This window comes from Bacillus sp. 9.4, assembly GCF_055486415.1.
In genome coordinates, this window is the sequence record NZ_JBVFMU010000006.1 from 230687 (window position 1) to 271244 (window position 40558).

General features: G+C 44.4%; 45 protein-coding genes (1 of these 45 only partly in view). 31 read left to right on the forward strand and 14 right to left on the reverse strand.

Annotation, left to right across the window (positions count from 1 at the left end):
* The 5 genes from lnrJ to lnrN all read left to right on the forward strand — a co-directional run.
* Positions 1–131, forward strand: partial view of a two-component system sensor histidine kinase LnrJ gene (gene lnrJ, locus ACZ07B_RS20475; RefSeq protein WP_464877610.1) — the 3' end only. The gene continues 1072 nt to the left of window position 1, outside the view; the window shows 131 of its 1203 coding nt (coding positions 1073–1203); its start codon lies off the left edge, out of view; it ends in the stop codon at positions 129–131.
* On the forward strand, positions 128–790 hold the full coding sequence (lnrK, locus tag ACZ07B_RS20480; RefSeq protein WP_024572984.1) for a two-component system response regulator LnrK: 663 nt from the start codon (positions 128–130) through the stop codon (positions 788–790). Before lnrJ ends, lnrK begins: the two co-directional genes overlap by 4 nt.
* Positions 791–933: 143 nt before the next feature.
* A complete protein-coding gene (lnrL, locus tag ACZ07B_RS20485) occupies positions 934–1869 on the forward strand; it encodes a linearmycin resistance ATP-binding protein LnrL (protein ID WP_024572985.1) in 936 nt (311 codons plus the stop codon).
* Positions 1870–1881: 12 nt separating this feature from the next.
* The gene (gene lnrM, locus ACZ07B_RS20490) at positions 1882–3072 is read left to right on the forward strand and encodes a linearmycin resistance permease LnrM (protein ID WP_464877611.1); all 1191 of its coding nucleotides are present in this window, start codon (positions 1882–1884) and stop codon (positions 3070–3072) included.
* 14 nt (positions 3073–3086) lie between these two features.
* On the forward strand, positions 3087–4244 hold the full coding sequence (lnrN, locus tag ACZ07B_RS20495) for a linearmycin resistance permease LnrN (RefSeq protein WP_464877612.1): 1158 nt from the start codon (positions 3087–3089) through the stop codon (positions 4242–4244).
* Positions 4245–4281: 37 nt separating this feature from the next.
* Here the strand turns inward: lnrN and ACZ07B_RS20500 are convergent, their stop codons facing one another.
* On the reverse strand, positions 4282–4884 hold the full coding sequence (locus ACZ07B_RS20500; protein ID WP_134156954.1) for a GNAT family N-acetyltransferase: 603 nt from the start codon (positions 4882–4884) through the stop codon (positions 4282–4284).
* Between the two features lie 48 nt (positions 4885–4932).
* Positions 4933–5481 carry a transcriptional regulator PadR gene (padR, locus tag ACZ07B_RS20505; RefSeq protein WP_029726850.1) on the reverse strand — a complete coding sequence of 183 codons (549 nt, stop codon included), beginning with the start codon at positions 5479–5481 and terminating at the stop codon, positions 4933–4935.
* A gap of 277 nt (positions 5482–5758) precedes the next feature.
* Between padR and estB the strand changes: the two genes are divergently transcribed.
* The 3 genes from estB to bstA all read left to right on the forward strand — a co-directional run bounded on the left by estB (position 5759) and on the right by bstA (position 8346).
* Positions 5759–6391 carry an esterase EstB gene (gene estB, locus ACZ07B_RS20510; RefSeq protein ID WP_251188104.1) on the forward strand — a complete coding sequence of 211 codons (633 nt, stop codon included), beginning with the start codon at positions 5759–5761 and terminating at the stop codon, positions 6389–6391.
* 218 nt (positions 6392–6609) lie between these two features.
* A complete protein-coding gene (locus ACZ07B_RS20515; RefSeq protein ID WP_464877613.1) occupies positions 6610–7698 on the forward strand; it encodes an acyltransferase family protein in 1089 nt (362 codons plus the stop codon).
* Between the two features lie 111 nt (positions 7699–7809).
* The gene (bstA, locus tag ACZ07B_RS20520) at positions 7810–8346 is read left to right on the forward strand and encodes a bacillithiol transferase BstA (RefSeq protein ID WP_327846018.1); all 537 of its coding nucleotides are present in this window, start codon (positions 7810–7812) and stop codon (positions 8344–8346) included.
* Here bstA and ACZ07B_RS20525 read toward each other — a convergent pair.
* Positions 8343–9899 carry an MFS transporter gene (locus ACZ07B_RS20525; RefSeq protein ID WP_464877614.1) on the reverse strand — a complete coding sequence of 519 codons (1557 nt, stop codon included), beginning with the start codon at positions 9897–9899 and terminating at the stop codon, positions 8343–8345. The two genes, bstA and ACZ07B_RS20525, sit on opposite strands and share 4 nt — an antisense overlap.
* A gap of 111 nt (positions 9900–10010) precedes the next feature.
* Positions 10011–10493, reverse strand: coding sequence for a MarR family transcriptional regulator (locus tag ACZ07B_RS20530; RefSeq protein ID WP_014663255.1), 483 nt, complete (start codon positions 10491–10493; stop codon positions 10011–10013).
* Positions 10494–10664: 171 nt separating this feature from the next.
* Here ACZ07B_RS20530 and mprF point away from each other — a divergent pair, with 171 nt between their 5' ends.
* Complete coding sequence (mprF, locus tag ACZ07B_RS20535) at positions 10665–13235, forward strand: bifunctional lysylphosphatidylglycerol flippase/synthetase MprF (protein WP_464877615.1); 2571 nt, start codon at positions 10665–10667, stop codon at positions 13233–13235.
* An 18-nt stretch (positions 13236–13253) separates the two neighbouring features.
* On the opposite strand, the gene ACZ07B_RS20540 is transcribed toward mprF, so the two are convergent.
* Positions 13254–14231: an ABC transporter substrate-binding protein gene (locus ACZ07B_RS20540; protein ID WP_042975711.1), complete on the reverse strand. Its 978-nt coding sequence runs from the start codon at positions 14229–14231 to the stop codon at positions 13254–13256.
* A 130-nt stretch (positions 14232–14361) separates the two neighbouring features.
* Here ACZ07B_RS20540 and ACZ07B_RS20545 point away from each other — a divergent pair, with 130 nt between their 5' ends.
* The 4 genes from ACZ07B_RS20545 (at position 14362) to ACZ07B_RS20560 (ending at position 18059) form a co-directional block, all read left to right on the forward strand.
* A complete protein-coding gene (locus tag ACZ07B_RS20545; RefSeq protein ID WP_017696455.1) occupies positions 14362–15363 on the forward strand; it encodes a FecCD family ABC transporter permease in 1002 nt (333 codons plus the stop codon).
* Positions 15360–16391, forward strand: a complete 1032-nt coding sequence (locus ACZ07B_RS20550; protein WP_464877616.1) for a FecCD family ABC transporter permease — start codon at positions 15360–15362, stop codon at positions 16389–16391. The genes ACZ07B_RS20545 and ACZ07B_RS20550 overlap by 4 nt, the downstream gene beginning before the upstream one ends.
* Positions 16392–16505: 114 nt before the next feature.
* Positions 16506–17387: a PhzF family phenazine biosynthesis isomerase gene (locus ACZ07B_RS20555; RefSeq protein WP_464877617.1), complete on the forward strand. Its 882-nt coding sequence runs from the start codon at positions 16506–16508 to the stop codon at positions 17385–17387.
* A gap of 87 nt (positions 17388–17474) precedes the next feature.
* The gene (locus ACZ07B_RS20560; RefSeq protein WP_151870324.1) at positions 17475–18059 is read left to right on the forward strand and encodes a nitroreductase family protein; all 585 of its coding nucleotides are present in this window, start codon (positions 17475–17477) and stop codon (positions 18057–18059) included.
* Positions 18060–18097: 38 nt separating this feature from the next.
* Here the strand turns inward: ACZ07B_RS20560 and ACZ07B_RS20565 are convergent, their stop codons facing one another.
* The 3 genes from ACZ07B_RS20565 to ACZ07B_RS20575 all read right to left on the reverse strand — a co-directional run bounded on the left by ACZ07B_RS20565 (position 18098) and on the right by ACZ07B_RS20575 (position 19431).
* Positions 18098–18289: a YfhD family protein gene (locus ACZ07B_RS20565; RefSeq protein WP_464877618.1), complete on the reverse strand. Its 192-nt coding sequence runs from the start codon at positions 18287–18289 to the stop codon at positions 18098–18100.
* A 65-nt stretch (positions 18290–18354) separates the two neighbouring features.
* On the reverse strand, positions 18355–18465 hold the full coding sequence (locus tag ACZ07B_RS20570; protein WP_003223230.1) for a YfhE family protein: 111 nt from the start codon (positions 18463–18465) through the stop codon (positions 18355–18357).
* A 54-nt stretch (positions 18466–18519) separates the two neighbouring features.
* The gene (locus tag ACZ07B_RS20575; protein WP_464877619.1) at positions 18520–19431 is read right to left on the reverse strand and encodes a TIGR01777 family oxidoreductase; all 912 of its coding nucleotides are present in this window, start codon (positions 19429–19431) and stop codon (positions 18520–18522) included.
* Positions 19432–19519: 88 nt separating this feature from the next.
* On the opposite strand from ACZ07B_RS20575, the gene recX reads away from it, so the two are divergent.
* The 3 genes from recX to ACZ07B_RS20590 all read left to right on the forward strand — a co-directional run bounded on the left by recX (position 19520) and on the right by ACZ07B_RS20590 (position 21966).
* Complete coding sequence (recX, locus tag ACZ07B_RS20580) at positions 19520–20314, forward strand: recombination regulator RecX (RefSeq protein WP_003243354.1); 795 nt, start codon at positions 19520–19522, stop codon at positions 20312–20314.
* Position 20315: 1 nt separating this feature from the next.
* Positions 20316–20630, forward strand: coding sequence for a YfhH family protein (locus ACZ07B_RS20585; RefSeq protein WP_024573179.1), 315 nt, complete (start codon positions 20316–20318; stop codon positions 20628–20630).
* A gap of 142 nt (positions 20631–20772) precedes the next feature.
* Positions 20773–21966 (forward strand): MFS transporter, encoded by a 1194-nt coding sequence (locus tag ACZ07B_RS20590; protein WP_464877620.1) that lies wholly within the window; start codon positions 20773–20775, stop codon positions 21964–21966.
* A 31-nt stretch (positions 21967–21997) separates the two neighbouring features.
* On the opposite strand, the gene ACZ07B_RS20595 is transcribed toward ACZ07B_RS20590, so the two are convergent.
* Positions 21998–22150: a small, acid-soluble spore protein K gene (locus ACZ07B_RS20595; protein ID WP_003223241.1), complete on the reverse strand. Its 153-nt coding sequence runs from the start codon at positions 22148–22150 to the stop codon at positions 21998–22000.
* A 124-nt stretch (positions 22151–22274) separates the two neighbouring features.
* Here ACZ07B_RS20595 and ACZ07B_RS20600 point away from each other — a divergent pair, with 124 nt between their 5' ends.
* From ACZ07B_RS20600 to ACZ07B_RS20625, 6 genes are all read left to right on the forward strand, one after another.
* A complete protein-coding gene (locus ACZ07B_RS20600; protein WP_464877621.1) occupies positions 22275–22544 on the forward strand; it encodes a YfhJ family protein in 270 nt (89 codons plus the stop codon).
* A gap of 144 nt (positions 22545–22688) precedes the next feature.
* Positions 22689–23207 (forward strand): SH3 domain-containing protein, encoded by a 519-nt coding sequence (locus tag ACZ07B_RS20605; protein WP_464877622.1) that lies wholly within the window; start codon positions 22689–22691, stop codon positions 23205–23207.
* An 84-nt stretch (positions 23208–23291) separates the two neighbouring features.
* Entirely contained in the window at positions 23292–23609 is a 318-nt protein-coding gene (gene spdL / locus ACZ07B_RS20610) for an SdpC immunity protein SpdL (protein WP_021481164.1), read from the forward strand.
* 1 nt (position 23610) lies between these two features.
* The gene (gene ephM, locus ACZ07B_RS20615) at positions 23611–24471 is read left to right on the forward strand and encodes an epoxide hydrolase EphM (RefSeq protein WP_014479220.1); all 861 of its coding nucleotides are present in this window, start codon (positions 23611–23613) and stop codon (positions 24469–24471) included.
* 232 nt (positions 24472–24703) lie between these two features.
* Positions 24704–25693: a glycosyltransferase family 2 protein gene (locus ACZ07B_RS20620; RefSeq protein ID WP_003244113.1), complete on the forward strand. Its 990-nt coding sequence runs from the start codon at positions 24704–24706 to the stop codon at positions 25691–25693.
* Between the two features lie 71 nt (positions 25694–25764).
* On the forward strand, positions 25765–28350 hold the full coding sequence (locus tag ACZ07B_RS20625; RefSeq protein WP_464877623.1) for a YfhO family protein: 2586 nt from the start codon (positions 25765–25767) through the stop codon (positions 28348–28350).
* Here the strand turns inward: ACZ07B_RS20625 and ACZ07B_RS20630 are convergent.
* Positions 28343–29326 (reverse strand): metal-dependent hydrolase, encoded by a 984-nt coding sequence (locus ACZ07B_RS20630; RefSeq protein ID WP_014476212.1) that lies wholly within the window; start codon positions 29324–29326, stop codon positions 28343–28345. The two genes, ACZ07B_RS20625 and ACZ07B_RS20630, sit on opposite strands and share 8 nt — an antisense overlap.
* 215 nt (positions 29327–29541) lie before the next feature.
* Between ACZ07B_RS20630 and mutY the strand changes: the two genes are divergently transcribed.
* On the forward strand, positions 29542–30651 hold the full coding sequence (gene mutY, locus ACZ07B_RS20635; RefSeq protein WP_464877624.1) for an A/G-specific adenine glycosylase: 1110 nt from the start codon (positions 29542–29544) through the stop codon (positions 30649–30651).
* A 7-nt stretch (positions 30652–30658) separates the two neighbouring features.
* Here the strand turns inward: mutY and ACZ07B_RS20640 are convergent, their stop codons facing one another.
* Positions 30659–30883, reverse strand: a complete 225-nt coding sequence (locus tag ACZ07B_RS20640) for a hypothetical protein (protein ID WP_003233542.1) — start codon at positions 30881–30883, stop codon at positions 30659–30661.
* An 81-nt stretch (positions 30884–30964) separates the two neighbouring features.
* On the opposite strand from ACZ07B_RS20640, the gene fabL reads away from it, so the two are divergent.
* The 5 genes from fabL to ACZ07B_RS20665 all read left to right on the forward strand — a co-directional run bounded on the left by fabL (position 30965) and on the right by ACZ07B_RS20665 (position 34976).
* Positions 30965–31717, forward strand: a complete 753-nt coding sequence (fabL, locus tag ACZ07B_RS20645; RefSeq protein ID WP_003223262.1) for an enoyl-[acyl-carrier-protein] reductase FabL — start codon at positions 30965–30967, stop codon at positions 31715–31717.
* A 68-nt stretch (positions 31718–31785) separates the two neighbouring features.
* Positions 31786–32040: a gamma type acid-soluble spore protein SspE gene (sspE, locus tag ACZ07B_RS20650; RefSeq protein WP_003233541.1), complete on the forward strand. Its 255-nt coding sequence runs from the start codon at positions 31786–31788 to the stop codon at positions 32038–32040.
* A gap of 172 nt (positions 32041–32212) precedes the next feature.
* Complete coding sequence (locus ACZ07B_RS20655) at positions 32213–32473, forward strand: YgaB family protein (RefSeq protein ID WP_003242708.1); 261 nt, start codon at positions 32213–32215, stop codon at positions 32471–32473.
* A 143-nt stretch (positions 32474–32616) separates the two neighbouring features.
* Positions 32617–33147 carry a nucleoside tri-diphosphate phosphatase gene (ntdP, locus tag ACZ07B_RS20660; RefSeq protein WP_003223272.1) on the forward strand — a complete coding sequence of 177 codons (531 nt, stop codon included), beginning with the start codon at positions 32617–32619 and terminating at the stop codon, positions 33145–33147.
* Positions 33148–33233: 86 nt separating this feature from the next.
* Positions 33234–34976, forward strand: a complete 1743-nt coding sequence (locus ACZ07B_RS20665; protein WP_009966836.1) for an ABC transporter ATP-binding protein — start codon at positions 33234–33236, stop codon at positions 34974–34976.
* Positions 34977–35052: 76 nt separating this feature from the next.
* Here the strand turns inward: ACZ07B_RS20665 and ACZ07B_RS20670 are convergent, their stop codons facing one another.
* Both ACZ07B_RS20670 and ACZ07B_RS20675 read right to left on the reverse strand, forming a co-directional pair.
* On the reverse strand, positions 35053–36114 hold the full coding sequence (locus ACZ07B_RS20670; RefSeq protein WP_014479224.1) for an aromatic acid exporter family protein: 1062 nt from the start codon (positions 36112–36114) through the stop codon (positions 35053–35055).
* Positions 36115–36334: 220 nt separating this feature from the next.
* The gene (locus ACZ07B_RS20675) at positions 36335–37624 is read right to left on the reverse strand and encodes a glutamate-1-semialdehyde 2,1-aminomutase (RefSeq protein WP_464877625.1); all 1290 of its coding nucleotides are present in this window, start codon (positions 37622–37624) and stop codon (positions 36335–36337) included.
* Positions 37625–37775: 151 nt separating this feature from the next.
* Here ACZ07B_RS20675 and bcp point away from each other — a divergent pair, with 151 nt between their 5' ends.
* Together bcp and perR are read left to right on the forward strand one after the other, a co-directional pair.
* On the forward strand, positions 37776–38249 hold the full coding sequence (gene bcp, locus ACZ07B_RS20680; protein WP_029726836.1) for a thioredoxin-dependent thiol peroxidase: 474 nt from the start codon (positions 37776–37778) through the stop codon (positions 38247–38249).
* A 122-nt stretch (positions 38250–38371) separates the two neighbouring features.
* Complete coding sequence (perR, locus tag ACZ07B_RS20685; RefSeq protein ID WP_003223285.1) at positions 38372–38809, forward strand: peroxide-responsive transcriptional repressor PerR; 438 nt, start codon at positions 38372–38374, stop codon at positions 38807–38809.
* A 34-nt stretch (positions 38810–38843) separates the two neighbouring features.
* Here perR and ACZ07B_RS20690 read toward each other — a convergent pair whose 3' ends face one another.
* Positions 38844–39197 (reverse strand): YgzB family protein, encoded by a 354-nt coding sequence (locus ACZ07B_RS20690; protein WP_014479226.1) that lies wholly within the window; start codon positions 39195–39197, stop codon positions 38844–38846.
* Between the two features lie 207 nt (positions 39198–39404).
* Between ACZ07B_RS20690 and ACZ07B_RS20695 the strand changes: the two genes are divergently transcribed.
* Positions 39405–40289, forward strand: coding sequence for a nucleotidyltransferase-like protein (locus ACZ07B_RS20695; protein ID WP_464877626.1), 885 nt, complete (start codon positions 39405–39407; stop codon positions 40287–40289).
* The last annotated feature ends 269 nt before the right edge of the window (positions 40290–40558 follow it).

The window sequence follows — 40558 nt, forward strand, 5'->3', positions numbered from 1 at the left end:
CAGCGGAACATGGCGGAATGATCCGCTTTGAAAGCGAACGGGATCAAGGATTTACTGTAATCGCCGAATTTTCACTTGCCAATAAAAAATGGAGCTTCAGGCCCGTGCAGCAGAAGGAGAGTTTATCATGATTAAGATCATCATTACCGACGATCAGGATATCGTCAGAGAAGGGCTGGCATCCCTGCTCCAGCTCAGAGAAGAGCTCGATGTGATCGCAACGGCGCGAAACGGACAGGAAGCCTTCGAAAAGGCGAAAGAGCTGGAGCCGGATATCGTGTTAATGGACATCCGCATGCCGGTTTCCAACGGGGTGGAGGGAACAAAATTAATCACAAGCTCGCTGCCCGGCGTAAAGGTTTTGATGCTGACAACCTTTAAGGATTCAGCGCTGATTGCTGAAGCGCTTGAAGAAGGAGCAAGCGGGTATCTGCTGAAGGATATGTCGGCAGATACGATTGTAAAAGCGGTGATGACTGTTCATTCTGGCGGAATGGTGCTTCCGCCGGAATTGACTGCCCAAATGCTGAATGAATGGAAGCGTGAAAAACAGCTGAAAGGAATAAATGAGATAGAAAAACCTAACGAGCTGCTCGACCTGACCGAGCGCGAAATTGAAGTTCTGGCTGAGCTGGGGTACGGGCTGAATAACAAAGAAATTGCCGAAAAGCTTTTCATTACAGAAGGCACAGTCAAAAACCACGTTTCAAATATTATCAGCAAGCTGGCTGTCAGGGACAGAACCCAAGCCGCCATTTACTCGGTCAGATATGGTGTATCTGTCTTTTGACATATGACGTTTTGCATATACGCTTCTCTGAAAAGGCCTTTTACAGGCCTTTTTTTCATGCCCTATGTTCTATCTGCCGCTACATGCCGCACGCCTTTCTTTCTTCTACAATGGCAATGGATCAAAAAAAGGAGTGAGACGACGTGCTGCAAGCAGAAAACATCAAAAAGGCATATGGAAAAAAAACAATCGTGAAAGGTATTTCTTTTTCCCTTCAAAAGGGGGAGTCGTTCGGTCTGCTCGGGCCAAACGGTGCGGGGAAATCCACAACCATTTCGATGATTTCCGGCCTTGTACCGCATGACAGCGGGAACATCACGGTGGGCGGCTATGTCATCGGAAAAGAAACGGCCAAAGCGAAACAAAAAATCGGCATTGTTCCGCAGGAAATTGCATTATATCCGACACTGACGGCTCATGAGAATCTTATGTTTTGGGGGAAAATGTACGGACTTACGCACGGTGAGGCCAAAAAAAGATCGGCTGAGGTCCTTGAATATGTCGGTCTGACTGAGCGGGCTAAAGATAAGATTGAAACGTTCTCCGGGGGGATGAAACGAAGAATCAACATCGGTGCGGCTTTAATGCATAAGCCCGAGTTGCTGATTATGGATGAACCGACTGTCGGTATTGACCCTCAATCGAGAAATCACATTTTAGAAACGGTCAAACAGCTCAACGAAACGGGCATGACGGTGATCTATACGAGTCATTACATGGAAGAGGTTGAGTTTTTATGCGACCGGATCGGGATAATTGATCAGGGGGAAATGATTGCGATTGGCACAAAAACTGATTTGTGCAGCCGCCTTGGAGGCGATACCATCATTCAGCTGACGGTCAGCGGGATCGATGAAGCGTTTCTTTTGGCGATCCGTTCCCTGGCTCATGTGAATGATGTAACAGTCCAGGAGTCAGAGCTCAAAATCGACATTTCTGCGGCTCATCATGAGAAAGTCGTCACCAGTCTGCTTGCTGAAGCCGCTGCTCATCATATAAACCTGCTGTCTCTTCAGGTGCAGGAACCGAATCTAGAGCGCCTGTTTCTGAATCTGACCGGCCGCACGTTGCGGGATTGAGGAGGGACGGCAATGAAAAAAAGCATATGGATCGCATGGAAAGATGTCAAAATCAGAATCACGGACAGAAAAGGGTTTATGATGCTTATCCTAATGCCGCTGATCCTAACGTGTATTTTAGGGGCGGCGCTCGGATCAGTTGTTGACGGAGGCAGCCGGATTGATGACATCAAAGTCGGCTACATTCAATCAGACCAGTCAGATGCAGCGAACATGTTTACAAAAGATGTTCTCAAAAAAATGAAGTCGATAAAGGCCACAAAAGCCGGCAGCGAAGACAAGATGAAGAAGCTGATTGATGAAAAGAAAATCGATGTAGGCATCGTCATCCCGAACCATTGGGAAGCCGGCAAAACCTCAGCTGTTGTTTATGCCGCACCTAATCAAACATTGAAAAGTTCCATCATCGAAACTGCTGCCAGCTCTTTTATAGAGCAATATAAAGCGGTAAAGGAAGCCGCGTCAGCCTCAATGGACTACATCAGCAAAACGGAAGCTGTACAGCAAGGAAAACTTGACCCTGCACAGTTTGCAGAAAAGCTGGCAAAGACGCTAGAAAAAGAAACAGGTGACAAGCTTACTATTGCGGAAAAATCTGTCGGCAGCAAAGCCGTTACCAGTTTTCAATACTATTCGGCGGCAATGCTTTGCATGTTTATGCTGTTTCATATGACAGTCGGGGCGAAATCGTTTTTACAGGAAAAGGATACGGAGACGCTTGCCAGAATGCTGATGACGCCTGCGCAAAAATCCGTCATTCTCTTCGGAAAATGGCTTGGGACGTATCTGTTTGCTATCATGCAATTTTTCATATTTCTGATCGTCACAATCAATGTTTTTGGTGTGGACTGGGGCGGCAATTTGCTGTTTGTGAGTGTACTCGGGCTTTCTTACGCTGCCGCTGTATCTGGCATTTCAATGCTGCTTGCGTCGTGCATCAGCGATATGAAATCTGCAGATGCGATAGGCGGCTTCGGTATTCAATTGCTTGCGGTTCTCGGCGGATCCATGCTGCCGCTGTATCAATTTCCGGACGTCTTGCAGTCTGTATCCAAAGCGGTGCCAAATCGCTGGGCGCTTGATGGCTTTCTTTCTTTAATGGAAGGAGGAGGCTGGTCTGACCTTCAAAAGCCTGTGCTTCTTTTTGCGGCGATCGGCCTTTGTTCACTTGTAATTGGTATCAGACGGCTTCATACAAGATAAGGAGGGTACAAAAGGTGAAAAAAATCATAGCCATTTGCGGCATTGAGCTTTCTCTCATTTTTAAGAAGCCGCAGAACTATTTGATCATGTTTGCTGCCCCGCTTTTGCTTACCTTTGTATTTGGGAGTATGCTCGGCGACAATGATGATAAGGTGCGGCTTGCAATCGTTGATCAGGACGATACGATTCTCTCACAGCATTATATTCGGCAGCTGAAGGCACACGATGATATGTATGTATTCGAAAACATGTCTGAAAGCAAAGCGTCAGAAAAGCTGAAACAAAAGAAAATTGCCGGGATCATCGTCATTTCCCGCTTGTTCCAGACACAGCTGGAAAAAGGCAAAAATCCTGAGCTGATTTTCCGTCACGGCCCCGAGCTGTCGGAAGCGCCGATGGTCAAACAATATGCAGAAAGCACATTGGCAACGCTCAATATTCAGGTGACCGCGGCGAAAACGGCATCTCAGACTGCGGGAGAAAACTGGAAGGCGGCGTATAAAACCGTTTTCGCCAAAAAACATGAAGATACGGTTCCGGCTGTAAAACGACAGATGCTCAGTGATAAAAAAGAGGGTGCGGAAGCAAGTGACACCGCCTCCAGAGCAGCAGGGTTTTCCATCCTGTTTGTCATGCTGACCATGATGGGAGCGGCTGGAACCATTTTAGAAGCAAGAAAAAACGGCGTCTGGTCCAGATTGCTTACAGCCTCTGTCAGCCGAGCCGAAATCGGTGCTGGGTATGTGCTTTCCTTCTTTGTCATTGGCTGGATTCAATTTGGCATATTGCTTCTTTCCACCCATTGGCTGTTTGGCATCAACTGGGGGAATCCGGCTGCGGTTATTGTATTAGTGTCACTTTTTCTATTGACCGTTGTCGGCATTGGATTGATGATTGCGGCCAATGTCAGAACGCCAGAACAGCAGCTTGCGTTCGGCAACTTGTTCGTCATCGCAACATGTATGGTGAGCGGGATGTATTGGCCGATCGACATTGAACCGAAATTGATGCAATCCATCGCTGAATTTCTTCCGCAAAAGTGGGCAATGAGCGGGCTGACGGAGATTATCGCTAACGGTGCCCGCGTCACAGATATTCTCGGAATCTGCGGCATTTTGCTTGCATTTGCAGCAATCACTTTCGCAGCGGGGCTTAAGGCGCTCCGAGCCTAAAAAAATCATCTGTCCCTCGGACAGATGATTTTTGCAATTATTTTGTTTCTTTTTCTGACAGCTGCAGCCTCTGTTCCAAATGCTGTTTCACGGATGGCCACTCACTGTCGATGATGCTGTAAAATACCGAATTGCGGAATGTTCCGTCTTTTCTGATCATTTGGTTTCGTAATATGCCTTCTTTAACTGCCCCCAGCCGTTCAATGGCCTTTTGTGATCTGATGTTCCGCTCATCCGTTTTGAATTGCACCCGAATCGTCTTCAGCTGTTCAAAGCAATACTGTAACAGCAAATATTTGCATTCAGTGTTGACCGAGGTGCCCCAGACTGAAGGATGAAACCATGTCCAGCCGATCTCAAGGCTCCTTGCAGCGGATGACATATACAGAAACCGTGTCGTGCCGACCATTTTTCCAGTCTTACGATGAATAATCACGAATGGAAATTCTGTTCCTGTTTCTTTCGTTTGCAGCGCCTCCTCAACAAAAGCCTCCATACCACGCAGTGTTGTGATCGTTTTCGGTAAATGGGTCCAGATGTTTTCATCATTTGCCGCTTCATATAAACCTTGAATATGGCTTTTGTCCATCGGCACCACTCGAATCAGTTCCCCTGTTAATTCGTGCAATGTCACATTCATCGTTCTTCCCCCGCATTCGTATTGGAGCAGCCTGAAGGCCGCTCCCGGTTAATCCTTATCTATCATAGCTAAAATTGATTCCAGCCAAGAAACGTAATTTTTCTCCCGCTCCAGCGCTTTCGTCAGCACAAGATAGTGGCCGAAGTCCGGTGAAGAAAATGACATTGGCTCTGCTGAAGCCATAAGCTTTTCATAGCTTCCCTGCAAGTCAGAAAGCTTGGCCTGGCGTTTTTGCAGCTGGTCTGTGAACAAATCAGAAGCCTCCTGGCGTGAAAGACAAGAAATGAAATAAGCCTTCAGCATAAATTCATCCTTCACCGTCTCGGGTATCGGCTGGTGGCGGATCAGCCAGTCATGAAGTTCCTGCTTTCCACTGTCTGTCAGGGTGTACATCTTTTTCTCCAGCTTTGTGCCCTGAATCGTTGTCCGGAACGTGATAAACCCTTCATCCGTCAGCTTTTTGAGCTCAGGGTAAATCTGGCTGTGCTTGGCGCTCCAAAACTGGCCGAGCTCCTCTTTAAAATAACTCGTAATATCGTATCCACTCAATTCGCCTTTTCGCAAAAGCCCTAATATGGCGTATTTTAATACTCTCATGCGATCCTCCATGTCTATGGCTGTTTCACAAAAAAGATGAGACCGTGCTCATCTGTGATCCTAACTGCCTATTCCCCTTATTATAGAAAAGGGAGAAAGGGAACACAACCGGGCTCTTTGGAAATGAAAATAAAATTTTTGTCAGAAGGTATCCGATTTATCTCCGTCAATGATATAAAAGAGATTTAAATTTAATTTTCAGAAAAAATATTAACTATATTGATTTTTTATGTATAATAGGAAATTGGTGGTATGAACATTTTAAGGGGGAATAAACGTGAAAAAAGTACTTATGTCATTCATTATTTGTTTATCGCTGATTCTATCTGTTTTAGCCGCTCCGCCGTCAAGTGCAAAAGCTGAATCAGTACATAATCCTGTCGTTCTTGTTCATGGAATAAGCGGGGCATCATACAACTTTTTCGCTATTAAAAACTACTTAATTTCTCAAGGCTGGCAAAGCAACAAACTGTACGCAATTGATTTTTATGATAAAACAGGAAATAACCTAAATAACGGCCCGCAGCTTGCTTCATATGTTGACCGTGTTTTAAAAGAGACGGGGGCAAAAAAAGTAGATATTGTGGCTCATAGTATGGGAGGCGCCAATACGCTGTACTATATTAAATATTTAGGCGGAGGCAATAAGATTCAAAATGTCGTAACGCTTGGAGGGGCTAATGGTTTAGTGTCATCAACCGCGCTGCCGGGTACAGATCCTAATCAAAAGATCCTCTATACATCTATTTACAGTCTCAATGATCAAATTGTCATCAATAGCTTGTCTCGGTTACAAGGAGCGCGAAACATCCAGCTTTATGGCATCGGTCATATTGGCTTGCTCTCTAATAGCCAAGTGAACGGCTATATCAAAGAAGGGCTGAATGGCGGAGGCCTCAATACAAATTAATATCTTCATCAAAAACCTGCAGTCTCCGTTACGGCAGGTTTTTTGCATTTTTCTAGCAATCTCGTCTGAGAAAGATACACCAATAAGCCAGAGGGGTTTATGACCTTAGTCTATCATGCATACGTCAATTTATGACATCAGGCACTTTTTCAAATAGAGCGGACATGTTAAGGTACAACCATCGATTTCTATCAATTTGAAATAAAAGGAGCGCTGTTATGCAAATTAAAGAAATTTTTATGATCCGCTGCATTTCGTGCTTAAGTGTCGTCTTGCTTCATATCATTTCAATGGTCCTGATGCTTCAGGCAGAAGCTCTTGCAGATATTTCTCACACTGTTGATTCTTTCCGCACACTCCTGATGTTCAGCACGCCCGCTTTTATTTTCATCTCTGAATTTTTACTGGCCCGTTCTTATCCTGACGGGGTGCCGGACGGTTTTTTAAAGAAGCGGGGAAAAGTGATTTTTGTTCCTTTTTTATTTATCGCGGCCATTGATGCGCTGCTGATGACCAGTGCGATGGGGGGAGAGGTAACCTTTCTCGCGTTTGTGCAAAAATATCTGGCGAACGTATTCTTAGGAAACTTTATCGGATACTTCATTCTCGTCATCTTTCAATTTTACATGCTGCATATGATGTTTCATGAGTATTTGAAAAAAGCATCGCCGAAATGGGTGCTGTCTATCTCATTTGTGGTGACAGCCGCTTATTTAGGCTATTTCTCCGCAGCCAGCCCGGCTCCCGCTTCAGAAGAGGGCGGGGGGTTTCCGTTCTTCTGGGTCCCCTTCGCAGGCTGGCTTTTCTACTTTTGTCTAGCCTACTATTGCGGAAAAGAATACAAGCGTTTTTTAGCGCTGCTGAACCAATACCGCTGGGTCGTATACGGTTGCGCAATTGCTTCTGGGGCGCTGGTTGTCACTGTTTCTTATGTGGGTGAAATCGGCATGATCAGCTCGAAGCGGCCTGATATCATGCTGTATTCAACAAGCATGATTTTCCTGTGTTTTCACTTGTTTTCCAAAATGAAGCATGTGCCGAAAATCATGATGTTTATCAGCAACTATTCCTTTTCGATTTATCTGCTTCATGCCTATTTTATGATTATAGGCTACGTGTTGCTTTTGAATATGCCCGAAATTCCCGCCGTACCGGCTGTTCTCCTGCTGTTTGCTGTGTGTACAGCCGGCCCGATTCTGACCTCGTGGGCACTGAATAAATTCAAATACGGGTATTTATTTGTGGGGAAAATTTATCAGCCAAAACAGAAGAAGGTAACAGTCGAAGTGCGTGATCACGCAGGGTGAAAAACAAGCGGCAGGAGGGCTCCTGCCGCTTGTTGTGTATTAAATCATACAGTATACACAATCTTTTTCTTGTAAAATAAAGGAGAAGATTGAATAGAAGGGAGAACATTCATGACATCAGTCAATCTAAGCTACCCAATAGGAGAATACAAGCCGAGGGAATCCATATCGAAGGAGCAAAAAGATAAATGGATTCAAGTACTTGAAGAAGTGCCGGCAAAATTGAAGCAAACTGTAGAGGGCATGACGGACAGCCAGCTTGACACACCGTACCGGGACGGTGGATGGACCGTTCGGCAAGTTATTCATCATCTGGCTGACAGTCATATGAACAGCTATATTCGTTTTAAATTGAGCTTGACGGAAGAGACACCGGCTATCCGTCCGTATGATGAAAAAGCATGGTCGGAGCTAAAAGACTCGAAAACGGCAGATCCGAGCGGCTCACTTTCGCTTTTGCAGGAACTTCACGGAAGATGGACGGCTCTGCTCCGCACTCTGACAGATCAGCAATTTAAGCGCGGATTTTATCACCCTGATACAAAGGAGATCATTACCCTGGAGAACGCGCTCGGCCTGTATGTCTGGCACTCACATCACCATATCGCTCATATTACGGAGCTTTCCAGACGAATGGGGTGGTCTTAACGCTTTTGCCGGCGGAAAGCCGGAATACTGATAGCAGCAATCACCAGAAGTGAGATCACAGCAGCCGCTGCATATAACTGATCATAGCCGCTGGCGACACTCGCATGAATGGCGTCGCTTATCGCGGTTTTGACTTCAGGAACGGGAATGCGTTCGATTTGTTCTTGTAAAGAAGAAACATCAGAACTGTCGATCTCCGGAATCATCTGCATCGCCTTCTCTGAATGTCCGCTATCCGATAAGCGGCTGTTGATCTCATCGCCTATTTGGTCAAACCCGGCTGTGATAAAACCTGCATAAAGAGTAGGCGCCAAGGTCAGTCCAATTTGCCTTACTAATGAAAGCGTGCCAAGGGCTGTGCCCTTATTTGTTTTTGCCGCTTCTGATACAAGGACGTTCAGCGGAGCGCCTAACAGAAAACCAAAACCGATCCCAGCTGCCACACTTGCGATCACAAACTCCCATTTTTCCGTCACCCAGAGCGGAAATAAAGCAAACCCCGCACATGAGATGATTCCCGAAAGAATAACGGTTTTTACAGGACCTTTTTTGTCGGTAAGTGCTCCGCCAAGCCAAGCGCCGATTCCGGAAGCCAACGCAAGCGGTGTCATCCAATAGCCTGCTTTTGCGGCAGGGACACCCAAATACTGTTCGACATATGACGGGATAAAAATGACTGCCGCCAAGAGCCCCCCGGATAACAAACCGATGATAAGCGTGCGCTGAAACATATGGTTTCGCAGCAGAGAATACGCCAAAATGGGATCGCCTCCTCGCATTTCAACTCTCTTTTCATACGAGATAAGCGCTGCAAAACAGAGTATGCCAAAAATAATACATCCATAAACCTTCGGATTCCCCAAGCTGTGTAAGAGATTTGCCCCGTCAAGGTTCGTCATGCCGTACATCACGGCTAAAATCGACAGGGACAGAAGGAAGATTCCGGCCGCATCGAGGCGCTTAGCTTCAGGTGCTTTTGTTTCCGCGATAAAGTATGCGCCGAAAACAACCAATAGCACGGCAATCGGCAAATTAATCAAAAACAGCCAATGCCAAGACCCGGTCCAATCAAGCAGAAAGCTTCCGATATTTGGCCCGAGCACAGCGGCCATCCCGTTCATTGCGCCAAGCAGCCCAAGCGCCTTCCCCTGTTTTTCCTTTGGAAGGGTCGCGAGAATGTGAGAGCTGCCGATGATGAAAATCCCGCCGCCTCCAAGCGCCTGAATCAGCCGCGATATCAGAAAGAGCGGGAAGCTTTGGCTCAAAGCAACAAGCAAAGAACCAAGTCCGAACAGGCAAACCTCAATGAGAAAGAGTTTTTTTCTGCCGTAGCGGTCGGAAAGCTTTCCGACGATTGGCACACTGACGCTAAGACCGAGCGTATAAAGGGTAATGCCCCATGATCCCCAGGAAGGAGAAACGGAAAACGACTCGTTTATCGTTGTTAAGGCAGCTGAAATAATTCCGTTATCTAGCGCAGCCATAAACACACCAATCGTAAACAGGCTGATCGCCCACTTTTGGCCTTTCTGCTCTGTTAATGCTTCAGACATATTCATCAACCCCTTTTTTATTCACTCAAAGTATATTATTCATTTTAAATGAACTAAATGTCAAATAAAAAAAGCCTGCTCCCGCAGTTTGCGGATGACAGACTTACAGATTTATTCTTTTTTCGCTTTCTCTAATGCTCTTGAAAGGATAGACAGCCCTTCGGAAACCGCCTGCTTTTCTTCAGGGGACAGCAGCTCTAATGAACGCTTCAATTTCAGGTGGCCTTTTTCATACAAACCCCGGAAAATATTTTTCGCATTTTCTGTCAACTGAACAACTACAGAGCGGCGGTCCTCTTCAGAATGTGAGCGTTTGACAAACCCTGATTTCTCAAGGCGGTCAAGCAGCCCAGTTGTATTGGACAGGGAAGCCCCCATTTTTTCAGCAATGTCGCTCACTTTCAATGTTCCATGGTTGTTTAATAGCATCAACACCTTCATTTGCGGCATGCTCATATCCAGCTTCATCCACTCGGACACATCACCGAGGCCGGCGGAAGTTAAGACTTTCATATAGAGCACCCATATTTCCCGTTCTTCCGATGAAAGAATGTTTTCGTTTAATACTGTTGTATCGTGTAAATTATATTCCATTTCATCACTTCCTCATCATTCACTCCTCTTACCATATTACTCGATTTTCACTCCTGAAAGAAAGTGAGCAGAAACCGCATGCGGGACTTTGTCCGAAAAATAACGGTAGTGTATAATGAGTTGGAGATTATTGGGGGAGAGGATCGAACTAGAATATGATTGGAGAGACCATTGCTGATTAAAAAGAATGCTTTATCAATATTAAAAATCGTTTTTCCTATTGCTGTTTTGCTATTTGTTATTTATCAATCGAAAAAAGAACTGACAAATCTGTCATTCAAACGTACGCTCATGGTCATCAACGGACTGGAACGAACGGACTTATTCATGCTTGTGTTGATCGGCTTGCTGGCTGTTGCGGCTATGTCGCTGTATGATTACGTCCTGAAATACTCACTGCGCCTATCGATCACAAACGGAAAAGTATTCAGGGTTTCCTGGATCGCCAATTCATTTAATAATGTGCTGGGCTTTGGCGGTTTAGCCGGCGTCGGGTTAAGAATGATGTTCTATAAGGAGCATACGAAAGACCATAAGGCACTCGTAAAAGGAATCGCCTGGCTCACATCATCTATGCTGCTCGGATTATCTGTTTTCAGCATTTTCGTCGCTGCGAGAGTGCTGCCAGTGGATGAAGTGATTCATGAAAAGCCTTGGCTATGGGCGGTCGTTATCGGTTTTGCGCTGATATTGCCGCTGTCTTTGATGGTGTCCAAAATAAAAGACCGTAAAGCTGGGGACGAAGAGAATGCGGATAAAGTGAAAAATCCGATTTTCGCATATATTGGAGCTTCAGTTGTTGAATGGCTCATGGCCGGGACCGTCATTTATTTTGCTTTGTTCGCTATGGGCATTCATGCAGATATCAGGTATGTGTTCGGGGTGTTCGTCATTGCGGCGATCGGAGGAATGATCAGCCTCGTGCCGGGCGGCTTCGGCTCGTTTGACCTTTTATTTTTGCTGGGGATGGAGCAGCTTGGCTATCATCAGGAGGCCATCGTTACTTCTATTGTATTGTACAGGCTCGCCTATTCATTTATCCCATTCATCTTGGGACTGTTCTTTGCCGCCGGCGACCTGACGGAAAATACAATGAAGCGGCTCGAAACGAACCCGCGCATCGCACCGGCAATTGAGACGACAAACGTTCTGCTTGTTGTTCAGCGTGCGGTATTAGTGAGAATTTTGCAAGGCTCGCTTTCCCTTATTGTGTTCGTAGCAGGTCTGATTGTCCTGGCCTCAGTTTCCTTGCCGATTGACAGGCTGACGGTTATACCGCACATTCCGCGCCCGGCGCTTTTGCTGTTCAACGGCCTGTCCTTAAGCTCAGCGCTCATTCTGCTGATTTTGCCGATCGAGCTTTATAAACGGACAAAACGTTCCTATACGATGGCCATTACAGCGCTTGTCGGCGGCTTTGTGTTCAGCTTTTTAAAAGGGCTTAACATCAGCGCGATATTTGTACTGCCGATGATTATCGTAATGCTTGTGCTATTGAAAAAACAATTTGTTCGCGAACAGGCATCCTATACACTGGGACAATTGATATTCGCTGTGGCGCTGTTTACTGTGGCGCTCTTTAACTACAATCTGATCGCGGGCTTTATTTGGGACCGGATGAAGAAGGTGCTGCGTCACGAGTATTTCGTCCACAGCACCTCGCATATTACACATGCAACCATCATGGCGATCATCATTGTGCCGCTGTTCTTCTTGATATTTACAGTGGTCTATCATAAGAGAACGAAACCGATCGGAGAGAAAGCTGACCCTGAGCGTCTTACTGCGTTTCTCAATGAAAAAGGGGGCAACGCGCTGAGCCATCTCGGTTTTCTTGGAGATAAGCGGTTTTATTTTTCTAGTGATGGGAATGCACTGCTTCTGTTTGGGAAAATCGCCAGAAGGCTGGTCGTGCTCGGCGATCCGTCTGGCCAAAGAGAATCATTCCCGCTCGTGCTGGAAGAATTTCTGAACGAAGCGCATCAGAAGGGATTCAGTGTTTTGTTCTATCAAATTGAACGAGAGGACATGGCGCTGTATCACGATTTTGGCTACAACTTCTTTAAATTGGGCGAGGAAGCATATGTAGATTTAAATACATTTACCTTGACTGGGAAGAAAAAAGCCGGCCTTCGGGCAATCAATAACCGCTTTGAGCGGGAGGAGTATACTTTCCATGTGGATCATCCCCCATTTTCTGATGCGTTTTTGGAGGAGCTGAAGCAAATCTCAGACGAATGGCTCGGCTCGAAAAAAGAGAAGGGATTTTCGCTCGGATTTTTTGATCCTTCCTATTTACAGAAAGCGCCGATCGCCTATATGAAAAATGCAGAAGGAGAGATCGTTGCATTCGCAAATGTCATGCCGATGTACCAGGAAGGAGAGATATCGGTCGATCTGATGCGCTATCGCGGCGACGCTCCAAATGGCATTATGGACGCATTGTTTATCCGTATGTTTTTATGGGCAAAGGAAGAGGGCTGCACGTCATTTAATATGGGGATGGCACCCTTGGCCAATGTCGGCACTGCCTTTACATCCTTCTGGTCCGAAAGGTTTGCCGCTGTCATTTTTAATAATGTCAGATACATGTACAGCTTCAGCGGCCTAAGAGCCTTTAAAGAAAAATACAAACCGGAGTGGCGAGGGAAATACTTGGCGTATCGGAAAAACAGATCTCTTTCTGTCACCATGTTCCTCGTTACACGTCTAATTGGCAAAAGCAAAAAAGACTCCGTCTAATAAGACGGAGTCTTTTTTTTATTTCGTTTTTAAGAAGTAGGTTTCAATATCATCAAGCAGATAGTTTGCGGCTTTAATTCCGCCTGCGGTTGTCCACACGACGTCATCGACTTCATGTGCATTACCTGACTTCACGGCCTTCAGGTTTTTCCATAGTGAACTGCTTGTCCACTGATTGGCCCATTTTTCATTTTCCTTTGCATTATCGGCTTTATAAGTGAAATAAAACAGCACATCAGCATCCATATCAGGAATGGATTCTTTACTGTCGGTTGAGAATGTAAATTGGTCCTTTTGTTTCTTAAACAGCTCCACTTGTTTTTCAGGGCGTTTGAAGCCAAGCTGGTCTAAAATAATCCCAGGAAATGAATCGGTATAATAGATTCTTGACTCACCGGATAAAAAGCGTACGACAGAAACGGTTTTGTTTGTCTGGTCGCCCAGCTTGTTTTTTAAATCAGAAACGCGTTTATCAAAATCGGCAATGACTTCCTTGCCTTTGTCCGCCTTATTCACCGCGTTGGCGTATAGAGTCAGGTTATCCTTCCAGTTCCCAGCCAAAGATTCAGCAAAAACGGTCGGAGCAATCGCATTTAACTGATCATAAATTTTTTCTTGGCGCACTTTGTTTCCAATAATCAAATCAGGCTTTAATTCTGCGATGGCTTCCACATTCGGTTCCGTTTCAAGACCGACGTTTTTAACGCCTTTCATGTCATCTTTCAGATAGTCATACCACGGGTCGCCCTTCCATGACTTTACGGCTCCGACCGGCTTAATGCCAAGCGCTAAGAGCGCCTCTGTTCCTTCATTAGTTAAAACAACAATCCGTTTTGGATTGGCGGGAATGTTGTCTGATGTCCCCATTGCATGTTTGACCGTTCTTGTTTTGCTGCTTGACCCCTCGCTGTTACTTGAACTTTCTGAACTATTACAGGCAGAAAGTACTATAACGGCCATTAAAAATACGAATAGCATGCTGATATGCTTTTTCATCTTTTTCCTCCCAATATTGAAATTCATTATCATTTAGATCATAATAAGCAGTGTTAAGAGTGTCAATCCCTAATTGAGGATTATTCTCAAAAACAAACATTACATAGTAAATAACTAGGAGAATTAGATCATGATCTGCAAAAAGGCATCTTCAAAATGGATTGTGTTAGTATGTCTGATTTTCATTTTACTGGCGGCTGTCTGCGCAAGCGTCGTGTACGGCTATACAGGTACGTCATGGAGACAGGTCTATCAGGCGTTTACTTCCTTCAACGGAACAAATGAGCATGTCATCATCAAGGATGTCAGGCTTCCGCGCGCTTTGGTTGCCACAGTTGTCGGCGCCTCGCTTGCAGCCGCGGGCGCTCTCATGCAGGCGCTTACAAAAAATCCGCTTGCGTCACCGGGGATTTTCGGGATTAACGCCGGTGCAGGTTTTTTTATTGTTGCCGGATCGTTTTTTCTGCATATTCAGTCACCTCAAGCATTAGTATGGAGCTCGTTTCTGGGGGCAGCATTTACCGCCGCGATCGTCTATGCAGCAGGCTCGCTTGGGAGGGAAGGGCTGACGCCAATCAAACTGACGCTGGCGGGAGCTGCCATGGCAGCTATGTTTTCTTCTCTGACACAGGGCTTGCTTTCTGTTAATGAACTCGAGCTTGCTCAGGTGCTTTTTTGGCTGACCGGCTCTGTGCAGGGCCGGAGTCTGGATCTGCTGATGACGATGCTCCCGTATGCAGCGGCAGCGCTTGTGATCTGCTTCTTTCTCGGCCAAAAAATTAATCTCCTCGTCATGGGAGAAGATGTGGCAAAAGGACTCGGCCAAAAAACTGGCCTGTTGAAATTTGTGATGGCGCTTTGTGTTGTCATGCTTGCAGGGTCCGCTGTCGCCATTGCCGGGCCGATTTCTTTTATCGGCATCATTATTCCGCATTTTGCCCGCTTTGTCGTTGGTAATGATTATCGCTGGGTTCTGCCATTTTCCGCTGTTTTGGGTGCCATTTTGCTTGTTTGCGCGGATATCGGTGCGCGATATATCATTATGCCTCAGGAAGTTCCTGTCGGGGTCATGACCGCCATCATCGGAATGCCTGTGTTTGTGTACATCGCAAGAAGGGGGGCGAAGCTATGAAACTTCGTTTTGGCATTACTGCGGCTGAAAAGAAAGCATGGATCGTCTTTTTGGTTTTACTGGGGTTAACAGCTGCTGTACTCATCATAAGCGCTGGTCTCGGACAAAGGTTTATTCCTCCCTGGGATGTAGCAAAAACATTCTTTGGTGCAGGTTCCAAACTGGATGAACTGATGATCATGTCGTTCCGCATGCCAAGAATTTTGACGGCTTTATGCGCCGGTGTCTGCTTGGCAGCGGCAGGCGCGATATTGCAGGGGCTCGTCAGAAACCCTCTCGCATCTCCGGATATTATCGGAATAACAGGAGGAGCGGCGGTAGCGGTCGTGCTTTTAATGATGTTCTTCTCAGACCGCAGCAGTTCACTTACGATCAGTCTGTCATGGCTTCCAGCAGCCGCATTTATCGGCGCATCGGCTGTCGGACTCATCGTCTATTTACTGGCATACAAAAATGGCGCCTCCACATTTCGGCTGGTGCTTATCGGAATCGGATTTTCAATGTCGGCGCAGGCGATGACTACCCTGTTGATGATCAAAGGTCCGATTTACCGGGCATCACAAGCCAATGTGTATATCACTGGGTCAGTTTATGGGTCAAACTGGCAGCATGTAAAAATAGCTATTATCTTATCTGTCATTCTCTTATTCATTTGTTTTGTCGCGCTAAAAAATATGAATATACAGGTGCTGGGTGAAGATATTGCGGCGGGTGCAGGAAGCGCTGTGCAGCGAAATCGTTTTTTCTTGCTCCTTTTGAGTACGGCTCTTACGGGTTGTGCAGTTTCAGTTGCCGGCACAATCGGTTTTGTCGGGCTGATGGCGCCCCATATTGCAAGACGGCTTGTCGGCTCATCTTATGGCGCGCTGCTCCCAACGTCGGCACTTATTGGAGCTCTGCTCGTTTTAACAGCTGATATCGTCGGCAGAACCTTATTTGCTCCGGTGGAAGTGCCGGCCGGCGTCTTTACAGCGGCTATCGGCGCACCTTATTTTATTTATTTGCTCTATAAAACAAGAAATTCTTGATTGTTACACCCATTTTCTTAAAAAAGGAAATGGGTTTTTTTGATAATGACTGAAGATTCGTAATTATTTTTGCTATACTGACAGAGACATTGATAAAGAAAGGGCGGCAGATGAATGAAAGAAGCAGAGGTATTAAAATATGAAGCATTTACAAGCAGTCCCGGCAAAGGAAACCCCGCAGGCGTCGTTTTGCAGGGAGACGATTATACGGAAGACGAGATGCAGATCATAGCTGAACGTGCCGGGTATTCAGAAACCTCCTTTATCCGAAAAAGCGAGTCGGCCGATCTTGAACTCCGTTACTTTACCCCTGGACACGAAATGAATTTGTGCGGTCATGCGACAGTTGCTTCTCTTTACGCATTATGTGAGAAAGGAATGCTGGAGAGCGGTAAAACGTACAGCATCCAAACGAAAGCGGGTATCCTGCCTGTGAAGATTTCTGAAAAAGATGGCCGTATTCATATCACGCTTGAACAGGCCTCTCCGCAATTCAAACCATTTACAGGCGATCGGAAAAAACTTGCGGACGCACTGGGTATCACCGATGAAGATTTTCATGAAGACCTTCCGATTGTGTTTGGCAGCACTGGGATATGGACAGCCATCGTTCCGCTTAAATCATTGGAGGCTTCCAAAAAAATGGTGCCAGATAACAAACAATTTCCGGAAGTGTTAGTTGATCTGCCAAAAGCTTCAGTCCATCCGTTTACCTTTGAAACCGTCCATCCCGACAGCGACCTGCACGGGCGCCACTTTTCATCCCCATATTCGGGAACGATTGAAGACCCCGTGACCGGCACAGCATCCGGCGTGATGGGGGCTTATATGAAACAATATGGCAATGCCAAGCAGCATAAATTTATCATTGAACAAGGGCAGGAAATTGGAAAAGACGGAAAAGTGGAGATCGAAATGAACGAAGCCGACGGCCATGTGAAAGTGAACATGACAGGAACAGCCGTTTACTCAGAAACCCGTATTCTTAAAATCTAATACGGATGATGGTTTACAAAAAGATGCACTTTCCGTTATCATTATGAAATGATAATCATTTTCAATTGCATAGGAAGGTGAGACGGTATGCCTCAAACCGAACAAATACATCAGCATTCAGCACTGCGGGACATCATACGCAGCAGAAGATCGATTCGAAAGTTTAAACAAGAGCCAGTACCTTCAGCAGTCATTCTTGACATGCTTGAAACGGCAAAATATGCGCCAAATCACAGAGTGACAGAGCCATGGAGATTTATTTACGTTTCCAGTGAGACAGGTAAAGCGAACCTCATCAATACATTTGCAGCGTTCTCTAAGAAATCCAAGCCGGATATGACAGAGGAAAAGCTTCAAAATTTCAAAAACACACTTGGGCGCGTTCCGGGATTTCTGCTCGTCGTGTTTCAGGAAGATGAAAACGAAAGAGCGCGGGACGACGATTTTGCGGCAACAAGCTCGTTGATTCAAAATCTTCAGCTTCTTGCTTGGGAAAAAGGAATCGGCATGGTTTGGAAAAGCGGAAAAATCCTTTATGACAAAGAAGTCCATCAGGCCTTTGGTTTGCATGATAATGAGCGTTTCGCCGCCATCATACAAACAGGTTATCCTGACGAGGCGCCGGAAGTGAAAAAACGCACACCGATCCGCGACCGGTTCACTGAAATGTAAAAAACCCCTTGTCTCAAACGGAGACAAGGGGTTTTTCATTAACAAGATTTCTTTTTCGCTCTGTTGTCGGCTGCTTTCGCACGCTCTTGCGCTTCGCGATCATCTGCATCAGCAAGCTCGGTTGAATATTCTTCGTAAACGCCGTCAGTTTCCCTTTTTAATGCATCGGGAACTTGTGGAAGCTTTTGTTTGTTTTTATCACGGTTTTTGTGGATATGATTTCTGCCCATATCAAATTCCCCCTAAAAGTGATATCAAACAAATATAGTATTTGGTTATAAGGGGCTATGTATTCCTACTTCCGCTTAGCAGCTTTTTCCGCTTTTTTAAATTCGCCTGAATAAAGAACTTCCTGCATTTTTTTCAGGTTGGCGCCTTGCTGATGCTTCTCCCTCTTTTTTTCCATAAAAAGGACCTCCTTCAACCATGTTATTCTTAAGGTTGACCCTTCCTGCTGTTTTTATACAGTCTTTCGGTCTGCTATCAGCTGTGAGAGTGCAAATTCAAGATCCGAATATGTAAAACGAAATCCAGAGGTTATCACTTTTTTCGGAAGAGCGCGCTGTCCTTTCACAATCAAAAGACTCATTTCACCCAATGCTTTTGATAAAAAGAATTCCGGGACGGGGAGCCAGTGCGGGCGGTGCTTCACCCGTGCAATCGTTTTTCCGAATTGCTTCATGTCCACAGGATTGGGCGCGGTGACATTCATTGGGCCTGAGATGCCGGCGTTTTCCACCGCATATCGGATCATCTGGGCCGCATCCTCGACATGAATCCATGACAGCCACTGCCTTCCCGTTCCGATCGTTCCGCCGGCCAGAAACTTATAGGGGAGAATCATGAGCGGGAGAGCGCCTTTTTCTCCAAGCATCACGCCAAATCTCGCATAAACCGTCCTGATGCCCATCGCCTCAATATGCTGTCCTTCCTTTTCCCACAGGTGTGCAGTATGGCTGAGAAAATCCTCATCTGACGTTGCAGAATCCTCTGTAAAGGTTTTCTCAAGGCTTGTGCCGTAAATACCCACGGCACTGGCTTGGATCAGTGTCTGCGGCTTCTCCTTCTGTTTCTGAATAAGCCGCTGCACTTCACGCGTCGCATTGATACGGCTGGAGAGAATGTGCTGCTTCGTTTTTTCCGTCCAGCGGCCAAAAATCGATTTTCCCGCAAGGTTTATCCAGACATCAATATGAGGAAGTTCCTGCTCCGGGGCGGCTCCTTCCGTCAGCCATTGGACATATGTCATATTTTTTTGTTCAGTTTCCCGTGCGTTTCTTGATAAAATATAAACATGGTGTCCCTGGCGGGTAAGAACGCCTGTCAGATGCTGGCCGAGAAAACCGGTTCCGCCCGTCATTGCGATATTCATGAACATCTCTCCTCATCGTTCTAATAAATATACTTTACCTCATTGTAATAAAAGAAAACGCGTTTCAGGCCTGAGAAGGGAGATTAAGATGCCGTTTATTACAAAAATATCAACGCAAAAAAAGAATACGGAACGCTTCAATATTTTTCTGGATGATAAATACGCCTTCAGCGTGGACGCGGATGTGCTCGTGAAATTTGAGCTCAAGAAGGGAAAAGAACTCGATGATCTTGACATCATTGAGATTCAATACGGCGATGAAGTGAAGAAAGGCTTCAACCGTGCGCTTGACTTTTTATCCTATCGAATGCGGTCGACGAAAGAGGTCGAGGACCACTTAAAGAAAAAAGAAACCTCGCCCCCCGTCATTGCGGAAGTCATCCATAGGCTTAACGATTACAAGTACTTAAACGACCAGGAATTTGCCGCAGCCTATGTCAGCACTCACAAAAAAACAAACGGAAAAGGCCCTGATGTTTTGTTCAGAGAGCTAAGAGCGAAGGGAATTGATGACGATACAATTAAGGAGGCGCTAAGTTCCTTTTCCTTTGAAGATCAGACAAGAGAAGCGGTCAAGCATGTTGAAAAGCTTCTCAAAAAAGATAAAAAGCTTTCGACGAAAGAACTCAAACAGCGCGCCCAGCTGCAGCTTCAGCGCAAGGGCTTCTCATTTGATGTTATCAGCGCAGCGATGGATCAGATTGAATATGAAAATGATGAAGACACAGAGAAAGAAGCGCTGCGTCTTCACGCGGAAAAAGCGTTTAGAAAATACCGCTATGACGGCTCATATGAAAGCGCCATGAAGGTCAAACAATTTTTATTCCGCAAAGGATTCTCACTCGATTTAATCGAGCAATTACTGCAGGAAGAGGAGTACTGAAATGGACAAACGATACAGTCAAATGACACCGCACGAACTCAATACCGAAATCGCATTACTTTCTGAAAAAGCAAGAAAAGCCGAACAGCATGGAATCATAAACGAACTGGCAGTGCTCGAACGGAAAATTACGATGGCAAAAGCATATTTGCTGAACCCGGAAGATTACTCACCGGGAGAAACATATCGTGTGGAAAACACTGAGGACGAGTTTACCATCAGTTATTTAAATGGCGTTTTCGCATGGGGATACAGAACCTCTTCCCCTCAGCAAGAGGAAGCGCTGCCAATCTCAGTATTGCAAGAAAAAGAATAAAGCGTAACAGGAGGCTGATTATCAGCCTCTTTTTGTTTGCAGCACATTTACACGAATTCTTAAAGAAAAAATCATTGAATTCACTTGAAAAATCTTTTAAGATGAAACTCGTTGTTTTTTAAAATCAAAGGAGGCGATGACGTTGAGTATCAAAAACCCATCTGTAAAATTTATTATATTTGTTCTTATGATTTGTACATTTTCAATCGGCTATACAGAATACGCGGTGATGGGTATTTTGACGTCGATTGCCAATGACTTTCATATACAGGTTTCATCCGCAGGGCTTCTTGTCACGGCTTATGCGGCAAGCGTTTGTTTGACAGGGCCGCTCGTCACCATCATTTCCGTCAAGCTTCCGAGAAAGCCTGTGCTTCTTGGGCTGATGACGGTTTTTATCCTTTCAAACCTGATGAGCGCACTGGCGCCGAATTTTGCGGTATTGGCCATTTCAAGAATTTTATCTGCGTCCATTCACGGCGCTTTCTTCGCGATTGCCATGGTATTCGCAGGTGAAATGGTTCCGCCGGAAAAGCGTGCTGCAGCTGCTGCTTCAATGAACGGCGGACTGACAGTGGCTCTAATGCTTGGTGTTCCATTCGGCTCTTATCTCGGAGATGTCCTGAATTGGAGAGCGGTGTTTTCCATCATTACGGCACTTGGTGTCATCGGATTTTTAGGCCTTATGGCTGCCGTGCCGAACAGAAAACCAAAAGTGATCCCAATGCTTATGAATGAGTGGGGGGTTTTTAAACACAAACAAGTGCTGTTTTCCTTCGCAATTACCATTTTAGGCTATTCCGGTGTCTTTATCGCCTACACCTTTATCGAACCCATTTTGAGGCATTCAGCCGGATTCAGCACGGTTGGCATTACAGGTGCTCTCTTTGCGTATGGATTGGGAGGCGTTGCCGGGAATTTCTTTGCTGGAAAAGTACCGCTGCCTTTGCTGACTCGGACGATGATCGGCGTAATGATCGGTTTAATCGGTGTTCTGGCTGTATTTCCTTACATCGCCATTTACCCGGCTGCAGCCATTGTGGCAACGTTCCTATTCGGGGCATGCGCATTCGGCACGCCGCCTCTTTTGCAAACAAAGGTCATTTCATCATCTGAGGGCGGCACAACCATTGCCGCGGCTGTCAGCGTATCAGCATTTAACCTTGCCAATGCCCTTGGTGCATGGATCGGCGGAATGATTTTAAACGGAACAGGCTCTTATTCCTGGCTGTTTGCAGGCGGTGCGCTTATGACCGCATGCGGACTTTTGCTTTCTACCTTTGCACACTTATCAGAAAAGAAGAGCGTCTACGAATATCAAGTCAATAAAGGGTAAAAACAGCTGCAGTGTATGCAGCTGTTCTTCTTTACCGTTTGCCTGAGGCTCTCATTCTTTCTTGAGGATGCTGATTGATAGATCCGTCAGCACGCTTAGAAGCATAGTCGTCCTTTGCTCTCGGTTCACCCTGAAATTTGTTTTCGTTTTCGTAAGGAAATCCTTTTTCTTTATTTCGGACCATGTCATATCCCCCTAGGTTCGAGATCAAAAAGTTGCGTCTTTCCAGATGAAGACGTAAGGTTAGTATATGGAAAACACCACGTAATAAAGCGTTATTTTTTTCCTGAAGAAAGGAGACTGCACACATGAATAGTTACATTGAGAAACTGACTAATCTGCTTCTGGAAAAGAACGAGATGATCAGCTATATACAGGCAAAAACGTGGGTGGAATTGTTATGGAGCGATTTCGAAGCAACCTATGCAAAAGCCGGACACGCCTATCAAGGTGAAAAAATGACTGAAAAAATCGTCACACAATGGATTGAAAACTATGGCGGCCAGCTCCACCTTTTTCAAAGCTCCCGTAACGACGTGAATGATTACTTAAATCAAAGCAGAGGCCTTTTGCATTAAAAACCTGCCGTTAACGACCGGCAGGTTTTTTCATTTTCTTAAAATTACCTTAACAGGAAGAAATCATAAACAAAACATGTTTCACCAGCCTGTCAATCAGGGAATACCACTTATATCTTGTCAAAATGCGAGGAGGAGCTTTATATGAAAAAGAAACAAGTAATGCTCGCTTTAACAGCTGCCGCAGGACTGGGTTTGACAGCACTTCATTCCGCTCCCGCAGCAAAAGCTGCGCCCCTTCACGACATATCTGTCAGCATGCCATCATCCGATACTTACATCATAAAAGCAGGAAAACTGAATGTCCGGACTGAGCCAAATCATGAAGGTGATATTCTCGGCACTGTATCATCAGAACAAAAGGTAAAAGTCGATAGGTTCGTAAATGCCGATTGGGCTCAAATTCATTTCAAAGGAAAGAAAGCATATATCTCAACCCACTTTTTAATGAAAACCGCAAGCCAAGCGAAAACAACGAAACAGACAGCCTTCTATACACCGACGCCCGAAAACGGAAAAGCTAAGCAGCTCTCATCTGGAACAGAGGTGACAATACTCGGGTGGGGATTTAGTGAAAACGGAGGATTTGACTTCACTTGGGCGTTCGTGGATTATGGCAGTGTAATAGGCTATATTCACACAAAGGATTTACAAATGCGATAAAAAGGCAGGCCGAGGCTTGTCTTTTTGCCTATGCATGAAACATTTCTTCTTTCTGCACGTAACAATGAGAAAGGAGGTGATGATATGACGGGTTTAGTCGGCGGAGGGCTTATGATCATTGCGGGCATACTGATCAAACTGTTTCCTCCCAAATCGATCAACAGTGTGTATGGATACAGAACGAGACGCTCAATGTCAGATCAAAGATTATGGAATGAAGCGAACCGTTACAGTGCATCATTAATGATCCTGTCAGGCTTGGTGATTGCGGGAATGGGTTTGCTGCTGGGATCAAACTTGATTATTCTTCAGCTTATCCTGCTGATTGCCGCCTGTGTCATAACATTTATGCTAACGGAGAAAAGGCTGAAAATCATGACGCACAGTCAAGGAGGAGATTGAAGTGGACGGAGTTAAATGCCAGTTTGTCAATACGAACGGAATCACGCTCCACGTTGCAGCCGCAGGACCGGAAGACGGCCCGTTAATTGTCCTGCTCCATGGATTTCCTGAGTTTTGGTACGGCTGGAAAAATCAAATCAAACCGCTTGTTGATGCGGGTTACCGGGTCATTGCTCCTGATCAGCGGGGCTACAATCTCAGTGACAAACCGGAAGGAATTGATTCATATCGGATTGATACATTAAGAGATGATATCATCGGGCTTATTACGCAATTCACTGATGAAAAAGCAATTGTCATCGGTCATGACTGGGGAGGGGCTGTCGCATGGCATTTGGCTTCCACACGCCCGGAATATCTTGAAAAACTGATCGCGATCAATATCCCGCACCCGCACGTCATGAAAACCGTAACGCCGCTTTATCCGCCGCAATGGCTGAAAAGCTCGTATATCGCATACTTCCAGCTGCCCGATATACCGGAGGCATCACTAAGGGAAAATGATTATGAAACATTAGACAAAGCGATTGGATTATCCGACCGTCCCGCGCTTTTTACATCCGAGGATGTCAGCAGGTACAAAGAAGCGTGGAAACAGCCGGGCGCGCTGACAGCTATGCTGAACTGGTACAGAGCCCTCAGAAAAGGAAGCTTGGCAGAGAAACCCTCTTACGAAACAGTACCTTACCGAATGATCTGGGGAATGGAAGACCGCTTTTTGAGCAGAAAGCTTGCGAAAGAGACGGAAAGGCATTGTCCGAATGGACATCTCATCTTTGTTGATGAAGCTTCCCATTGGATTAACCACGAAAAGCCAGCCATCGTCAATCAGCTGATTTTGGAATATCTTAAGAACCAATAAGCTAAAATTTCTCTCCATCCGTCTGTCATAATGGCAGACTTTTTCTGTGCGTTTTTTTTCATAGTCTGTTTTAAACATGACAAAATAACATTAAAAATCATGAATGTCACCATAAAATTGTAACAAAAAACAGGTTTAAACGACTTTAAAAAAAGGAATAGCCTTACTGAAGATTTGTGTAAAACTCCCCTAAGGCAATACTTAAAAAGAATAATAAAAAGAAGGTGCCTTAATGAAGCAAGGATTAATCTCGATTATTATCCCGTCTTACAATGAAGGGTATAATGTCAAACTCATTCATGAATCTTTAAAAAAGGAATTTAAAAACATTCATTATGACTATGAAATATTCTTCATAAACGACGGAAGTGTTGATGACACGCTTCAGCAGATCAAAGACTTGGCAGCGACGTGCAGCCGGGTAAAATATATATCTTTTTCTCGAAACTTTGGAAAAGAAGCCGCAATTTTGGCAGGCTTTGAGCATGTTCAGGGCGAGGCGGTTATTGTAATGGATGCCGATCTGCAGCATCCGACATATTTGCTGAAGGAATTTATCAAAGGCTACGAAGAAGGGTATGACCAAGTCATTGCCCAAAGGAACAGAAAAGGGGACAGCTTTGTCCGCTCACTCTTATCATCTATGTATTACAAGTTCATTAATAAAGCGGTGGAAGTCGATTTGCGTGACGGTGTCGGTGACTTCAGATTGTTAAGCCGCCAAGCTGTGAATGCACTTTTGAAGCTGAGCGAAGGAAATCGCTTCTCAAAAGGTCTTTTTTGCTGGATTGGCTTTGATCAGAAAATTGTATTTTATGAAAATGTCGAACGAAAAAACGGCACCTCCAAATGGTCGTTCAGCAGTCTGTTTAATTACGGCATGGACGGCGTCGTTTCATTTAATCATAAGCCGCTGAGATTATGTTTTTATACAGGCATTTTCATCCTGCTGCTTTCCATCATTTATATCATTGCCACATTCGTTAAAATTCTGACTAACGGTATTTCTGTGCCTGGGTATTTCACCATTATCTCAGCAGTGTTATTTCTCGGCGGAGTACAGCTGTTAAGCCTTGGAATTATAGGCGAATATATCGGCCGAATCTATTATGAAACAAAAAAACGCCCGCATTATTTGATCAAAGAAGCGAATATCCCGAACAAAGACCTGCCTGAAACGAACGAATTAAAAAGCATGCGGCGTCTGACAAAAATGCACTGAAAATACCAAGCGCCATTGGCAGTGCTTTTTTTGCGTGTCTATTATCTTAAAAGCAAGACTGGAGAATTTATATGAAAAGAAAACATATCATGATCTATGCGGCCAGTTTGCTGGTGTCCGTTCTGGCACACGCTTTTTTTGTGAAAGAATGGGCGGAAGGCAGGTATATGACAGGTCCGGGCGACGGGCTTGCGCAAATGATCGTATTTAAAAAATTATTATTTGACCAATATACACACGGGAATTTTTTCTACAATTATTCATTCGGACTTGGCGGCGGCACATTCAGTCAGCTCGGCTATTATTTTTCTGCGTCTTTTCTTTTTCTTGCTGTGTCCGCCGCTGTTTGGCTGCTTCAAGCCGTCCAGCTGATCGGAGAAGCGGATACGCTTTTTTGGGCAGAGTCAGCTGTTTTTATCAGTATTTTCAAATTGAGCTTGATCATCTTTACGTCCGCTTCTGTTTTTCATTATCTTCTCAAGCACAGGGCGGCATCGTTCACGGGAGCTGTGTTATACGGCGTCTCAATTATTTATTTCCGTCACGAAGCGTATTGGGAATTTTTCACCGATACAATGGTTTGGCTTCCGCTGCTTGTGCTTGGCGCAGAAAAAATTATTAGAGAGCGGCGTCCGGCGTGGTTTATCGTTGCGTGTTCGCTGACGTTAATCAATAATTTTTACTTTGCATACATAAACCTTATATTCATCGGAATCTATGTGCTGTTCAGATGGCTGATCCGTTTGGAACCACATGAAGAGAAAAGATGGATTCAAATCAGATTATTTCTGGTTTCAGGCTTCATTTCTTTTGGCATCAGTGCGGCGGCGTTTGTGCCCGTAGTATACGGTTTTTTAAACAACCTGCGCCCTCCATACAGCCAGAAAATAGAGTGGCTCAATTTCGATGATAATATCTTATTTTCGAGCCGGATCATCATTGTGCCGGCCGCTTTTCTGCTGTTTTTGTTTATTATTTCTTTTTACAAAAACCGTGTGTTTCGTCTCTTTGCCGGATTGAGCCTGCTGTTTATTCTTTTTCATTTCAGTCCGTATGCGGCAAGCGTCTTTAACGGTTTTTCCGCCCCGCAAAACCGGTTTGAATATGTTCTGGCCTTTACCATTGCGGGAGCAGCTGCGGCTGGTTTGTCACAGCTGTCTGATTTGAAACGGAAAGAACTGCTCCCGGCCGCAGCTGTCGTCCTGCTTCTTTACTTGTATCATATCCAAAGGTATAAGCTCGATATATGGAAGCCTGCGAATGAAAGTATTCTATTGCTCTTACTCATGACAATCACAGCCTTGTTTGCTGCAGCTTTTGCGAAAAAACGGGCAAAAATGGCTGTGTACGGCATAATCATTCTTTCTTCGCTGTTTGTCGCCAACTCCTATCAAAAATACGCGCTCTCAGAAGGCGGCGATTTGGACAGTGTGACAAAAGAATATCTTACAAGTGAGGAATACAGAGGGCGGGAATCATCTGAGCTCATCAGACGTTTACAGAAGAAAGACGATGATCCGCTCATGAGAATCGACTGGATGAACGGGGTCCGCAATAATACGCCAATCATTTACGGGTTTAATGGCTTCAGCGCGTATTCCAGCATTTTAAACAAAGATCTGCTGGCCTTCTATTGGAATGATTTAAGCATCGATATGGGCAGGGAAAGCGTCAGCCGTTACGCGTCATTGGGAGACAGGGCGAATTTATACAGCCTGCTTTACGGCAAATATTATATGACCGAAAAAACAAACGAAGCCAGCGTCCCGTACGGCTTCAAAAAGCATTTAGAAACAGAGCATTATGCAGTTTATGAGAATCAGTACATGCTTCCATTCGTAAAAACAGCGGATGCCATATACAGCGAAAGTGAGCTGGACCGATTGCCCGCTCTTGCGAAAGAACAGGCGATGCTGAAAGGAATTATATTAAAAGATCCATCAGGAAAAACGGAGCAGACACCAAAACCGTCCAATTTGATCACCAAGTCGGACATCACTGCAAAACAAGCCCAGTATCAAAAAGGGCTGCTAACCGTAACTGGAGAAAACGGAGGAGAGCTGATCATTACCCCGAAACAGCCATCATCCGCTCCGGGAGACTACTATGTCAGCTTTTATTTGAAAAGCAAAGCAAAAGACAAAGGATTTACGTTAAAGGTAAATAATTATGTCACAACAAGGAAATCGAACAAATCGATATATAAAACCGGAGTAAATAATATAACGGTAAGAGTGCCTAAATCACGCCATATCTCAATCAATCTTCCGAAAGGAACCTATGAGCTGAGAAACATAGCGCTCTATGAAGAAAATTACCAAACGCTGAAAAACGCTGTAATGCAAAATAAAACAGAGAAAGCAGACAAACTGAATTGGAACAAAAATCGACTGACCTTTGCATATCATCTGTCAAAAGACCAGTACATCATGCTTCCGATCCCATATGAAAAAGGCTGGGAGCTGAAGATCAACGGAAAAACACAGAAGATCGAAAAAGCGGATTATGCTTTTATAGGCTTCAAGGCGCAAAAGGGAGACAATCACATTGAGCTGACTTACTATCCGCCATACTTCAAAATATCGGCGATCATATCTCTCGTCAGTCTGCTGCTTGCTGTTTTTTATATAAGACGTAAAAAGCCCGGCTCTATATAGAGCCGAGCTTTAATTTTTTCTGTAGTTTTTCTTCGCTGAATATCCATCCCGTATAGGATGAACGAATTGTGAGATCATGGCCGATATGAACAATTGCGACAAACGGATAATGGCCTTTGCTCCGATAACGCAGGTCAATAAATCTCACCTCATAATGATCTTTAAACGTATCCACTTCCCACCGGTAAACCGGAGAAAAGGACAGAAACGCCGCGATGTTATCATCCTGCTTTGCCGCATGCATTACATCGGTTTCAGGAACAGGCACCCGATTAAATGTATCCAGAATCACGACATGTCCTTCCATGCTTCTTCCTACATAGAAAGCATGTGCTGTCGTCACTGCGATTCGCCATTGCCTGAATTTCATCGTTGGAGAAATAATAATGCTTTCGATCTCATCATGAATCATCTCATGAAGCTTCCGTTTAATTCTCAGCTGCATGATCAGGCGCACCAAGTAATAGCCTGCCAATATGATATATAAGCTGAGAAACGTGATGCCGGGACTCCCGCCTGCATACCAAATCGCGATAGCTGCCAGATGGCTGATAAAAATAAACGGATCAAACGTATTAATCAGCCCGAGCGCAACCCATTTTTTCGAAAACGGACGAATGGCTTGTGTTCCATAGGCGTTGAATATATCAACAAAGACATGCAGAACGACTGCCAGCAGTGTCCACAGCCACAGGTGCAGAAAATCGGCCTGAGGATAAAATAAATACAGAATCGCCGGGATGATGACAGACCAAAACAAAACGGCGGGAATTGAATGGGTAAATCCTCTGTGATTCCTTATATAAACAGCATTGTTTTTAAGCTTTAACACAGTATCAATATCCGGAGCCTGAGAGCCCGCAAGCGTTGCGATCATAACAGCGTGAGCCATTGCCGGATCTGATCCGACAACAGGATCAAGCGTCGCAATACCGCCCAGTGCGATGCCCATAACGACATGTGTGCCCGTATCCATAGGTGACCTCCTTGCAGGATGATCCTGCACATTCACTTTGTAAGAAATTCCCCATTTTCATATACCCAATTTTTAAACTGATTCAATCGTTCTCATATGTTTCCGCTTTTTCTTTATTACTATTTAATGTAACATATTATCGTACTGTGCCCTTAGTGTACAACAAAAAACAGTCTAAAGAAAAGCGGGGCGCGAAAGACTGGGGAGAAACACATATGAACGTACTTGAAGACAAATTAAAACAAAAAGACATACAGCAATTTCGCGATGATTTAATCTCATGGTTTGAACGAGAGCAGCGCGTTCTGCCGTGGAGAGAGGACCAAGATCCTTATAAGGTATGGGTATCTGAAGTGATGCTGCAGCAAACGAGAGTAGAGACAGTGATTCCTTACTTTCTGCGGTTTGTGGAACAATTCCCGACAGTGGAAGCGCTCGCTGATGCTGATGAAGAAAAGGTGCTGAAAGCATGGGAAGGGCTCGGCTATTATTCGCGAGTCAGAAACCTGCAAAGCGCGGTAAAAGAAGTGAAACAGGAATACGGCGGCATTGTCCCTCCAGACGAGAAAGATTTTGGCGGGTTAAAAGGCGTCGGCCCTTATACAAAGGGAGCGGTGCTCAGCATTGCCTACAATAAACCCATTCCCGCGGTTGACGGAAATGTGATGCGTGTCATGTCCAGAATTCTTTCTATTTGGGATGATATTGCCAAACCAAAAACAAGAACGATCTTTGAAGACGCCATACGAGCTTTTATTTCCAAAGAAAAACCATCTGAATTTAATCAGGGCTTGATGGAGCTTGGAGCCTTGATCTGTACGCCAAAATCACCCTCATGCCTGCTATGCCCGGTTCAGCAGCATTGCTCAGCATTTGATGAAGGCACTGAACGGGAGCTTCCGGTAAAAAGCAAAAAGAAAAAGCCCGGGATCAAAACCATGGCCGCGATCGTACTGACTGATGAAGACGGACAAGTGTATATCCACAAACGGCCGGCTAAAGGTTTGCTCGCCAACCTGTGGGAATTCCCTAATCTTGAAACACAAAAAGGGATCAAAACTGAGCGTGAACAGCTCATTGCTTTCTTAGAAAACGAATATGGCATACAAGCTGATATCAGTGATCTGCAAGGTGTAGTCGAGCATGTTTTCACCCACCTGGTATGGAATATTTCAGTGTTTTTCGGTAAAGTAAAACAAGTGTCGGATACCAGCGAGCTGAAAAAAGTAACGAAAGAAGAGCTCGAACAATTTGCGTTCCCGGTGTCACATCAAAAAATCTGGAGGATGGCAGTAGAAGCAGCCGCCATCTCGGCTGCCCCGTAAACCATTCTTAATCGTAAGAGACGCGCGTGCCGTGGCTGTAGTCCGCTTCATTGCGCTTCATTCCGCCGCGCGCTTCAATTTCTTGCGTTAATTCCCGGTATTTTGATTGGCCTTCTTCGTTCAAATAAGGCATAATTTGCTGAAAGGCATGATGGAAATAAGCGAGTTCACTGTTCTTCCAATCTTTTTTGGAAACCATGTTCAATTCGCTCATATCACGTCCGACATACATAACAGAAGACCCCCTTTAAAGTTCTTGCCATTATTGTTTGTGGAAATAAAAGAACTATACGCTACAAGGAGATGAGGAAAAATGGAACAAAATAAATGTGCACTCGTAACAGGAAGCAGCCGCGGTGTCGGAAAAGCGGCCGCGATCAGACTTGCTGAGAACGGCTATAACATCGTCATTAACTATGCACGCAGCAAAAAAGCAGCATTAGAAACAGCGGAAGAAATCGAAAAGCTTGGCGTTAAAGTGCTTGTCGTAAAAGCAAACGTAGGACAGCCTGCAAAAATCAAAGAAATGTTTCAGCAAATTGATGAAACGTTCGGCAGACTTGATGTTTTTGTCAATAATGCCGCTTCAGGAGTACTAAGACCTGTCATGGAATTAGAAGAAACACACTGGGACTGGACGATGAACATTAATGCGAAAGCATTGCTTTTCTGCGCTCAGGAAGCTGCCAAGCTAATGGAGAAGAACGGAGGCGGGCATATTGTCAGCATCAGTTCATTAGGCTCTATCCGCTATCTTGAAAACTACACCACGGTCGGTGTATCAAAAGCAGCATTAGAGGCTTTAACCCGTTATCTTGCCGTTGAGCTTTCACCAAAACAAATTATCGTCAATGCTGTTTCAGGCGGAGCGATCGACACAGATGCGCTGAAACACTTCCCGAATAGAGAAGATCTGCTTGAGGATGCGCGCCAAAACACGCCGGCGGGACGCATGGTCGAAATTAAAGACATGGTTGATACTGTTGAGTTTCTAGTGTCTTCCAAGGCTGACATGATCCGCGGACAGACAATTATCGTTGACGGCGGACGCTCACTGCTCGTTTAAAAATTTTTAAAAAAGAGGAATAGCTATACGATCACCTGCACATTCTAATGACCGTGGAGGTGATAACAATGGCTAACTCAAATAACTTCAGCAAAACAAACGCTCAACAAGTTAGAAAACAAAACCAACAATCAGCTGCTGGTCAAGGTCAATTTGGCACTGAATTTGCTAGCGAAACAAACGCTCAGCAAGTCAGAAAACAAAACCAGCAATCAGCTGGACAACAAGGTCAATTCGGCACTGAATTCGCTAGTGAAACTGACGCACAGCAGGTAAGACAGCAAAACCAATCTGCTGAACAAAACAAACAACAAAACAGCTAATCACTGAAACAGAAAAAAGCACTTCATCTTCGGGTGGAAGTGCTTTTTTCTGTTTGAAAAACGACAAAACTTGTGGAAGGTCTACAGAATGAGTCAAAGGGTTTGCTTTACGGAGATCGAAATGATTAAAGGAGGAAATGTTTATACTTTCATCAGGCTGAAGGAGGAACCGATGACCGAATTTGAAAAGCTGGTAAGTGAACAGATGAAAACGATGGATAAGCTTCTCGATCTCCAATCAGAGCTCGACCGCTGCAAACAAATTGAGGCGGAACTCCGGCATTTGGAAAGGGATGCAAGGCTGCGTGGGATTCAGGCTGAAATTGCGGTAAAACGGAAACACCTTGCCGATATACAGGATATGTTTCAAAAGCAGACAGAGCAGGTCATTCGTTCTTATCGCAGCTCAGAAAAGCCGTCTTCCTTTGTGTAGTGCAGGAATGTGCCATTCCCCGGCCGGAATGGCTCTTTTATTTTCATTTTTCAATTTGTAACGTTATAATAGGTAAAAGACGTTGTCGGTAAGCAAATTTGGACATACTAACTGTAGGGCTTTATAGAAAGTAGGGGAGAAATATGGGCTATCCCAAGGAAGGAGAAACCATTCAAATTCACAGCTATAAGCACAACGGGCTGATTCATAGAATTTGGAATGAGACAACAATCTTAAAAAGTACAGAAATGTGTGTCATCGGAGCCAATGACCGGACGATGGTAACCGAATCAGACGGCCGGACATGGATAACCAGAGAGCCCGCAATCTGTTATTTTCACGCAAGACAATGGTTTAATGTCATCGGGATGCTGAGGGAAGACGGGGTTCATTATTATTGCAACATCAGTTCTCCGTTTGCCTATGATGGCGAAGCAATTAAATATATTGATTATGACTTAGATGTTAAGGTTTTTCCTGACATGACCTACAATATTCTCGATGAAGACGAATATGATGATCATCGGAAAGCCATGAATTATCCAAAAGAAATCGACAGTATTTTAAGAGACTACTTAAATACGCTGCTCCATTGGATTCACCAGCGTCAGGGACCGTTTGCGCCCGAGTTTGTCGATATGTGGTATGAACGGTATTTGCGCTATACAAAATAATGGTTACGTAAAAACCTGTTGCGGGGTACAACAGGTTTTTCACATGGGCTCACACACATCATGAGAAAGAGAGAGGGGGAATCAACGTGGGGGTTATGAAACGCTACATGCAATTCGTCAAACCTTATAAGAAGCAAATTTTCGTTACAGTGTTAATCGGGATCGTCAAATTTTCCATTCCGCTTGCTCTCCCATTGCTTCTGAAGTACGTAGTTGACGACATTATTCAAGGAGGCGGCACGGCCAGTGACAAAACCACGTCATTGTTCACGATTATGGCGATCATGTTCGCCTTATTTTTAATTTTGCGCCCGCCTGTTGAATATTACCGGCAATATTTTGCCCAGTGGACTGCCAGCAAGGTGCTTTATGATATAAGAGCTAAGCTGTTTGACCATATACAAAAACTGAGCCTTCGTTTTTACGCGAATACAAGAACAGGGGAAGTCATTTCCCGAGTGATTAATGATGTAGAACAAACAAAGGATTTCGTCATCACAGGGCTGATGAATATATGGCTCGATATGCTGACGATTTTGATTGTAATCTCTATCATGCTCACACTGGACGTTAAATTAACGCTGATTTCTATCGTATTATTCCCATTATACGGAATATCAGTGAAGTATTTTTACGGCCGTTTACGAAAGCTGACAAGGGAGCGCTCACAGGCTCTTGCTCAAGTGCAGGGGCATTTGCACGAACGCATTCAAGGCATGCCTGTCATCAGAAGCTTTGCGATAGAAGATCATGAACAGGCTCAATTTAATGAGAAAAACGGTCATTTCTTAGATAAAGCCATCCGACACACGAATTGGAACGCCAAAACCTTTGCGGTCGTTAATACCATTACAGATTTGGCGCCGCTCATCGTCATAGCGTGCGCCGGGTATTTTGTCATTAATGGACCGCTGACAGTCGGAACAATGGTCGCGTTTGTCGGATATATTGACAGAATGTACAACCCTGTTAGAAGGCTGATCAATTCCTCTACAACTTTGACACAGTCAATCGCATCAATGGACAGGGTGTTTGAATTTATTGACGAGCCCTATGAACTCACTGACAAACCAAATGCGATAAAGGCCGATCAGATTCGCGGAGGAGTGGAGTTTCAAAACGTTTCGTTTCAATATGAGAAGGACAAAGAAAATATTCTTCATGATGTATCCTTAAAAGTAAATAGAGGAGAAACTGTAGCTCTCGTCGGCATGAGCGGAGGAGGAAAATCAACGCTCGTCAGCCTGATCCCAAGATTTTATGATGTAACAAGCGGCAGACTGCTGATTGATGGGACGGATATTCGCGATTATGAAGCAAGAAGCCTTCGCAACCAGGTTGGTATGGTGCTTCAGGATACCTTTTTATTTAGTGAAACGATTCGGGAAAATATCGCGATCGGCAAGCCTGATGCCACACTTGAAGAGATAATCGAAGCCGCCAAGGCTGCAAATGCCCATGAATTTATCATGAGTTTTCCAGAAGGATATGAGACCCGGGTGGGAGAACGAGGCGTTAAGCTTTCAGGCGGACAAAAGCAGCGGATCTCAATTGCGCGGGTATTCCTGAAAAATCCGCCGCTCCTCATTTTAGATGAAGCTACATCAGCTCTGGATTTGGAAAGTGAGCATTACATTCAAGAAGCGATGGACAAACTGGCGAAGGATAGAACAACTTTTGTTGTCGCCCACCGTTTATCGACAATCACCCATGCGGATAAGATTGTTGTCATGGAAAACGGCACAATCATTGAAATCGGAACCCATGATGAACTCATGGACTATGAGAGCCAGTACAAGCATTTATTTACCATTCAAAATTTGAACTAAAACATCAATCTTATATCCTTTTAACGAAGGATATAAGATTTTTTTGTGTATAAAAAAACCCGGCTGTTTAACCGGGTTACTCTTCTGTTTCTATTTCGCAGTCTTTCGGATGATACGTTTGAAAACTTGTGATAAGTGTTTCCAAATGTTCAAGCTGCTCGCGATATTCCACGGCGCTTGCCATAATATTGAGCATGTTGTAATCAATAAGCTCCTCATCCGTATTCTGCTGATTTTTTAAAAATGACTTTGTTAAAAGCTGCTTATACTGGATGCCTTCTTCAACCGCGTCATCATGCGGCTTGATTTTTCCGACAAACCTCATCAAAATCCGTTCGTGCCAGTAAAGCAGGTAATCAAGTTCTTCAGTCAGTGTTTCCTGAAACTCTTCCGGCATATGATAGATCTCGTTTTCCAGACGATGCAGCTTCTTCAATGTATCAAGCGCCCGATTTGCCGTAATAATGGCCTGTCTGAACAGGACAAGCTTTCTTGATTTCACATAAGTCGTTTTCTTAAAGTAACTTCTTTCTTCTTTATATAGAAGATATGTCTGATCAAGCTTGATCATTTTTTCTTTCAGTTTTTCAATATCCTCTTTCAAAATCGAATGCTCTGTCGACTGCCGCATGGACAATCTGATCCACTTCATAATTTCTTCGGTGTTTTCGACGGTATTATGAATCAGCTTTGTTTCGTACTTAGGAGGCAAAAACACAAGGTTGACGATAAAGGAAGAAAGCACCCCTAAGATGACTGTGCTTGTTCTGATCAGCGCGAACATTAAAAAGTCGTCACCGGCAGATTCTAATATCGCAATGACTGTTACAAGAGCAATTGAAATTGTATGTTCAATTTTAAGTTTCAGCATGATTGTAATGACAATAACTGCTGTTAACCCGATCATAATCGGGCTGGGTCCGAAAATAAGGCCGAACACTGTGGCAATCACAGCTCCGATGATATTTGCTTGAACCTGGTCAATAATAATGAGAAAAGAGCGGTAAATCGACGGCTGGATCGCAAATATCGCTGCAATTCCAGCGAAAATCGGCGCGGGAAGCCCGATCCACGAAGCCAAATAAAGGGCAAGTGTAATCGCAATCCCGGTTTTGAAAATGCGGGCACCAAGTTTCATTGGTTTGTGCGTGCATTCCTTTCTATAGTAAATTGTGTGACATAGCAAATGGGCTAATCCTTAAAATTCCCGGTTAGTTTATTTGCTAAACAATTAAGTAATATACAGGGATCGATACAAATATTCAAGCTATTTTTCTAGAAAAAGACCAAAATCTTACACGTTGTTTGATTCCATAAAAAAAACAGGAGCTCAAAGCTCCTGTTCAAGGTATCTGATTCTAGTTTTTAAGATATTTAAATGCATCCTCGACCGCTGCAAGCGTGTCTTTAATATCCTGCTCTGTATGTGCTGTGGTAATAAACCAAGCTTCATACTTAGAAGGTGCTAAATTAATTCCGCGTTCCAGCATCAGCTTGAAAAACGTAGCGAATGTTTCTCCGTCACTCCGTTCAGCCTGCTCGTAATTTTCGACTTTCTCATCAGAGAAGTATACCGTGAGCGCACCTTTTAACCGGTTGACCGTAATGGTGATGCCGTGTGTTTCTGCGTGCTTCAAAATGCCTTCCTCAAGCATAGCGCCAAGGTGATCAAGCTTTTCATACACGCCTTTTTCTTTGAGCACTTCCAGACAAGCGATGCCTGATAGGATGGAAGCGGGGTTCCCTGCCATTGTTCCTGCCTGATAAGCAGGCCCTAGCGGAGCTACCTGCTCCATGATTTCTTGTTTGCCGCCATAGGCGCCAATCGGAAGTCCGCCGCCGATAATTTTCCCGAGTGCTGTTAAATCTGGTTTCACCTGTAAGAGATCCTGCGCGCCGCCATACATAAAGCGGAAAGCCGTAATGACTTCATCGTAAATAACGAGAGCGCCTGCATTATGTGTCAATTCATTTACTTTTTCTAAGAAGCCCTCTTTCGGCTCGACGATACCGAAGTTGCCGACAATCGGTTCAACGAGAACCGCCGCGATTTCACTGCCCCATTTATCAAGAGCCGCTTTATAGCTATCGATATCATTAAATGGTACTGTGATCACTTCGTTTGCAATGCTTTTCGGTACACCGGCTGAGTCTGGCGTGCCGAGAGTAGACGGGCCGGAGCCTGCGGCGACAAGCACAAGGTCCGAATGCCCGTGATAGCAGCCCGCAAATTTAATGATTTTTGTCCGGCCTGTATATGCGCGAGCCACGCGAATGGTCGTCATAACGGCTTCTGTTCCCGAATTGACGAATCTTACTTTGTCCATAGCGGGAATGGCTTCTTTGAGCATCTTTGCAAATGTAACCTCGTGTTTCGTTGGTGTTCCATACAATACACCGTTCTCTGCCGCTTTTTTAATCGCTTCTGTAATATGCGGGTGGGCATGTCCTGTAATAATCGGACCGTACGCCGCTAAATAATCGATGTATTTGTTGCCGTCCACATCCCAAAAATAAGCGCCGCTTGCTTTCTCCATTGCAACAGGAGAACCGCCGCCGACTGCTTTATATGATCTAGACGGGCTGTTTACACCGCCGACAATGTGCTGTAATGCCTCATTGTGAAGTTCAATTGATTTTGTATGCAAGAATAAAAACCTCCTATATCTCCATGCGTCCTTTCTATTGTAGCATGCTTCCGAACAAGAACAATGGCTTCGGGCTTCAGATTCAGCTGAGATAGTTGTAATCTGGACAAGAATTGGATACGCTTAATAAAAAACATCCGGAGGTAACGTAATGACTATAGAAATCGGACATAAAGCGCCTGATCTTGAGTTAAAAGGTGATCATGGGGAAACAGTAAAATTATCGGATTATAAAGGAAAGTACATCGTGCTTTATTTTTATCCAAAGGACATGACACCGGGGTGTACAACTGAAGCATGCGATTTTCGGGACAGTCACGAAAGCTTCGCTGAACTGGATGCCGTCATTATCGGCGTCAGCCCGGACAGCCAGGAAAAACACGGAAAATTTAAAGAGAAGCATAACCTTCCATTTCTGCTTCTTGTTGATGACGAGCATAAGCTGGCGGAAGCATTTGATGTGTGGAAGCTGAAGAAAAACTTCGGAAAAGAGTATATGGGAATCGAGCGTTCCACTTTTTTAATTGATAAAGAAGGCCGGCTCATTAAAGAATGGAGAAAAGTAAAAGTAAAGGACCATGTAGCCGAAGCGCTTCAAACCCTCAAAGATATGTCGGAAAAGTAAATCTCTATGAGCCTATGCTTACTTTTACCCTGATATCAATTGACAAATTATCGTAGAAAGAGTTACACTAATTATAAACATTACAATGTAAGAATTTTTTTTAGAAGAGAGGTGCATGACGGATGGCTGCACATGAACTAAAAGAAGCCTTAGAAACGTTGAAGGAAACCGGAGTTCGCATTACTCCTCAACGTCATGCGATTCTGGAATATCTCGTTAACTCTATGGCTCATCCAACAGCGGACGATATATATAAAGCTCTGGAAGGGAAATTTCCTAACATGAGCGTAGCGACAGTATATAACAATTTGCGTGTGTTCCGGGAATCAGGTTTGGTAAAAGAGCTCACATACGGTGATGCTTCCAGCAGATTCGATTTTGTGACATCTGATCACTATCACGCGATTTGCGAAAACTGCGGTAAAATTGTGGACTTCCACTACCCGGGCCTTGATGAAGTGGAACAGCTCGCTGCCCACGTCACGGGCTTTAAGGTAAGCCACCACCGTTTAGAAATTTACGGCGTCTGCCAAGAGTGTTCGAAAAAAGAAAATCATTAAAAATAAGCTGACCGCACGAAACGGTCAGCTTATTTTATTTCGACATTTTCTTTTTATTATAAGACTCATCAAATTCTTTTCCTTCTAATCCCTTATCTAAAGTCAGCGGCTCTCGGCAATGCATGCACATATCGACTCTTCCTAAAACCTTTGTCTCTTTATCACAGCCTGGACAAATGACGCGAACCGCTTTAGTCGAAAGCATTCCGATCCAAAAGTAAACTACCGTGCTGAGACCGATGGATAAAAGCCCAAGTATCATAAACAAACTAGAAAGCAAAACTGACTCTTTGAAAAAGATCCCGATGTACATAATGATAAACCCAACGAAAACCAAACTTAACGCAAATGTTCTGATTTTATTAATTTTGCTGGAGTATTTCGCCATGTCCATCCCCCTCTGATTTAACTATAGCACAAACCCGATGGGATTTTCTTCATGTTTTCGGTTGAATTGGAATTTACTTATGGAGACTTACTGTGAAATTGTTTATAATAGTTCAATGTGTTTAGAAAAAAGGAATTTCGTTTTAACCATAGAATTGAATCAAATAGAGAATAAAAAAATTTGAACAATTGCATTGGAGGAATAGTGATGGAAAATCTTCTCCGTCCAATTTACCAAGAAAGAGCAAGTCACCCCAATACATTGGCTGTCATTATGATTGAGAGAAGAAACAAAACATCTTCCTTAACAGATAACTTTGATGCAGCTTTGCTGGTGATTGTAAAGGATGCTGATGAGCCAGTTTTTATAAAGCATTATGAATTTGATCATCAAACAGCTTCTTTGCATGTGGTAACAGATTCTCAGATTCAAGAATGGATTTTGCTTGGAACAAATAGAAGAATCATAGATTGGATTGTAAATGGCAGAGTCTTGTTTGACCGTAATGAATACGTAGTTGAACTGATTGACAGGCTGAATACATTTCCGTTTGCCGAACGTAAACTGAAGATCGGACTCGAATACGGCAAATTAATCAGAAGGTATGTTGAAGGGAAAGCTTTTTTTGAAGCCAATCAATTTTTAGATGCCTACAATGCCGTTGTTCATGCGCTGCATCATTTAGCACGTATTGAAGTAATCGACAGAGGATTCCATCCCGAAACCACGGTGTGGAGCCAAGTGCGCCAGATGGAGCCGCAAGTGTACAAATTATATTCCGAGCTGATTGAAAGTCATGAGAGCCTGGAAAAAAGACTTGAATTATTATTCTTAGCAAATGATTTTCTCATCCATTCCAAAGCCGAGATCGGTTCGGCGCATCTTTTCGAATTAATGAAAGAAAAAGACATTTGGCAATTCGGTGAGCTTCTTCAACATCATGACCTAAAGCACTTTACCCAAGATCTTGGCGTTATGCTTGATTACTTGACGGAAAAGGGACTTATCAACGTCTGCCAGATAGAAACGAAAGGACAGGCTGTCTATCACCGAGGATATTCTTTTAAAAAAGGTGTTGACTCTGATTCTTGACCGTGTTATATTATTAAACGTCGCTGATGCGCTTCTGAGAAAACAAGCTCACAGCGGCGGGGAAATAAATCAAAAAAACATTTGACAAAAGAAAGTCAAAATGTTATATTAATAAAGTCGCTTCAACAAGAAGTGAAAATGATCTTTGAAAACTAAACAAGACAAAACGTACCTGTTAATTCAGTTTTAAAAAAATCGCACAGCGATGTGCGTAGTCAGTCAAACTAGGGCCTGCACGACGCAGGTCACACAGGTGTCGCCGCAGGATG

Coding starts and splice junctions, on each gene's coding strand:
- lnrK (WP_024572984.1), top strand. CDS start 128: ATGATTAAGATCATCATTACCGACGATCAGGATATCGTCAGAGAAGGG.
- lnrM (WP_464877611.1), top strand. CDS start 1,882: ATGAAAAAAAGCATATGGATCGCATGGAAAGATGTCAAAATCAGAATC.
- ACZ07B_RS20500 (WP_134156954.1), bottom strand. CDS start 4,884: ATGAATGTGACATTGCACGAATTAACAGGGGAACTGATTCGAGTGGTG.
- padR (WP_029726850.1), bottom strand. CDS start 5,481: ATGAGAGTATTAAAATACGCCATATTAGGGCTTTTGCGAAAAGGCGAA.
- ACZ07B_RS20515 (WP_464877613.1), top strand. CDS start 6,610: ATGCAAATTAAAGAAATTTTTATGATCCGCTGCATTTCGTGCTTAAGT.
- bstA (WP_327846018.1), top strand. CDS start 7,810: ATGACATCAGTCAATCTAAGCTACCCAATAGGAGAATACAAGCCGAGG.
- ACZ07B_RS20525 (WP_464877614.1), bottom strand. CDS start 9,899: ATGTCTGAAGCATTAACAGAGCAGAAAGGCCAAAAGTGGGCGATCAGC.
- ACZ07B_RS20530 (WP_014663255.1), bottom strand. CDS start 10,493: ATGGAATATAATTTACACGATACAACAGTATTAAACGAAAACATTCTT.
- ACZ07B_RS20540 (WP_042975711.1), bottom strand. CDS start 14,231: ATGAAAAAGCATATCAGCATGCTATTCGTATTTTTAATGGCCGTTATA.
- ACZ07B_RS20545 (WP_017696455.1), top strand. CDS start 14,362: ATGATCTGCAAAAAGGCATCTTCAAAATGGATTGTGTTAGTATGTCTG.
- ACZ07B_RS20550 (WP_464877616.1), top strand. CDS start 15,360: ATGAAACTTCGTTTTGGCATTACTGCGGCTGAAAAGAAAGCATGGATC.
- ACZ07B_RS20555 (WP_464877617.1), top strand. CDS start 16,506: ATGAAAGAAGCAGAGGTATTAAAATATGAAGCATTTACAAGCAGTCCC.
- ACZ07B_RS20560 (WP_151870324.1), top strand. CDS start 17,475: ATGCCTCAAACCGAACAAATACATCAGCATTCAGCACTGCGGGACATC.
- ACZ07B_RS20565 (WP_464877618.1), bottom strand. CDS start 18,289: ATGGGCAGAAATCATATCCACAAAAACCGTGATAAAAACAAACAAAAG.
- ACZ07B_RS20570 (WP_003223230.1), bottom strand. CDS start 18,465: ATGGAAAAAAAGAGGGAGAAGCATCAGCAAGGCGCCAACCTGAAAAAA.
- ACZ07B_RS20575 (WP_464877619.1), bottom strand. CDS start 19,431: ATGAATATCGCAATGACGGGCGGAACCGGTTTTCTCGGCCAGCATCTG.
- recX (WP_003243354.1), top strand. CDS start 19,520: ATGCCGTTTATTACAAAAATATCAACGCAAAAAAAGAATACGGAACGC.
- ACZ07B_RS20585 (WP_024573179.1), top strand. CDS start 20,316: ATGGACAAACGATACAGTCAAATGACACCGCACGAACTCAATACCGAA.
- ACZ07B_RS20595 (WP_003223241.1), bottom strand. CDS start 22,150: ATGGTCCGAAATAAAGAAAAAGGATTTCCTTACGAAAACGAAAACAAA.
- ACZ07B_RS20600 (WP_464877621.1), top strand. CDS start 22,275: ATGAATAGTTACATTGAGAAACTGACTAATCTGCTTCTGGAAAAGAAC.
- ACZ07B_RS20605 (WP_464877622.1), top strand. CDS start 22,689: ATGAAAAAGAAACAAGTAATGCTCGCTTTAACAGCTGCCGCAGGACTG.
- spdL (WP_021481164.1), top strand. CDS start 23,292: ATGACGGGTTTAGTCGGCGGAGGGCTTATGATCATTGCGGGCATACTG.
- ACZ07B_RS20620 (WP_003244113.1), top strand. CDS start 24,704: ATGAAGCAAGGATTAATCTCGATTATTATCCCGTCTTACAATGAAGGG.
- ACZ07B_RS20625 (WP_464877623.1), top strand. CDS start 25,765: ATGAAAAGAAAACATATCATGATCTATGCGGCCAGTTTGCTGGTGTCC.
- ACZ07B_RS20630 (WP_014476212.1), bottom strand. CDS start 29,326: ATGGATACGGGCACACATGTCGTTATGGGCATCGCACTGGGCGGTATT.
- mutY (WP_464877624.1), top strand. CDS start 29,542: ATGAACGTACTTGAAGACAAATTAAAACAAAAAGACATACAGCAATTT.
- ACZ07B_RS20640 (WP_003233542.1), bottom strand. CDS start 30,883: ATGTATGTCGGACGTGATATGAGCGAATTGAACATGGTTTCCAAAAAA.
- fabL (WP_003223262.1), top strand. CDS start 30,965: ATGGAACAAAATAAATGTGCACTCGTAACAGGAAGCAGCCGCGGTGTC.
- sspE (WP_003233541.1), top strand. CDS start 31,786: ATGGCTAACTCAAATAACTTCAGCAAAACAAACGCTCAACAAGTTAGA.
- ACZ07B_RS20655 (WP_003242708.1), top strand. CDS start 32,213: ATGACCGAATTTGAAAAGCTGGTAAGTGAACAGATGAAAACGATGGAT.
- ntdP (WP_003223272.1), top strand. CDS start 32,617: ATGGGCTATCCCAAGGAAGGAGAAACCATTCAAATTCACAGCTATAAG.
- ACZ07B_RS20670 (WP_014479224.1), bottom strand. CDS start 36,114: ATGAAACTTGGTGCCCGCATTTTCAAAACCGGGATTGCGATTACACTT.
- bcp (WP_029726836.1), top strand. CDS start 37,776: ATGACTATAGAAATCGGACATAAAGCGCCTGATCTTGAGTTAAAAGGT.
- perR (WP_003223285.1), top strand. CDS start 38,372: ATGGCTGCACATGAACTAAAAGAAGCCTTAGAAACGTTGAAGGAAACC.
- ACZ07B_RS20690 (WP_014479226.1), bottom strand. CDS start 39,197: ATGGCGAAATACTCCAGCAAAATTAATAAAATCAGAACATTTGCGTTA.
- ACZ07B_RS20695 (WP_464877626.1), top strand. CDS start 39,405: ATGGAAAATCTTCTCCGTCCAATTTACCAAGAAAGAGCAAGTCACCCC.